Annotated in this window: 40 protein-coding genes (2 of these 40 running past the window's edge); 21 read left to right on the top strand and 19 right to left on the bottom strand. The window is 65.3% G+C overall.

Annotated features, from left to right (window positions below; translation table 11 throughout):
- Positions 1–719, top strand: the 3' portion of a protein-coding gene (locus tag AC1KVG_RS10135; RefSeq protein ID WP_481094314.1) for a sialidase family protein. It extends 367 nt beyond the left edge of the window; only the last 719 of its 1,086 coding nucleotides appear in the window; its start codon lies beyond the left edge, outside the window; it ends in the stop codon at positions 717–719.
- Between the two features lie 425 nt (positions 720–1,144).
- Here AC1KVG_RS10135 and AC1KVG_RS10140 read toward each other — a convergent pair whose 3' ends face one another.
- On the bottom strand, positions 1,145–1,876 hold the full coding sequence (locus AC1KVG_RS10140) for a copper homeostasis protein CutC (protein WP_481094315.1): 732 nt from the start codon (positions 1,874–1,876) through the stop codon (positions 1,145–1,147).
- Positions 1,873–2,937 carry a glycosylasparaginase gene (locus AC1KVG_RS10145; protein WP_115040724.1) on the bottom strand — a complete coding sequence of 355 codons (1,065 nt, stop codon included), beginning with the start codon at positions 2,935–2,937 and terminating at the stop codon, positions 1,873–1,875. Before AC1KVG_RS10145 ends, AC1KVG_RS10140 begins: the two co-directional genes overlap by 4 nt.
- Positions 2,938–3,445: 508 nt before the next feature.
- Between AC1KVG_RS10145 and AC1KVG_RS10150 the strand changes: the two genes are divergently transcribed.
- The 3 genes from AC1KVG_RS10150 to AC1KVG_RS10160 all read left to right on the top strand — a co-directional run bounded on the left by AC1KVG_RS10150 (position 3,446) and on the right by AC1KVG_RS10160 (position 7,646).
- Positions 3,446–5,251, top strand: coding sequence for a vWA domain-containing protein (locus AC1KVG_RS10150; RefSeq protein ID WP_481094316.1), 1,806 nt, complete (start codon positions 3,446–3,448; stop codon positions 5,249–5,251).
- A gap of 29 nt (positions 5,252–5,280) precedes the next feature.
- The gene (locus AC1KVG_RS10155; protein ID WP_176338955.1) at positions 5,281–5,853 is read left to right on the top strand and encodes a sigma-70 family RNA polymerase sigma factor; all 573 of its coding nucleotides are present in this window, start codon (positions 5,281–5,283) and stop codon (positions 5,851–5,853) included.
- A gap of 1,532 nt (positions 5,854–7,385) precedes the next feature.
- Complete coding sequence (locus tag AC1KVG_RS10160) at positions 7,386–7,646, top strand: hypothetical protein (RefSeq protein WP_481094317.1); 261 nt, start codon at positions 7,386–7,388, stop codon at positions 7,644–7,646.
- A gap of 657 nt (positions 7,647–8,303) precedes the next feature.
- On the opposite strand, the gene AC1KVG_RS10165 is transcribed toward AC1KVG_RS10160, so the two are convergent.
- The 8 genes from AC1KVG_RS10165 to pilG all read right to left on the bottom strand — a co-directional run bounded on the left by AC1KVG_RS10165 (position 8,304) and on the right by pilG (position 21,456).
- Positions 8,304–8,876, bottom strand: a complete 573-nt coding sequence (locus AC1KVG_RS10165; protein ID WP_481094318.1) for a GNAT family N-acetyltransferase — start codon at positions 8,874–8,876, stop codon at positions 8,304–8,306.
- Between the two features lie 51 nt (positions 8,877–8,927).
- Positions 8,928–9,404 carry a chemotaxis protein CheW gene (locus AC1KVG_RS10170; protein ID WP_006450740.1) on the bottom strand — a complete coding sequence of 159 codons (477 nt, stop codon included), beginning with the start codon at positions 9,402–9,404 and terminating at the stop codon, positions 8,928–8,930.
- 34 nt (positions 9,405–9,438) lie between these two features.
- On the bottom strand, positions 9,439–10,626 hold the full coding sequence (locus tag AC1KVG_RS10175; protein ID WP_481094389.1) for a chemotaxis protein CheB: 1,188 nt from the start codon (positions 10,624–10,626) through the stop codon (positions 9,439–9,441).
- 7 nt (positions 10,627–10,633) lie between these two features.
- On the bottom strand, positions 10,634–17,953 hold the full coding sequence (locus tag AC1KVG_RS10180; RefSeq protein WP_481094319.1) for a hybrid sensor histidine kinase/response regulator: 7,320 nt from the start codon (positions 17,951–17,953) through the stop codon (positions 10,634–10,636).
- Positions 17,954–18,068: 115 nt separating this feature from the next.
- Positions 18,069–20,105, bottom strand: coding sequence for a methyl-accepting chemotaxis protein (locus AC1KVG_RS10185; protein WP_481094320.1), 2,037 nt, complete (start codon positions 20,103–20,105; stop codon positions 18,069–18,071).
- A gap of 39 nt (positions 20,106–20,144) precedes the next feature.
- Positions 20,145–20,675, bottom strand: coding sequence for a chemotaxis protein CheW (locus tag AC1KVG_RS10190; RefSeq protein ID WP_006450736.1), 531 nt, complete (start codon positions 20,673–20,675; stop codon positions 20,145–20,147).
- Positions 20,675–21,037, bottom strand: a complete 363-nt coding sequence (locus AC1KVG_RS10195; protein WP_006450735.1) for a response regulator — start codon at positions 21,035–21,037, stop codon at positions 20,675–20,677. The genes AC1KVG_RS10190 and AC1KVG_RS10195 overlap by 1 nt, the downstream gene beginning before the upstream one ends.
- A 17-nt stretch (positions 21,038–21,054) precedes the next feature.
- On the bottom strand, positions 21,055–21,456 hold the full coding sequence (gene pilG, locus AC1KVG_RS10200; protein WP_023904776.1) for a twitching motility response regulator PilG: 402 nt from the start codon (positions 21,454–21,456) through the stop codon (positions 21,055–21,057).
- Between the two features lie 236 nt (positions 21,457–21,692).
- Between pilG and gshB the strand changes: the two genes are divergently transcribed.
- Positions 21,693–22,643 carry a glutathione synthase gene (gene gshB / locus AC1KVG_RS10205; protein WP_481094321.1) on the top strand — a complete coding sequence of 317 codons (951 nt, stop codon included), beginning with the start codon at positions 21,693–21,695 and terminating at the stop codon, positions 22,641–22,643.
- A complete protein-coding gene (gene tolA, locus AC1KVG_RS10210; protein WP_481094322.1) occupies positions 22,640–23,515 on the top strand; it encodes a cell envelope integrity protein TolA in 876 nt (291 codons plus the stop codon). Before gshB ends, tolA begins: the two co-directional genes overlap by 4 nt.
- Positions 23,516–23,595: 80 nt before the next feature.
- Here tolA and AC1KVG_RS10215 read toward each other — a convergent pair whose 3' ends face one another.
- The 5 genes from AC1KVG_RS10215 to mrcB all read right to left on the bottom strand — a co-directional run bounded on the left by AC1KVG_RS10215 (position 23,596) and on the right by mrcB (position 30,533).
- Complete coding sequence (locus tag AC1KVG_RS10215) at positions 23,596–24,504, bottom strand: ADP-ribosylglycohydrolase family protein (RefSeq protein WP_481094323.1); 909 nt, start codon at positions 24,502–24,504, stop codon at positions 23,596–23,598.
- 5 nt (positions 24,505–24,509) lie between these two features.
- Positions 24,510–25,229, bottom strand: coding sequence for a tRNA (adenosine(37)-N6)-threonylcarbamoyltransferase complex dimerization subunit type 1 TsaB (tsaB, locus tag AC1KVG_RS10220; RefSeq protein WP_481094324.1), 720 nt, complete (start codon positions 25,227–25,229; stop codon positions 24,510–24,512).
- A gap of 28 nt (positions 25,230–25,257) precedes the next feature.
- Entirely contained in the window at positions 25,258–27,264 is a 2,007-nt protein-coding gene (yoaA, locus tag AC1KVG_RS10225) for a DNA repair helicase YoaA (RefSeq protein WP_481094325.1), read from the bottom strand.
- Between the two features lie 279 nt (positions 27,265–27,543).
- Positions 27,544–28,071 (bottom strand): hypothetical protein, encoded by a 528-nt coding sequence (locus AC1KVG_RS10230; RefSeq protein ID WP_023904782.1) that lies wholly within the window; start codon positions 28,069–28,071, stop codon positions 27,544–27,546.
- Between the two features lie 14 nt (positions 28,072–28,085).
- Positions 28,086–30,533 (bottom strand): penicillin-binding protein 1B, encoded by a 2,448-nt coding sequence (gene mrcB, locus AC1KVG_RS10235; RefSeq protein ID WP_481094326.1) that lies wholly within the window; start codon positions 30,531–30,533, stop codon positions 28,086–28,088.
- Positions 30,534–30,628: 95 nt separating this feature from the next.
- Between mrcB and AC1KVG_RS10240 the strand changes: the two genes are divergently transcribed.
- Positions 30,629–32,731 (top strand): glycosyltransferase, encoded by a 2,103-nt coding sequence (locus AC1KVG_RS10240; RefSeq protein ID WP_481094327.1) that lies wholly within the window; start codon positions 30,629–30,631, stop codon positions 32,729–32,731.
- 149 nt (positions 32,732–32,880) lie between these two features.
- On the opposite strand, the gene AC1KVG_RS10245 is transcribed toward AC1KVG_RS10240, so the two are convergent.
- Both AC1KVG_RS10245 and AC1KVG_RS10250 read right to left on the bottom strand, forming a co-directional pair.
- A complete protein-coding gene (locus AC1KVG_RS10245; RefSeq protein WP_481094328.1) occupies positions 32,881–34,395 on the bottom strand; it encodes a hypothetical protein in 1,515 nt (504 codons plus the stop codon).
- Positions 34,396–34,622: 227 nt separating this feature from the next.
- Complete coding sequence (locus AC1KVG_RS10250) at positions 34,623–36,809, bottom strand: RelA/SpoT family protein (protein ID WP_481094329.1); 2,187 nt, start codon at positions 36,807–36,809, stop codon at positions 34,623–34,625.
- 290 nt (positions 36,810–37,099) lie between these two features.
- On the opposite strand from AC1KVG_RS10250, the gene pqqA reads away from it, so the two are divergent.
- The 8 genes from pqqA to AC1KVG_RS10290 all read left to right on the top strand — a co-directional run bounded on the left by pqqA (position 37,100) and on the right by AC1KVG_RS10290 (position 45,155).
- Complete coding sequence (gene pqqA, locus AC1KVG_RS10255) at positions 37,100–37,180, top strand: pyrroloquinoline quinone precursor peptide PqqA (protein ID WP_002812057.1); 81 nt, start codon at positions 37,100–37,102, stop codon at positions 37,178–37,180.
- Between the two features lie 66 nt (positions 37,181–37,246).
- On the top strand, positions 37,247–38,146 hold the full coding sequence (pqqB, locus tag AC1KVG_RS10260) for a pyrroloquinoline quinone biosynthesis protein PqqB (RefSeq protein ID WP_481094330.1): 900 nt from the start codon (positions 37,247–37,249) through the stop codon (positions 38,144–38,146).
- Entirely contained in the window at positions 38,143–38,895 is a 753-nt protein-coding gene (pqqC, locus tag AC1KVG_RS10265) for a pyrroloquinoline-quinone synthase PqqC (RefSeq protein ID WP_481094331.1), read from the top strand. The genes pqqB and pqqC overlap by 4 nt, the downstream gene beginning before the upstream one ends.
- The gene (gene pqqD, locus AC1KVG_RS10270) at positions 38,892–39,170 is read left to right on the top strand and encodes a pyrroloquinoline quinone biosynthesis peptide chaperone PqqD (protein ID WP_481094332.1); all 279 of its coding nucleotides are present in this window, start codon (positions 38,892–38,894) and stop codon (positions 39,168–39,170) included. The genes pqqC and pqqD overlap by 4 nt, the downstream gene beginning before the upstream one ends.
- The gene (gene pqqE, locus AC1KVG_RS10275; RefSeq protein ID WP_481094333.1) at positions 39,167–40,291 is read left to right on the top strand and encodes a pyrroloquinoline quinone biosynthesis protein PqqE; all 1,125 of its coding nucleotides are present in this window, start codon (positions 39,167–39,169) and stop codon (positions 40,289–40,291) included. The genes pqqD and pqqE overlap by 4 nt, the downstream gene beginning before the upstream one ends.
- Positions 40,292–40,459: 168 nt before the next feature.
- Positions 40,460–40,972, top strand: coding sequence for a hypothetical protein (locus AC1KVG_RS10280; RefSeq protein WP_176338939.1), 513 nt, complete (start codon positions 40,460–40,462; stop codon positions 40,970–40,972).
- A gap of 404 nt (positions 40,973–41,376) precedes the next feature.
- Positions 41,377–42,411 carry a glucokinase family protein gene (locus tag AC1KVG_RS10285; RefSeq protein ID WP_481094334.1) on the top strand — a complete coding sequence of 345 codons (1,035 nt, stop codon included), beginning with the start codon at positions 41,377–41,379 and terminating at the stop codon, positions 42,409–42,411.
- Positions 42,412–42,518: 107 nt separating this feature from the next.
- Positions 42,519–45,155 carry a TonB-dependent receptor gene (locus AC1KVG_RS10290; RefSeq protein ID WP_481094335.1) on the top strand — a complete coding sequence of 879 codons (2,637 nt, stop codon included), beginning with the start codon at positions 42,519–42,521 and terminating at the stop codon, positions 45,153–45,155.
- Between the two features lie 247 nt (positions 45,156–45,402).
- Here the strand turns inward: AC1KVG_RS10290 and hrpA are convergent, their stop codons facing one another.
- On the bottom strand, positions 45,403–49,524 hold the full coding sequence (gene hrpA / locus AC1KVG_RS10295; protein ID WP_481094336.1) for an ATP-dependent RNA helicase HrpA: 4,122 nt from the start codon (positions 49,522–49,524) through the stop codon (positions 45,403–45,405).
- 90 nt (positions 49,525–49,614) lie between these two features.
- Here hrpA and AC1KVG_RS10300 point away from each other — a divergent pair, with 90 nt between their 5' ends.
- From AC1KVG_RS10300 to AC1KVG_RS10315, 4 genes are all read left to right on the top strand, one after another.
- Positions 49,615–50,172 carry a Dps family protein gene (locus tag AC1KVG_RS10300; RefSeq protein ID WP_006452768.1) on the top strand — a complete coding sequence of 186 codons (558 nt, stop codon included), beginning with the start codon at positions 49,615–49,617 and terminating at the stop codon, positions 50,170–50,172.
- Between the two features lie 278 nt (positions 50,173–50,450).
- Entirely contained in the window at positions 50,451–52,253 is a 1,803-nt protein-coding gene (recQ, locus tag AC1KVG_RS10305) for a DNA helicase RecQ (protein ID WP_115040745.1), read from the top strand.
- Positions 52,254–52,390: 137 nt separating this feature from the next.
- The gene (locus AC1KVG_RS10310) at positions 52,391–52,873 is read left to right on the top strand and encodes a hypothetical protein (protein WP_023904796.1); all 483 of its coding nucleotides are present in this window, start codon (positions 52,391–52,393) and stop codon (positions 52,871–52,873) included.
- A gap of 78 nt (positions 52,874–52,951) precedes the next feature.
- Positions 52,952–53,356, top strand: coding sequence for a response regulator (locus AC1KVG_RS10315; protein WP_043910889.1), 405 nt, complete (start codon positions 52,952–52,954; stop codon positions 53,354–53,356).
- Positions 53,357–53,884: 528 nt separating this feature from the next.
- Here AC1KVG_RS10315 and AC1KVG_RS10320 read toward each other — a convergent pair.
- Positions 53,885–54,595 carry an rRNA pseudouridine synthase gene (locus AC1KVG_RS10320; RefSeq protein WP_481094337.1) on the bottom strand — a complete coding sequence of 237 codons (711 nt, stop codon included), beginning with the start codon at positions 54,593–54,595 and terminating at the stop codon, positions 53,885–53,887.
- Positions 54,596–54,843: 248 nt separating this feature from the next.
- Here AC1KVG_RS10320 and AC1KVG_RS10325 point away from each other — a divergent pair, with 248 nt between their 5' ends.
- Positions 54,844–55,050 (top strand): hypothetical protein, encoded by a 207-nt coding sequence (locus AC1KVG_RS10325; protein ID WP_006448620.1) that lies wholly within the window; start codon positions 54,844–54,846, stop codon positions 55,048–55,050.
- Between the two features lie 527 nt (positions 55,051–55,577).
- Positions 55,578–57,671, top strand: the 5' portion of a protein-coding gene (locus AC1KVG_RS10330) for a methyl-accepting chemotaxis protein (protein WP_481094338.1). Its footprint extends 75 nt past the window's final position; only the first 2,094 of its 2,169 coding nucleotides appear in the window; it begins with the start codon at positions 55,578–55,580; the stop codon falls past the right edge of the window.

Here is a 57,671-nt window from a genome sequence, read left to right on the forward strand (position 1 = left end):
ACTACAAGCTCGGCCCGAATCCGCGCGACTGGTGGGGCCTGCGCATTACATCGACCGATGACGGTGCGCATTGGTCGCCACCGCAGCGCCTGCCAAACGGCATTCTCGGGCCGATCAAGAACAAGCCAGTGCAATTGCCGAACGGCCGCATCCTCGCACCCAGCAGCAGCGAAGACCGTGGCTGGCGCGCGCATCTGGAATGGAGCGACGACGACGGCGCACATTGGCAACGCGGCATGCCGCTCAATGATCCGACAGTGATCGGCGCGATCCAGCCCAGCGTGTTGCTGCATGCAGATGGCCGCGTGCAGATATTGGGCCGGAGCCAGCAGAACAAGCTTTTCAGTACGTTCTCCAATGATGGCGGCCTGCACTGGCAACCGATGCAATTGCTGGACGTAGAAAACCCCAACTCCGGCACCGACGCCGTGATGCTGCGCGACGGCCGCGCCCTGCTGGTCTACAACCCCGGCATCGCCGGCAAGGACTGGTGGGACGGCCGCGGCACGCTTGCGGTCGCGCTATCGACTGATTGCGTGCACTGGCAGCGCGTACTGACACTGGAAAACAGCGAAAAAGACGAGTTTTCCTATCCTGCCGTGATCCAGACCCGCGATGGTTTGGTGCACATCAGCTACACCTGGAAGCGGCAGCGCATCAAGCATGTGGTGATCGATCCGGCGCGACTTGGCGGCAACGCGGATAGCACGACGCCATAGCCACTGCTGCATAGTCAGGAATAGGTCGGGGCGCGGTGCCCTCACCGCTCGCGGGACACGCCGCAAGTACGTCCATGTAGGCTCGGTGGCGGCATCCATGCCGCCACACGGTCCCGCAATCGGCGAGGGCACCGCACCAGGAAGTTGGTCGGTGGTCGCGTGAAAAGCTGCTTTCGTGCCAGGCGCATCGGCATTTGGATTGGCACACCATTATCCAAAATGCACGTCACGCACTGCTCTTGACCGTGCACCCCGACCACCTCGACTGGTCCTTGCCTGCTCACCGTCGCGGGACCTTACGCGGCATGGATGCCGCGTAAGAGCCTACACGGACGTACTTGCGGCGTGTCCCGCGATGGTGGGCGGGCAAGGGCCCTGCAGCCAAGCCACAGATCAGCCGCTCTACAACTGAGCAGCTTCCAACCTCATGCCCCCTGCAACAACCCCACTATCCGCCGCACACGTGCCACATCGGTACGCTGGTAATCGCCGCCCAGATCGGTGATATACGCATGCCGCGCATGCACCTGCGCCGCAACCGGCCCACGTGAGGAGGCATGAAACTCGCGCGCACCGGTCTTGGCACGCAGCGTAAGTACATTGGTTTCGGACACACCAGCGCCCGGCATCACGCTGATCCGATCGCCGGCCTGACGCACCAGTGCCGCAATGGTGTCCACACCTTCAAGCGCGCTCGCACGCCCACCCGACGTCAGCACTCGCTCGCAACCCAGCGTGATCGCATCTTCAAGCGCGCGCCCCGGATCCGCACTGACATCGATCGCACGATGGAAGGTCACACCCAGCGATCCCGCCGCCTCGATCAACACCCGCATTGTGGGCATGTCGACCTGCCCATGCGGATCCAGCGCGCCCAACACCACGCCATCGCAGCCCAGCCGCACGCATTGCTCCACATCGCGCCGCATCACTTCGACCTCTGCCGCATCGAAGACGAAATCCCCCACACGCGGACGGATCAACACATACAGTGGAATCTGTAATCGCTCACGCACCACCGCCAGCGTGCCGAATGATGGCGTCAGCCCGCCGCCATCCAGACCACCGCAGAGCTCCACCCGCATCGCACCGCCTTCCTGCGCGGCCAATGCCGAACCCACCGAATCGGCAGCCACTTCCAGCCCCAATGCACTCATGCCGCAGGCTCGGTGGTGTAGTGGCTTTCACCGGGCACCAGCAGATCCTGTCGTTGCGCATCGCAGACCGCGTAACTGAAACCCTTCTGGATCGCGAATGCACCCACCTCGCCCTGCTTGTTCATTGCCAGAAACCCAACCTGCAGTGTGCGGGTGAGTTCGGGCTTGCGCCGTATCAGCCGCATGACGACCTCGCGGCAGGCATCGGCCGGCGACTTGCCCTGACGCATCATTTCCACCACCGCGAAACTACCGACATTGCGGATCACTTCTTCGCCAACGCCGGTCGAGGTCGCACCGCCCACCTCGTTGTCCACATACAGGCCCGCACCGATGATCGGGCTGTCGCCCACCCGGCCGTGCATCTTCCACGCCATGCCGCTGGTGGTGCACGCACCAGACAGATTGCCGTGCGCATCCCGCGCCAGCATGCCGATGGTGTCGTGATTGTCCTTGCCGCCCGGCAATTTGGCATCGCGCCAGGCGCGGTTTTCGATGTTGGCCTCGGGCGAATACTTCGAGGTCTTCAACCACTCTTTCCACGCCGCTTCCGAGCTGGGCGTGAGCAGCTTGGTCTTCGCAAAGCCCTGCTCCAGCGCAAACTGCCGCGCACCATCGCCGACCAGCATCACGTGCGGGGTTTTCTCCATCACCGCGCGCGCCACAGAGATCGCATGCACCACATCTTCCAGTGCTGCCACCGAGCCACAATTGCCCAGGTGATCCATGATGCAGGCGTCCAGCGTCACCCGCCCATCGCGATCCGGGTAACCGCCCAGCCCCACGGTGGGATTGCTCGGGTCCGCTTCGGGCACGCGCACGCCGGCTTCCACCGCATCCAGTGCGATGCCGCCGGTACTGAGAATTTTCCAGGCCTCCTGGTTGGCGGCGATACCGAAATCCCAGGTGGAAATCACCCGCGCCGCGCCGCGCGGCAACACCGCAATGCGGCCAGGCGTGCTGGCACCGACCGCCGCCTGCGCACGCGCGCCCCACCCGGCCAGGCCGGAAGCGATCGCACCAAGCGTGGCGCTCTTGAGGAAGTGACGACGTTGGATCATCCGGGAACTCCATGAAGGAAACAGGCAGCCGCACCGCGCGGCGGCAGCCTTCCATCATGCGGCAGCGCTGCGTACGGATAAACCGTATTGCGGCGCCCAGCAATGCGGATCCGCGCATAACGCACGGTAATGGCTGCAAAGCCCCTCTCCAGCGGGGCGATAAGGCACGGCTTGCGCGCCACTGGCGCGCGTGCCTTGGAGCGCCCGCGCTGCTGGCGCGGGCCGGGGCGCGGAGCGGGGGTTGGGGTGAGAGTACGGGGCGACCGACAGCGCCCTGCCCAGCCGTACCCTCATCCGGCGCTACGCGCCACCTTCTCCCGATGGGAGAAGGGAAGAATCCCCCCGCTGGCACTGCACACGGCAGCACGCACCAGCGACCGAAAAAATCTTCAATCCACTTAACCCCATTTGCCGCACTGGCCCGTTTACTCAACAGAGGCGCAGTGCACGGCGACCTCGGGCTGTCCGGTTGTTCACCCATCCCACCTTCGCCACGCAAAGGATTCCCATGCCACGTCATAGCCTTCTTGCGCTCGCCCTGCTGCTGAGCGCCTGCTCGCACGAACCCACCGAGCCGAACAGCGACCGGTCGCGCACTACCGCCTTGCCTGCCACCGCGCAGCCTTCGCAACCCACCGCATCGACGACGCCGCACGCCGAAGGCCAGCTCGCAGTGCCTGCCCCTGCACACGCAATGGAGCAGCCTTCCACGCCGAGCCCACCACCTCCGCCATCATCGCCATCAGTGATGCCATCGCCGATGCCGGCAGCGCTCGAGTCCTTCGTGGCACAACGCGCACCGGCCGCCAAACTGGTCGCGCGTCGCCCAATGCTCGACAACCTCATGCCGATGCCGCCGATCCTGCCGGCACCCGCCGACAACCGCGAAACCTATCAAACGCTGAGCGACAACCCGATCGTGCAGACCGCAGCGAATCCGGTGTCCACCTTCAGCATCGACGTGGACACCGGCAGCTACAGCAATGTGCGTCGATTCCTGAGCGCAGGCACGCTGCCGCCGGTCGACGCAGTGCGCGTGGAAGAACTGATCAACTACTTCCGCTACGACGATCCCGCACCGGCCGACGGCAAACCCTTCGCGGTGCGCACCGAACTGGCGCCCACACCCTGGAACAACGACAGCCTGCTGCTGCGCGTCGGCATCGCCGGTCGCGCTATCGCCACTGCCGATTTGCCGCCGGCCAACCTGGTGTTTCTGGTCGATGTCTCCGGCTCGATGGAATCGCCCGACAAACTGCCGCTGCTGCAGTCCTCGCTCAAGCTGCTGGTACGCCAGTTGCGTGCGAAAGATCGCATCACCCTGGTGACCTACGCCGGCAACACCGCGGTCGTACTGCCGCCCACGCCCGGCGACCAGCAAGGCCGCATCATCGAAGCGATCGACGCCCTGCAATCGGGCGGTTCCACTGCCGGTGCCAGCGGCATCGAGCTGGCGTACAAGGCGGCACAGCAAAGCTATCTGCGCGGCGGCATCAACCGCATCCTGCTCGCCACCGACGGCGACTTCAATGTCGGCGTCACCGACTTCGATCAGCTCAAGGGCATGGTCGCCGAGAAGCGGCGCTCCGGTGTGGCGTTGTCCACGCTCGGCTTCGGCACCGGCAACTACAACGACACATTGATGGAACAGCTGGCCGATGCGGGCGACGGTGCCTACGCCTACATCGACTCGCCGCTGGAAGCACGCAAAGTACTCACCCACGAACTGGGCGCGACGCTGGCCACGATCGCCCGCGACGTCAAGATCCAGGTCGAATTCAATCCCGACACGGTCAAGGAATATCGCCTGATCGGCTACGAAAACCGTGCCTTGCAACGCGAGGATTTCAACAACGACCAGGTCGATGCAGGCGAGATCGGCGCAGGCCACACCGTCACCGCGTTGTATGAAATCACTCCGACCGACGGCCACGCATCGGTGGACCCGCTACGCTATGCCACCACCACCGCGCCTCGACAGCAGCGTGCGGTGGACAACGAACTGGCGCACGTCAAATTGCGCTACAAACTGCCCGACGCACAGCGTAGCCAGCTGCTCGACACGGTGGTCCGCAGCGAGCAACGCCGCGCCTTGAACGCCACCAGCGATGCTTTCCGCTTTTCCGCCGCAGTGGCCGGGTTCGGCCAGCGCCTGCGTGGCGGCAGTCAGTTGCGTGGCTGGGATTATCCGCAGGTACGCGCCTTGGCTGCCGGCAGCCTGGGCAGCGACCACTTCGGCTACCGCGCCGATTTTCTGCGCATGGTGCAGCAGGCCGACACCCTGAGCACCCGGCCACTCGCCAACACCGACTGATGCACGCGGCGCTTGCCTATACTGCGCGCATGCAACCTGCCGATCTTGCGCACCTTCCCGACGAGGAGCTCATGCTCCTCGTCGCCAATGGGTTTGTCGAACAACCGGCCACCGAGTTGTTCACGCGCCACAACCGCGCCCTGTTCAATTTTTTGGCCTGGTTGTGCGAAGGCAACCTGAGCGAAGCGGAAGATCTCGCGCAGAAGACCTGGGTCAAGCTGATGACACGCTGCAGCGACTATCGACCCGGGCAGGCGACGTTCATCAGTTTCCTGTTTCAGATCGCGCGCAACGGCTGGATCGACATCCGCCGCAGCGCATATCACACCACCTCGGTTGCGCTGGACGATGCGCATCTGCAGCTGCCAGACGACGACTTGAGCACCGAGCAGTTGGCCGTGCTCGGCCAGCAGCAACATCGCGTGCGCGCCGCAGTGATGGCATTGCCCGACGCACAGCGCGAAGTGGTGGTGCTGCGCTTCTTTGCCGAACTCAGCATGGAAGAAATCGCCCAGGTGATCGGCGAAGGCTTCGAGACCGTCAAGAGCCGGCTGCGCTATGCGTTCGCAAAACTGCGCCTGAGCCTGGATGCGACGCAATGAGTAGCGCATTCGACCGCTTTCTCGCGGGCAGCGATGGCCTTGCCGCACTGCTGCGTGCCCTGCCGTCGCATGCACCGCCTGCGTCCATGGATGCATGGTTTGCGCAGGCCGCGCGCACTGCCGATGCCGAACGCAATGCAGCGACTCCAGCACAGGACGGATTGCAATTCGAAGCACCCTCCACGATGGCAGCCGTGTTTGCCGCCGCCGCAGCGCAAGCCGAACACGCGCAGGCAGCACAGCGCGCTGCCATGCAGGCGCGTCTTGCGCAGGGCGAGCGTGCCGATCAGGCATTGGGGACGGTGTTGAGCGCATCTGCGCGTGCGTGGATCGAGCAGCAAGCGCGCACTGACAAGGCAGCTATGCGGCCGAGTGTGGATGTGCCCTCCGCTGCAGATGTGTCGGTGGCTGCAGAGGTATTGATAGCTAAAGATACTTCGATGGCTGCGAATTTATCTCTAGCTAAAGATGCGTCGATAGCTGCGGATCTGTCGGCTTCTTCGAATGAAGCGGTGGATACATCTGGAGCTGCATCGCGCGCCCCATCTGCGCCTGAAATTGCGTCTGCGTATGCGTCTGCTGCTCAGGCTCAGGCATCAACACTGCCAGTACTCCAATCAAGCGCAACCTCTACTCAAACCAGCCACGCAGCCGCCTCCCGGCGCAGCAGCCGGCGCCCGCGCTGGATGCCGACGCTCGCCTTTGCTGCATCGATCACCCTGGCCGTTGGCATTGGCCTGCAGTGGCAGGCCAGTCAACCCACGCTGGAGCTGCCGACGGCTACGACGCCTGATACGGCATGGGCAGAACCGCAAAAGACTCAACAGGCAACGCGCGACGCCCACCAGGTGGATCGCACAGCAGACAGCACATCCGACATGCCTGCACTGCCGGCACCGACGTATGCCGAGGCACCCAATGCGGCGGCGCCTTCCACAACGCCACGACCATCGCAGTCGTCACTGCCGCCCGCGCTGCCATCGCCAGCCCGGGTCGTCGCTTCGGAATCAGTCAGTGCGCCATCGCCCACTCCTGCTGCCGCACCCGCACCTGCACCTCCTGCTGCGGCACCTGCTGCTGCGCCTGCACTTGCACTTGCACTTGCAGCCATGAGCGTCGCCGAACCCGCGCCAGATGTTGATGCGCAATCCATCGACGCGCAGGCACCAGCAGCGCCCCCGCCGCCCGCTCCCATCGCCGCAAGCCCGGCCGATGCGTTCGTCAGCGGCTCGCTTGCCGCAACCGCAGATCGCAGCACACCCGCACCCGCATCAATTGCAGCAAACGCGGCATCGGCACCTGCATCGCCGCCAGCGCAAACCTCTCTGGTCGAGCGGGCACAGACAAACGCGTATGCAGCAGACACACCACTGATCTCCCGCGCTGCGCCTGTCGCAGGCCAGGCTGCTCCGCTGCGCGTGCGCAATGCACCCAGACTGCACCTCGATGCCTATCGCGATGCATCTCCATCATCCAAACCAGCCGCAAGCGCAGCCGCGCCGGACGCAACGGTCTACCAGGCAAAAGGTAGCATGCCCCCCAAGGCCGGTCCGCTACCGATTTCCACTTCACCACGCGACTGGCTTGCGCGTTACGCACTGTCGGTCGATCGAACGCCTGCCCAGATCCGCCTCCGGGCCGCCACAGCGGATGCGCCTGAGGTGCAGAGCTGGGCCACTCAACTGCGCGATCAACTCAAGCAACGCGGCTGGTCGACGCAGGTGGATATCGTGCAAGACACGCATCTGGCCGCTGACCAGCTACGCCTTGAACCATTCGACACTGCGCAATAAGGGCGCCCCCTTTCAGCACAATGCTGCGATCAACGCAGACATCAACGCAAGGTAGCGCCACTGGGCAACGCGCGCAGTTGTGTAAGCCCTGACCTTTTGTGGATCAGTCGTCTCTCAAACGTCAGGCGCTGCACAGCACATCGCGAATAAACGCTAAGCAAATCGACCGCGCGCATCAGCAACTCAACGCGTACACCACAGGCACTAACAGCGGCTAACAAAACCTAGCGAGCGAGCGCCTGTCAGTGAGTGCAGCGATTTTGTCGGCCGCATCTTGGTGGATGCAGTCAAAAAAGCGCAGATCAAACGCTGAGTGGGTCGAATGCGCGGTGCCCTCACCGCTCGCGGGACACGCCGTGAACCCGTCCCTGGGGGCTCGGTGGCGGCATCCATGCCGCCACACGGTCCCGCAATCGGCGAGGGCACCGCACAGAGAGTTGATCGGTTGCTGTGTTTAAAACCATGCATAACGACCATCTCGACTGGTCCTTGCCCGCCCACCGTCGCGGGACCTTACGCGGCATGGATGCCGCGTAAGAGCTTACAAGGACGTACTTGCAGCGTGTCCTGCGATGGTGGGCGGGCAAGGGCCCTGCAGGCAGGCAGTAGATCAGCCGGCCTGCAGTGGACTGGCGTGAAGTAGTTTTGTTAGCCGCTCTAAGCGCCAACAGCCTGGTCGTCATCGCGCAATTTGCTGGTCAACACATGGTCGCGCCAGACGCCGTTCAATTGCAGATAACGCTGCGCATAACCTTCGATCTGAAAACCCAGGCGTTGCAGCACACGCGCACTGCGCAGATTGTCGGGGACGTATTGCGCCATCACTCGATGCAGGCCAAGCGGGCCGAATGCGAAGGCGATGCCCTGTGTGGCCGCCCACTGGATCAACCCGCGTCCCTGCTGCTGCGCATCCAGGCCGTAGCCCAGATGGCAGCCCTGGAAGGCGCCACGCTGGATCTGGGTGAAGCCGACCGTGCCGATCACCTGTGCATCGCGCAACAACACCAGTTGCAACTCGCGCTCGCCGGGCACCGCGGTGCGATAAGCGATACTCAGCCGCCGCCAGCCGTCGGTGGTGTAGAACGCAGGCGGCCGCATTGGCATGGCACCGGCGAGATGTTCGCGGTTACGGGTGTGGTACTCGGCCATCGCCGCCGGATCGACCACCGCCAGATCGCACAGCACCACACCGTCTGCATGATCAACTGGCGCGAAGACGGGAAGGCTCATGACAGTGCGAGTAGTACAGATGCCGCCGCGTAGTCGTCTAGCCAGCCGCGCTTAAGCAGCAACCGCCGCAAGCGCCTGCGCAACCTGCGCTTCGATCGCATCCAGGTTCGGCAGCAGTGCGCTCTGCTCGCCCAGCAGCACACGCATGTGCACGCCGTCGGGTAGCGCGTCTTCGGAGGCGTCGGCCAGCAGGCCGTCGCGCGGCACCGAGATCAGCTGCGGGAACGAGGCGGTGAGCAGCGCGAAATACGGCAGCGCCGGATCGCCACCGAGCGCCTTCAGCACGATCACCTTGTTGTTGACTGCGGCGGGCTCTTCGCCCATGCCGCTGAGGCGCGCGAACGACAGCAACGGCACTTTCCAGCCGTACCAGTCGATGCGCCCAACCACCCAGCGCGGCATGTCGGCCATCGGCTCGACCGCTACCCGCGACATCACCTCTGCCACAGTGGCATTCGGCAGCAGCACGCGCTCCTGTCCGGCCTGGATCAGGACGCCGCGGATTTCGTCATTGTTGGCATAGCTCATCGCACATGTTCCGATCTGAGAGGAAGCGCCCGGCTTACGCCGGCCAGCGCTGTGCCAACGCCTGCGCCAATTGCGCAGGGTCGCCGGTCAAAATGCCTTGGCGTGCCAGACGCGCTGCCGCAGCCGGGTCGTAGCAACCGTCGGCGGACTGACCCGCCAACCAACCGCCCTGTTCCGCCAGCGCCAGCGATGCATCTACCAGCGCCTCGTTGGCACCGCTGAGCATCAGCACCGCACTGTCGGCCGGCGGCAACGCGGCCACCAGCGCGGCAGGATCGGTGTGCGCGATAAAGGCCAGGGCGCCCGCATGCTGCTGCACACCGACTTCTTCGGGCAGCACATACACCTTGCCCGCCACGATCGCCTGGCCGACTTCAGCCAGCTCGACCGGCAGTGCAGACACGCGCCCCATCTGCCGCACCAGGTTGCCGTATTGGCCACCATCCAGCGTCATGCGCACCAGCACGGCGCGCGGAAACTGCGGCGGCAAAGCGCCCAGCAGCCGACGGATCGCATCCGGGCCACCAATACCGGCCATCACCAGCACCGCGCCAGTGGTCTCGCCCGTGTGATCCAGCTCCACCAGCGACAAACCGCCGGTCGACAGCGCCGCCACGTCCAGCTCGGCACGCGGGCGCACCACCACGGCGACCTCATCGACCAGGCCCCAGGTGCTGGAATCGCCCAGCGACAGGCCAGGTTTGTCGTCAACAACCGCAGCGGCATCAGGGCTGCCGGAACGCGTGAAAAATCCATCGCCGGGAATGCGTTCGAAGATCTGCGCCGCTGCTTCCAGATGTTGATCGAGCTGCAGATCCGAATGCTGGCGCGGTGCCAGTTCCAGGCCCGGCTCGGGCTGCAGCGAGGGCTCGCTTTCGGTACCCGGCGGCAACACGTCGGCATGGCCGTGCAGCTTGGCGGCCAGATGGCGCACCCAGCGCTGCGCTTCCCAGCCCTCGCGGCGCACTGTCAGCTCGGCCTCGTCGAAGATCACCGTAACGCCCGGCATGTTGAAAGCCGGCTCCAACGCTTCGAGTGCGTCTTCGATCGACGGCTCCAGCGAGACCAGCACCGCCACCGGCTCGGCGTCGCGCAACATCTGCACGTCCACCGCAGAGGGATCGTCTTCCAGCACCACCTGCGCGCCGGCCAGACCGAGCGCTTCACGCAGGCGCTCGCGCGCCGGACCGGGCCGTCCCAGCAGGGCGACCGGCGTTCCCATTGCGCCATTATTCTCGGACACGGGCGATCCCCAGCAGGTCATACACGTTTCGCATCAGATCCAACTCTTGGTAGGGCTTGCCCAGATAACGTTGTACGCCGATCTCGAAGGCGCGCTGGCGATGCTTCTCGCCACTGCGCGAGGTGATCATCACGATCGGCACCGCCTTGAAGCGCGGGTCGGCACGCATCGCGGTCGCCAATTCGTAGCCGTCCATGCGCGGCATTTCGATATCCAGCAGCATCAGGTCGGGCACGCGCTCTTCGAGCAGCTCCAGCGCCTCGACGCCGTCGCGGGCGGTGGTGACATCCAGGTTGTGGCGCTCCAGCACGCGGCTGGTGACCTTGCGCATGGTCAGCGAATCGTCCACCACCATCACCAACGGCACCTGGCGCTGCGCTTCGGCCGGCGTTTCCAGCGCCGGACGCGCCGGCTGGCTGAGGTAACGACGTACCAGCGGCGCCACGTCCAGGATCACCACCACGCGGCCATCGCCGGTGATGGTGGCGCCGTAGATACCCGGCACCGAGGCGATCTGCAGACCCACCGGCTTGACCACGATTTCGCGGTTGCCCAGCACCTGATCGATCGCCACTGCCGCGCGCAGGTCGCCCGCACGCACCAGCAACAACGGCACCTGCGCCTGGCCATCGGCACGCGCAACCGGCTGGCCGACCAGCGAGCCGAGATCGTGCAGCACGTACTCCTCGCCAGCGTAGTGGTAGCCGCCTTCGCCCGATTCGTAACGGCTGCGCGAGATGCGGCCGATACCGCTGACCGAACCCACCGGCACCGCGAAGGTGGTTTCGCCGATCCGCACGAATACCGCCTGGGTGACCGCCAGCGTCTGCGGCAGGCGCAGGGTGAAGGTGACGCCCTGGCCGCGCACCGAGTGGATATCCACCGAGCCGCCGAGCTGACGTACTTCGTTGCGCACTACGTCCATGCCCACGCCACGGCCGGCCAGCTGACTGACCTGCTCGGAGGTACTGAACCCGGAGGCGAAGATCAGCCCATCCAGTTCGACCTCGCTGAGCTCCTGGCCCGGCTCGATCAGGCCGCGCTGCTCGCCGCGGCGACGGATCGCCTCGCGGTCCAGCCCGGCGCCATCGTCGGCCACTTCCAGCACGATTTCCGAGCCTTCGCGGCGCAGACGGATCGCGATGCTGCCCTCTTCCGGCTTGCCCGCCTCGCGCCGTTGTTCCGGCGTTTCCAGGCCATGCGCCACCGAGTTGCGCAGCATGTGTTCCAACGGCGCGACCATGCGATCGAGCACGTTGCGATCCAGTTCGCCCTGGGTGCCTTCCAGCACCAGATGCACCTGCTTGTCGGTATCGGTGGCCGCCTGGCGCACCACACGGCGCAAACGCGGCACCAGCCCGTCGAACGGCACCATGCGCGCACGCATCAGGCCATCCTGCAGCTCGGAGCTGACGCGCGACTGCTGTTGCAGCAGGCCGTCGTACTGACGCGAGAGATCTTCCAGCACGCCCTGCAAACCGCCCAAGTCGGCCGCCGATTCGTTCAGCGCGCGGCTGAGCTGCTGCAAGGTGGAGAAGCGGTCCAGTTCCAGCGGATCGAAGGTGCGGTCGCCCTGGTCCTGCTCGCGCTGATAACGCGCCACGATCTGCGCTTCGGTTTCCAGATCCAGACGCCGCAACTGGTCGCGCAGACGGGCGTTGGTGCGATCCAGTTCGCCCATGGCGCCACGGAAGGCGCCCATCTGCTGTTCCAGCCGCGAGCGGTAGATCGCCACTTCGCCGGCGTGATTGACCAGGCGGTCCAGCAGGTCGGCACGCACGCGCACCTGTTCCTGCTGCGCGCGCGGCATCAGTTCTTCCTCGACCTGGCCTTCCACCGGGATCGGCGCCGACAGCGGTGCCGGTTCCACCGACGCCTTGGCGATCGCGCGGACATCGGCGTCGCTGGGCGGGGCGGCATTGCGGCCGCGGGTGCGGGTTTCGAAGGCTTCCACCAGGTCGGTCGGCATCGCCACGGCGCGGTGCATGCCGGTGCGGGTCAACAACTGGTGCAACCGGTCGAAGCCGCGTTCGAACAGGCGCACGTCGTCGCGATCGATGTCGGTGCGGTTGGCCGCCACCGCTTCGAGCAGCGATTCGATCGCATGACCGAGATCGCCGATGGCGTTGATGCCGGCCATGCGCGCGCCGCCCTTGAGCGTGTGCAGATCGCGCTGCAGTCCGTTGAGGACATCGCGGTCTTCCGGCACTTCGCGCATGCGGGCGATCAGACCATCGCAATGGTCCAGCAGGTCGCGGCCTTCCTCGACGAAGATGTCGACCAACTCGCCATCGAGCTGATCGAAGTTGAGCTGACCGATATCGAAGGCAGCACCGGCATCGTTGGCAGGGGTGTCGGCCGGTGCGGCTTCTTCCACCGGCGCGCTGAAGGTTGCGGCTGTGGGGTCTTCCTGCTCGCTGGCGTCTGGTTCGCTGGCCGACTCTTCGCTGGCCGGTTCGATGTGCTCGATGTGCTCGGCTTGTTGAGTGTGATCCACGTACTCAGTGGGTTCGACATGATCCGTTGCCACGGTCGTGTCGCGCTTTACGTGTTCGTCGCTGTGTCGAGCGTCGGCATCGGTGTTGCCGTCCTTGTCGGCATCCGCATCGACATCTGCAGTCGCATTGGCATACAGCTCCGGTGCGATCTCGGACTGCGGATCGCCGGTCTCTTCGACTTGATCGGCCACCTGCGCCATCTCGAAAGCCTGCACTGACTCGATGGTGTGCTCGGGTAAGACTTCGGCAGTTTGCTCGACTTCTCCAGCATGTTCTTCGGCAGCATGCTCGTGCGCCTGTGCGTCCGACAGCACTTGTTCGTTCGAGTGGGCGTGTTCTTCCGAACGCGCCTGATCGTCCGTCTGCGCGTCGGAGTGAACATGCGTTTCAGCTTCCGCATGCTCATACGAAGGCGCGAGCTCTTCCGAGTGCACCTGTTCGCCAGACTGGGCGTGTTGTTCCGAATAGGTCTGCTCGCCCAGCTGTGCTCTGTCTTCCGAACTAAGCTGTTCGCCATCTTGCGCGGCAGCATCGTGCGGCAACGCTGCATCGCTCTGCTGCACTCGCTCGTCAGCAGGCTGCTCCGCGCTGTCTTCCGTAGCCACGGCAGCGTGGTCGTGCGCTGCGGAAACCTGTTCGTCCTGATCGGTCGATACGCTGTCCAGCGCTGCGGTTTCCGGCGTCCAGTCTTCGGCCGTCGATGCAGGCGTCTCATCGGCCACCGGGGCCTCATCGTGTACCGCCTGCAACGCTTCGATGGTCTCGACAGGCGTTTCGTCAGCAGACGGCGTGCCGTCGACCAAGTGCGCGCCGGCATCCTGCGCCGGTGCGTCGCCATCGATCTGGGCGTGCTGATCGTGCTGGTCATGCACGGCCGCGTGCTCAGTCAGCGCCTGCTGCTCGCCGCCTGCATGCTCGGCCTCTGCGCGCTCGGCATCTGCCAGCTCAGCGTCCGGCGCAACAAGCGTTTGCGCATCACCCAACGCAGCTTCTGCGTCGGCCAACTCGTCCACCGCAACGTGCTCGGTCGCTTCCGGCACGTCGCGTGTTTCGTCGTCATGCGACGCCGTGTCGTCAATCGGGGCGTGCTGCAGTTCGGTCGCATCCCAGGCGTCGGCTTCGACCACCGGCTCATCGGCCGGGGTGTCGTGCGCGTCGGCAGTGTGCGATGCGCTTTCGTCTGTGCGCTCGTGCTGCGCAACATCGCCTTGCAACGCGTCAACGACCTGCTCCGACTCGGCGGCAGATGCGAACGCATCACCGCTCGCTGCATGCGCGGTCTCGGCCACATCGCCACTCTGCTCTGCCGATGCAACACCCTGCTCTGCCGACACAACATCGGCGGTCTCGTGTGCTTCGCTTGGCGCAGGCGCTTCCAACGCGAGCGCCGAGGTGTCTTTGGCTTCCGCTTCGGCCAGCTCGTCGACCGCGATCGGTGCATCGGCATCGACAGCGGCCTGCGCATCGGCATCCTGCGTCGCCTCATCGGCAACAGGGGTCGGCGCAGCGGTATCAGCCGGATGCGACGACAATGCGCTCGCATCCAGATACTGCGACAGATCCTGCATGCCGGTCAGCTCGACCGCCGTGTCGTTGCTGATTGCCTCGTCGCTCGTCGCGTCGAGATCGTCCAACTCCTCCAGGAACACCTGCGGTGGCCACTGCGCTTCCGGCAGCGTATCCGCCAGCGCGCGCAGGCGCTCGGTCAATGGCGCAAACGATGGAATCAGCGGCGCATCGGCGCGCAACGCAGTGACGGTGGTGGCGATCGCGGCGGCAGTCGCCTTGATGGCATCGATGCCGTCGGCCGATGGCGTCACCGAGGCGGCGAGCAGACGCTTGACGTAACTTTCGGCCGGCGTGGTCACCAAGGTGATTTCCGGCACGTCGGTCATCGCGAACGCGCCACTCATCGTGTGCACAGCGCGCAGCACTTCTTCGCTGACAAGCTGCGGCTCGACCTGCGTGGCCTGCAGCCAGGCGTTGACGGTTTCCAGGTGGGTGGCGACTTCTGCTTCCAGAATCTCGCGCAGCACGCTGTCTACCGACGCGGGTGTGCCGCCGGTTGCGGGCAGCACGCCTGCAAGGGCCGGAATGTCTGGAATGACTGCGACATCTGCAACACCAGCCGTCGCTGGCGTCGCCGGCGCAGGCACGTAATAGAGTTCTTCGCCGGCGGCAACGCGCTCGGCAACGGCTTGGATTTCAGGCAGATCTGCACTGATGCGCCCCTGGTCGCGCAGCGCCGCATTGAATTGCGGCAACACGTCATACGCAAGTTGCACCATCGCCACGACCGCCGGGCTGGCCGGCCGCGAGTTGTCGAGCACGCGGTTGAGCATGCTCTCGATCTTCCAGCTGAACTCGCCCAGCACATGCGCGCCGACCAGCCGACCACTGCCCTTCAAGGTGTGGAAGACGCGGCGGATCGGACGCATGGTTTCGGGGCTGTTCGGGGCGGCACGCCACACCGGCAACAGTTGGCCCAGATTGACCAGTTCTTCGTCAAATTCTTCCAGGAACACGTCGCGGATATCGTCATCGATATCGCTGTCGCCGAAGCCGCCAAAGATGCCGGCGTCCGCAGTGCCCTGCACGGGTTCGCTCGGTGCCTGCACCGGCGCTGTTTGCGCAGTGTCTGGCTCTGCGTGGGTGTCGGCGGCAGAGTAGGAAGTGGTCTTGGTCGTCAACGGCGCCTGCGGACGATTCACGTCGAACTGCGCAGCGGCAGCGTCGAGCTGGGCCAGGAACGCGGCCGATGCGTCGTCCAGTTCGAACTCGCTGACCACCGCCTGCTGCACGCGCGGCGGGCTCGACTCTGCGGTGTCTTCCACCGGCGGAGCCTGCGGCTCTGGCTCGGCGTCGACGAACGGGTTGTCCGGTTCCTGCGGCGGCAGTGGCGGCAACGGCGGCGGCGAGAACGCGTCGTCGATGCTGGTCTGCGCGCGGCGGGTGTTGGCCTCGGCCTCGGCGATGAAGTCCAAGGGTACTTCGGTCTGATCCGCATCGCCCGGCAGATCGATCTGTTCGATCTGCAGCGGCCCCTGCTCGGCAACCACCGGCGTTGCGATGTCGTCCTGCTCCAGCGCGCTCAGATCCACCGTGTAACTGACCTGCGCAAGCTCGGCGGGCGCCGTGCCGTCCTGCTCGGCCGATACCGGGTCGAACGCGGAGGTGGCGATTGGGGCGGTTTGCTCGGTGGTTTCCAGCTGCCAGTCGCCGGGCGCCTGCGCGCCATCGTCGGACAGGTCCAGCGGCGCGACCGTAAACGGCACGTGCGCCTGACCGGACACGGTTTCTTCGGCAGCGACCGGGTCGAACGAGAACACCGTATCGGTGGCGGCAGCGCCGGTGTCGTGCACCACGCTGGCCGCGAACGGCGCCTCGGTCACGGTTTCGTTGGCCCATTCCAGCGAAGGCGTAGGCGCAATATCGTTGGCGGCCACAACGCCCGGCGCAGCGGCAAGCGGTGCGAACGCGGCGGCAACCGGCTGCGGCTCGACCACGTCGCCCGGCTGGTCGGCACCCACCGGCAATTCGGACGGCTGGCCCGACGGCAGCGGCCAATAGCGCAGCGTTTCCAGGCTGTTGCGGGTGATGTCCAGAATCTCTTCGCGGCCGGGACGGCGCTCGCGCAGGGCTTCCAGGTAGTACTCCAGGCTGGCCATCGCATCGGCCAAGGTATCGAGCTGGCGCCCGCTGGGCACGCGCTGCTTGCCGATCAATTCCAGATCGACGTAACGACGCACACCTTCCAGATAATCGGCCGCCTGCGGCAATTCGAGGATGCGCAGGGCACCGCCGACTTCGCCCAGCAGATGCGGCACATCGCTCAGACGCGCGTGGTCCCAATTGGTTTCGATGAAGGCGACGAAATGCTCGCGCGCCGCACCGAAATTGGCAATTGCTTCCTGTGCCAGCACGTCCACCGTGCGCCGCACTTCCGCGGAGGTGGCGCCGCTGCTGCCGTCTTCGTTTTCGCTGAAGTCGGCGCCCAGACTGGCAACCTGGTCGTCCAGCGAGGCATCCACATAGAGCAGCGCGCCGGCGATATCCAGCAGCACGCCTTCGTCCATCTGCACATGGCCATCGACCACGCGTGCCAGCGCATCGCGCTGCTGCACCACCACGTTGCGCGCCACGCCCAGGCCCATCATGCCCAGGGTGTCGGCAACGCTGCCGAGATCCTTGACCTGGGTCTGCAGCTCGGCAATGTCGCCGCCGGTCCGCAGGTGCAGATCCAACGCGTCTTTGACGCGCAGCAATTCTTCTTTGACCGCATTGCCGACAGTGTCGAGCAACTCGCGATTGCGCCCGCTCAGGCTGCCGCGTGCGTGATCCAGTTCGGCTTCGGTGGCGACACCGGCCTGCGGATCGAACGCGAACAGCACACTCTCGTTGAGGCCCGGTTGACCACGCGTGGCACGGATTTCATTGAGCAGCGGCAGCAGCACGATCGGAATATCGCGATGGCCGTTCTGCAGGCGCTCCAGATAATCGGGCAGCAGCACGGTGCCGCGCATCAGCATGGCGCAGGCTTCGTCGCGGTCGGCCACCTCGCCCACCTGCACGGCCTGGGCCAGCAGCTCGAGCTCCTCGGCCACCATGGCCGGGGCGTACAACTCCACCATGCGCAGCGTGCCCTGCACCTGGTGCAGATAGCCGGCGCAGAAGCGCATCCGACTGGTGTCGGACGGTTCTTCGGCAAAATACTCGATCTCGTTGCGCGCCTGGCGCAACGTCTCGTCCAACTCCGGCTTGACCCAGCCCAGCGCGGCGTGACTCATCGCATCGCGAAGCGCACTCATTGCAGCCCCCTGCCTACGACCGACGCACCGCTCACGCGGCGACCGGTCTGTTCCTGCATCGACGTAACGCGACTACGCGCCATCTGCTGTGATCCTTTCCCGTTGCGCGTCGTGGTCACGCCGGCAGCTTGAAGTCGGCGACCGAACGGCGCAGATCGGCAGCGAGCTCGGCCAGGTTGCCGATCGATTTGGCTGTCTTCTCCGCACCCTGCGATGTCTGGCTGGTGATCTGACGGATCACGCCCATGGTCTGTGTGATATCCGTCGCTGCGGCCGACTGCTGGTGCGCGGCGATGGAGATGTTCTTGATCAAATTATTCAGTGCGTTGGACACGCGCTCGATTTCGGTCAGCGCGGTACCGGCGTCTTCGGCCAGGCGTGCACCGGATACCACTTCGGAGGTGGTCTGCTCCATCGAGCTGACCGCTTCGTTGGTATCGGCCTGAATGGTCTGCACCAGGCCTTCGATCCGCCGGGTCGCGCCGGAGGTGCGTTCTGCCAGGCGCTGCACTTCGTCGGCCACCACCGCGAAACCGCGACCGGCCTCGCCCGCCGAGGCCGCCTGCACCGCGGCGTTGAGTGCCAGGATGTTGGTCTGCTCGGAAATGTCGTTGATCAGCTCCACGATCGAGCCGATCTCCTGCGAGGATTCGCCCAACCGTTTGATGCGCTTGGAGGTTTCCTGGATCTGGTCGCGGATCTGGTCCATGCCCTGGATCGTCTCGCGCACCACGCCGGCACCTTCGGCGGCGATCACCACCGAGCGCTGCGCCACTTCGGCCGACTCGGTGGAGTTGCGCGAGACCTGTTCGATGCTGGCGGCGATTTCGCTGATGCGCTCGGAGGCGGTGGTGATCTGGTTGGCCTGCTGGCCGGCCGCGTCGGCCAGCTGCATCGCCGTGGCCTGGGTTTCCTGGGTCGACACGGCCACTTTCGCCGAGGTGTCGTTGATCGTGGTCACCAGGTGGCGCAGCTCGTCCACGGCGTAGTTGATGGCGTCTGCGATCGCGCCGGTCATGTCCTCGGTCACCGAGGCCTTGACGGTCAGGTCGCCCTCACCGAGCGAGCTGATTTCGTCCAGCAACCGCATGATCGCCTGCTGGTTGCGGCTGTTGAATTCCACCTGCGCCTGGTAGCGCACGTCCTGCTCGCGCGAGCGCACCCGCACCGAGCTCCAGACGAAACCGATGATCGCCAGCAACGCCACCAGGCCGGACACCACGCCCAGCCAGAAATTCGGGAACAGGCGCGTGTCGCGTACCGAACCGAACGCCGAGAACGCGTCGAACAGCTTCTTGCTGTCGTCGAGCATCTTGTTCGAACCGACGGTTAGGGCGGCAGCGGAGGACTGCGCGGCGAACAGATTGCGCGAGGTGGCCAGGATGGCGTCGATGTCCTTCTTCATCGTCGTCCACTGCGCCTGCGACTGTTCCAGCGCCGACAGCGCGGCCGGGTTGCGCACTGCGGCGATGCCCAGTTCGTCGTTGCCGGTGCGCAGGCCTTCCAGCATCTGCGTGAACACCACCGAGTCGCGGGCCAGCGCATCGCCGGAGGCCGCCGCATTGGCGCCACCGGCGCGCATTTCGGTGACCCGCCGCGCCATGGTGCCGGCGACCACCACCTGCTGCAGCGTGTTGTAGATCTGCGAGGCCGGCGCGCCGCTGACCGTCATCGCGCGCACCACTTCGTTCAACTGCGCCTGCAACTGCGGCACGCTGCCAGAGAAGCGCTCGGCGTTGCCGGCCAGACCGAGCACCGCCGGTTCGCTGGCGATGATCTGATCGGCGTTCTTGCTCAGCGGCACCCAGGTCGCCTTGAGTTGCGCCATGGAGCTGGCCACCGAGCCTTCCTGGCCGTAACGGCCGTCCAGTTCGCTGACCGTGCTGTCGATGCGGCTCTTGGTCTCCTTGAACGTGGCAAACGCCTTCGCATCACCGGAGACCGCTTCGCGGCCCTGGTTGGCCAGCTGCTGCGACAGCACCTGCAGATCGGCCGCGCCAGTGCCGGCGCCGGCAAGGCGACTGCCCTGCCAGGTGGCCACGCCGGTGTTGGCGCCAAACACGATCATCGACAACACCAGCAAGCCAAGCCAGAAGCTGGTGCTGACGCTGCCGAGCTTGTTGGTCTTGCGGGCGTCCGGGGCGGTACTCATGGTTCGACCTCGATCTGTATGACGTGGCGGGGTCGCGGCTTAGGCCGCGGCCTGCCGGAATTCAGGAGTGCGCGACAGCAACGCCAGGGAGAACACACCCCAGTCCTGCGTCTCGTTGCGAAAGGCACGTTCAATGAAATGGGCGTAGCGGCCTTGCGCCAACTCGCCGGGTTCGACCGCCTGGACCTGCTCGAAGCTGCGCTGGCCATACAACTCATCGATGGTCAGTGCGACGTCGCCACCGCTCTGGCGCATGATCAGCACACGCTGGCCTTCCTGCAGCACCGTGCGCCGGCCCTCCAGGAACTGCTTCAGATCGATCACCGGAAACAGATTGCCGCGCAGGTTGCCCACGCCCAGCAGCCAGGGCTGTGCGCCCGGCACCGGGGTGACCGGCGGCATCGGCACGATTTCCGCCACTTCGCGGAAATCCGAGACCAGCCGCCGGGTACCGACGCGATAACCGACGCCACGCCAGATATCGGCCGAGAACTGGCGTTCCGGCAGCGCCGTGGCGTGCGCGAGACTACGACGCTCGTAGTCTTCAAGAATGTCGAATGGAGAACGCATCAACGCACCAGTTGTTTGATGCGGGCGATCAGATCGTCTTCGCGCGGCGGCTTGACGATGTAGTCGCTGGCACCTTGTCGCAAACCCCAGGCCTTGTCGGTTTCCATGCCCTTGGTGCTGACCAGCAGCACGGGGATGTCCTTGGTGGCCTGGTCGCGTGCAAGTGCACGCGTTGCCTGGAAGCCGCTCATGCCGGGCAGCACCACATCCATCAACACCAGATCGGGCGCCTGGCTGCGAATCAGCTCAAGTCCCGCTTCGGCGTTGTCGGTGGCGACGACGGTATGGCCTGCTTTTTCCAGCCATTGACTGAAGACTGCCCGGTCGGTGGGCGAGTCCTCGATCAATATAATTCGAGCCATGTTGCCTTTCCCCCTGGTCAGGCGTGGACGTACGTGCGAATCGCGCTCAGTAGTTCTTCACGAGTGAATGGCTTGGTCAGATATTGCTCGGAGCCGACGATGCGGCCGCGTGCCTTGTCGAACAGGCCATCCTTGGACGACAACATGATCACCGGCGTCGACTTGAAGAGCTGATTGCCCTTGATCAACGCGCACGTCTGGTACCCATCCAGGCGCGGCATCATGATGTCGACAAAAATGATCTGAGGTTGCTGGTCCGCAATTTTGGCCAGTGCCTCGAAACCATCCGTTGCTGTCACTACTTCACACCCTTCTCGCTTGAGCAGCGTTTCGGCGGTGCGGCGAATAGTCTTCGAATCGTCGATGACCATCACCTTCAGTCCTGCGAGTTCCCCACCCGCAGCAATGTGTTCACTCATGCAAATATCCCCGGACGTGCAACGCTTCTTCCTTTCCGTCGTCGCTACGAAACTGCATGTATATCCCAAGACCCGCATTGACTGTCAAGGGCGCATTGCCGGGGCCCCGCCAGGCGGACGTTCCGACCGCGTCTGGGTGCGTCAAGACCGGCTAGTCGCGCACTACGACCCGCCAGGCGCGCCATCGCCCACCGCTTGAAGTTACCATCGGCAGTCTGTTCGAAAGGTTTAGTCCCATGTCGCTCGACGTCGTTGTGGTGATGGATCCCATCGCCTCCATCAAAATCGCCAAAGACACTACCTTCGCCATGTTGCTGGAAGCGCAGCGCCGTGGCCACCGTTTGCAGTATGTGCGCCCCGGCGGACTCAGCCTGCGCGACGGACGCGCGGTGGCGCAGGTCGCACCCCTGAGCGTGCGCGAAGACAAGGCCAGCTGGTTCACGCTGGGCGAATTCGCCGAGCTGGCGTTCGGTCCCGGCCAGGTGGTGCTGATGCGCAAGGACCCGCCGGTGGATGCAGAGTTCATCTACGACACCCAGGTGCTGAGCGTCGCCCAGCGCGCCGGCGCGCAGGTGGTCAACGACCCGCAGGGTCTGCGCGATTACAACGAGAAGCTGGCTGCGCTGCTGTTTCCGCAATGCTGCCCGCCAACGCTGGTCAGCCGCGATGCGGCGGCGCTGAAGGCCTTCGTGCTGGAACATGGGCAAGCCGTGCTCAAGCCGCTGGACGGCATGGGTGGGCGCTCGATCTTCCGCAGCGGCACCGGCGACCCCAACCTCAACGTGATCCTGGAGACGTTGACCGACGGCAACCGCAACCTGACCCTGGCGCAGCGCTTCATCCCCGACATCACCGCCGGCGACAAGCGCATCCTGCTGGTGGATGGCGTGCCGGTGGACTACTGCCTGGCGCGGATTCCGCAAGGCGACGAATTCCGCGGCAATCTGGCCGCTGGCGGACGTGGCGAAGGCCGGCCGCTGTCCGAGCGCGACCGCTGGATCGCCGCGCAGGTTGGCCCGGAAATGCGCAGCCGCGGCATGCGCTTCGTCGGCCTGGATGTGATCGGCGATTACCTGACCGAGGTCAACGTCACCAGCCCCACCTGCGTGCGCGAGCTGGATGCGCAGTTCGGTTTGAACATCGCCGGGCTACTGTTCGACGCGATCGAGGCCGGCGCTGCGCAATGAGCGCGGCTGCGGCACTGCCGGCCCCCATGGACGAGCGCCGGCGGCTGACCACGACGCTGGTGATCTCGTTGCTGCTGCACGGCGTGCTGATCCTGGGCGTGGGCTTTGCGGTCAGCGAAGACGCGCCGCTGGTGCCGACGCTGGATGTGATCTTCAGCCAGACCAGCACCCCGCTCACGCCCAAGCAGGCGGACTTCCTGGCCCAGGCCAATCAGCAGGGCGGCGGCAATCACGCCACCGCGCAGCGCCCGCGCGATAGCCAGCCCGGCGTGGTGCCGCAGGACCGCAGCGGGCTGGCTGCGCAGGCGCAGCGTGCCACCACGGTGCAGGCACCCGAACCGACGCAGACCCGCGTGGTCGCCAGTCGCCGCGGCGAGCAGATAGTGCCGACCCCGCAACCGAATCCGCAGACCGACCCGCTCACCCCGGCCGATGCGCAACGCGTGCAGCGCGACGCGGAAATGGCCCGGCTCGCGGCGGAGGTGCATCTGCGCTCGGAGCAATACGCCAAGCGCCCCAATCGCAAGTTCGTCTCGGCCAGCACGCGCGAATATGCGTACGCCAGCTATCTGCGTGCATGGGTGGACCGCGCCGAGCGCGTCGGCAATCTCAATTACCCGGATGAAGCGCGCCGGCGCCGACTCGGCGGCAAGGTGGTCATCAGCGTGGGCGTACGCCGCGACGGCAGCGTGGAAAGCAGCCGCGTGCTGATCTCCAGCGGCACCCCGGCGCTGGATGCGGCGGCGCTGCGCGTGGTGCAGCTGGCGCAGCCGTTTCCGCCGCTACCCAGCACCAAGGACGATGTGGATATCCTGCAGGTCACGCGCACGTGGTTGTTTTTGCCCGGCGGCGAGCTGCACGACGATCGCTGAGGTGTTTCGCGTTTAATCGGGACGCGTTTTCTAAGGCTTGCTTCAGCGGACTGCGTTAGACAGCTACGCTGCCCATACAGTTACCCGACCACCGCAGCTGCATACAGCTGATCGGCCAACGCCACGATCTCGCCCGCATCCTGCACACGCTCGCGCCAGGCCACGGGAATCCCGTCGATGCCATAGAATGCACCGGCCAGCTGTCCACAGATGGCCGCCGTGGTGTCGGCATCGTCGCCAAGATTGGCCGCACGCAGCACCGCATCGGCAAAGGTGTCGGTGGTGGCAAAGCACCACAACGCCGCCGACAACGAATCCACCACATAACCCGTGCCACGGATCTGCGCTGCCGAAACGGCCGCATGATCGCGCGTTGCCAGCGCGCGCACTGCCGGTGTCGACAATGACGCGCACGGCGTCTGCAGCACCGCCTGCCGCGTGCCGCCGAGCAGCGCTGCACGCAATTGGAACGCGAACAACCTGCAGGCATCCACTGCCTCGGCAGCGGCATGCGTGGTGCGCGAGCTGTCGGCGGCGCGCTCGCCCAATTCGCCGGGGTGGTGCGCGTAATACATGGCCACCGGCGCCAGCCGCATCAACGAGCCATTGCCGGCCGAGCGCGGATCGGCACTGCCACTGAAGGCCGGGCCGCCATCCAGATAGCGCTCCAACGCCTGCCGCACGGTGCCACCGATATCGAAGCAGGCGCCGGTGCTACTGAGGTAACCGTGCTGATACCAATTACAATAGCGATTCATCTGGTCAGCGGCGTCGAAGCCTTGCCGATACAGCAGGCTGTGCGCCAGACACAAGGCCATCGAGGTGTCGTCGGTCCATTGCCCGGCGCGCAGTGCGAACGGGCCGCCGCCGCGCATGTCGTCGATCGGCGTGAAACTGCCCGGCGCGCAGAATTCGAGCGTGGTGCCGAGCGCATCGCCCACCGCCAGGCCCAATAGGCAGCCGCGGAAACGTGCGCGCTGGGGATCCATTGTCGTCACAGCTCCGCGCCGGCGGCCTTTGCAGCGCGTGCGGCCTGCTGCTCGACCAGGGTCAGCGCAACGTTGTCGCGCAGATAGGCTGGTTCGACCCGCTCCGGTGCCACGCCTTCGCCGCGCAACAGCGCCGGCACGGCGAGTGTGAGCAGATCGGCGGCGTGCGGGAGCGCGGCTGCATCGACGCTGGTCAGCTGCGCTGCGAATCGCTGTTGCAGCAGTGCCTCGGCAGCGGCGAATCCGGTGCCCACACCGGCAAAACGTTGAAGCGTATTCGGCAGAACCAAGGCGTCCGGTGCACAGACCACTTCCGGCGCCAGTTCCAGCAGCGTGTCGCCGCGGCGCTCGAACACGCCGGCATACACCTCGCCCATGCGCGCATCGATGCAGGCCAGTACCTGCGTCGCATCGGCGGGTGCGCGCAAGGCCAATACTTGCAGTGTAGAGACGGCCAGCACCGGTACATCAAGGCCCAGGGCGATGCCTTGCGCGACGCCGATCGCCAGCCGCACACCGGTGAAGGCGCCGGGGCCACGGCCGACCGCAATGGCATCCAGCTGGCGGCGCCTAATGCCTGCGTCGGCCAGCAGTTGCTCGGCCCACGGCAGCGCCAGCTCGGCGTGGCGACGCGGCGCCAGTTCGAAGCGCTCCAGCACGCGGCCATCCACATGCAGCGCGACGGAACAGGCTTCGGTGGAGGTCTCGAACGCGAGGACTTTCATGACAGGACCGCAGGCAGGAAGGGAAAGATCACGCGTCGCCGAACGGCAACGCGAGCACGCCATTGTCGCCCACCGGCTCGGCGACGCCAAAAAACGCACGCACATCGCCGATCTCGCGGGTGCGCGCAAACGGCGGCAGCGAATTCATGAAGGTGCGGCCGTAGCCCTTGTTCAACAGCCGCGGGTCGCACAGCACCAGCACGCCGCGATCGGTCTCGCTGCGGATCAGCCGGCCCACGCCCTGCTTCAGCGCAATCACCGCTTGCGGCAATTGTTCGTCGCGGAACGGGTTGCCGCCCTCGCGGCGGATAGCATCCAGGCGCGCTTCGAAGACCGGGTCGTCGGGCGCGGCAAACGGCAGCTTGTCGATCACCACAACGCTCAAGGCATCGCCGACCACGTCCACGCCCTCGCGGAAGCTGGCCGACCCCAGCAGCACGCCATTGCCGGAAGTGCGGAAACGCTGCAGCAACGTGGCACGTGGGGCTTCGCCTTGCACGAACAACGGCCACGGCGCGCCACGCAGTGCCTCGGCCGCTTCGCGCAGCGCGCGGTGCGAAGCGAACAACAGGAATGCGCGGCCGTTGGAGGCTTCCAGTACCGGCGTCAATGCGGCGATCAGCGCCGTACCGAAGCCGCGCGCCGCCGGATCGGGCAGATGCGGCGGCAGATAGCACAGCGCCTGGCGCGCCCAATCGAAGGGGCTGGGTTGCAACAAGGTCACCGGATCGCTCAAGCCCAGGCGCTGCGCGATGTGGTCGAACTCGCCGCCCACCGCCAACGTGGCCGAGGTGAACACCCACGCCGCGTGCGATTTTTCGCGGTGTTCGCGCAGCGGGCCGGAGACATCCAGCGGCGTGCGTTGGCAGCGGAAACCGCGCGGGCTCAGCTCGTACCACAGCACATCGTTGTCGACGGTGTCTGGTAAATCCTGCGCAAAATCCAGCACCGGCGCGTCTTCGCCCAGCCAGCGCGACAGCCGCGCGAGCGCTTCCTGCGCGCGTGCAGAGCAGCCGTCGAACCCGGGCGATGCCTCGCGCAACGGCAGCAAGGACTCGCCCAACCGCGCCAGCGACGACAGCACCGCATCGAAGCCCTCGCGCACCTGCGGCTTGGCCAGCGCGCGCCATTGCGTGCCGCGTGGCGGCAGGCCTTCCATGCCTGAGCGCAGGCCGCGCAACGCTTCGTCCAAGGCGAGAATCGGTTCCTGCAGGCTGGCCTGCGCGCCGGCCACCAGTCGCGCTTCGACCATGCAATCGCGGGCCAGCTCCTGCCAGGGCCGCATGCCGAAACTTTCACCAAAGAAGTTCGCCGCCAGTTCCGGCAGCTGATGCGCTTCGTCGATGACGAAGGCCTGCGCGCCGGGCAGAATCTCGCCGAAGCCTTCCTGTTTGAGCGCCAGATCGGCCAGCAGCAGATGATGATTGACCACCACCAGATCGGCGGCCTGCGCGCGCTGACGCGCCTGCACCACAAAACACTCGCTGTAGAACGGGCATTCGGTGCCCAGGCAGTTGTCGACCGTGGAAGTCACCAGCGGCAGCAGCGGCGAGTCGTCCGGCAGGGCTTCCATCTCGGCCATGTCGCCGAACTGGGTACGCCCGCTCCAGGCAACGATGCGATGGAACTGCGAGACCTGTTCGGGCGTAGAAAAGCGCGGTTCGCCCCGCGCCTGCTGGGTGCGGTACTTGCACAGATAATTGGCGCGCCCTTTCAGCAGCGCGCTGCGCAGGCCGATGCCCAACGCGGCACGTACGCGCGGCAGATCGCGATGGAACAACTGGTCCTGCAGCGCGCGGGTGCCGGTCGAGATGATGGTCTTGAGCCCGGACAGCAGCACCGGCACCAGATAGGCGTAGGTCTTGCCGGTCCCGGTGCCGGCCTCGGCCAACAGCACATCGCGCTGCTCGAACGCCTCGGCGATGGCGCCGGTCAGGCGCAACTGCGCGGCACGCGGCGCAAACGCATCGAGCTGACGCGCAAGCGCCCCGCCCTCGCTGAGCGCCTCGATGCTGGCAGTGGCAAGTTGGGACATGAGACCGAACAGAGACGGGATACAGAAGCGCGACAGCCTAGCGCGTGTGCAGTGATGCTGCCTGGATTGCGCTTTATGGAGTGCGGACTAGCGCCATTGCGCCAGCAACAGCCACCTACCGTACCTGCATCACCTCAAACGGCCTGCATAACGCAGCGAGCAGCATTCACATCGGCAGGGGGCAGCTTTCCAACCACCGATGCGCGGCAGTGACACCAGCTGCACCAAGCGCCGACCACGCCCGCCTGGCGGTGAGCGCAGTCGGCTTGATTACTGCAATCAGTACCGCTTCACACCAGGCACCGTGCACCCGGCAATCTGCACCTTGGCCGAGGCGGCATTTTCTTTTTCGCCACGGGCAATCCGCGACTGCTCGATGGTGGCCCAGTGACGACGGCACAGCGGGCCGGTCTTGGAACCCAGTTCGATGGCCTGTTTGGCGAAGCGCTCGGCGGCCGGCCAATCGGCTTGCAGCACGGAAACTTCCGCACGCTCCTGCAGCACCGCCGGGTCGCCGGCGACCAGACCCAACGCCTGATCCAGCGCTGCAGCGGCGCCGGCCAGATCGCCAGCCTGGCGCTTGGCCTTGGCGGTCTCGCGCAGATCGTCCACCTGCGGGTCGCGCAGCGGCTGCACCGACAGTTCGGTGTCGTCGACGCCTGCCTCGCGTTCGATCAGCAACAGCCGCTGTGTCGGGGTAGTCGGGTCCACAGGTGCCGGCGGCGGCGGCGCGGGCGGCGCACTGACGCAGGCAGACAGCGCGGCAAGCACGCCAAAAAGGGCAAGGAGGCGGTGCAGTCGGTTCATGAGGTCACTCCAATTCAATGCGCGGGCGGGGGCGAGGCAGGCGCTTGCGCGGGTTCTTCCGGCTTTTTGTCCAGACCGAAGAAGCGGCGCCAGCCACCCCCTCCGGATTGTTCGGCAGGCGCTGCAGGATCGCCGGGCACGCCTTCGATCGACGGTGCATTGCCGGCACACGGGGCGTAGGCCGGCGTGAACCCGACCACGAACGGGAACTGGCGCGCGCCCGGGCAACCGGGGTCGGTCACGCCGGTGCCGGCCGCATCCACCCACTGCCAGTCCAGGCCCTTGCCGCTGACCTTCAACGGCGCACTCGGCAGCCGCGCGAAGATGCTCGACCACACCCGCATCGCGCCGGTGGCGCCATACAGGCCGGTCTCTCCGTTCTGGTCGTTCCCCATCCAGATCACCGCCAGATGGTCGCCGGTATAGCCGGCATACCAGCTGTCGCGGCCGTCGTTGGAAGTACCGGTCTTGCCGGCAGGCGACAACCGGCCCAGGCCATCGCCCAGCAGTTGCCGCGCGGTACCGCCGCTCACCACTTGCTGCAAGGCGATGCTGATCAGGTTGGCGGCCACCGAATCGCCCTCCTGCGCAGGAGCCGGGGTCTTGTCGTAGCGCTTGAGCAGCTTGCCCTGCGGGTCGAGCACGCCACGCACCGCATGCAGCGGCTGGATCTCGCCACCGGCGGCCAGAAACTGATACAGCTGTGCCATGCCGTACGGGCTCTGATCGGTCGCCCCCAGGATCAGCGAGGGATTGGTGTCGGCCTTGATGCCGGCCAGCACCTGGATCAGCTGCGCGATGCGCTCCGGGCCGACCTGCATGCCCACGCGTACCGTGGCCTGGTTGTAGGAATGCGCCAGCGCATCGATCAGCCGCACCGTGCCGTGACTGCGGTTGTCGGAATTGCCCGGCGACCAGGTCTTGCCACGGCTGAGCTGCACCGTCACCGGCGCATCGTCGACCCAGCTGGACAGCGCCCAGCGATCCGGCGAGGCCAATGCCAGCAAATACACGAACGGCTTGAGCAACGAGCCAACCTGCCGCTGTGCTTCGACGGCGCGATTGAAGCCGGGCTTGGCCACATCGCGGCTACCGACCACCGCCAGCACATCGCCGTTATGCACATCGGTGAGCACCAAGCCGGCCTGTAGCGGCGGGCGCTTCTTGTTGTCCAGCCGCTTGATGGTGCCGGTCACCGCGCCTTCGGCGTACGCCTGCGCGGACGGCGACATGCCGGTGAGCACGCTCATGCCGGCGCCTTGCAGCACGCCTTCCGGGTAGTCGTGCGCCAGCTGGCGCCGCACCAGATCCACGTAGGCCGGGAAGCGGTTGGCGGCGACCAGACCGGGTTCCTTGGGCACACCCAACGGCTCGGCCAGTGCGCGCTTGTATTCGGCCGCGTCGATCAGGTTGTTTTCGTGCAGTTTGCCCAGCACGAAATTGCGTCGATCCAGCGCCCGTTCCGGGTTACGCCGCGGGTCGTAATACGACGGCCCCTTGACCAACCCGATCAGCAGCGCGATCTGCTCGGTGGTCATCGAGTTGAGTTCGCGACCGAACCACAGCTCCGCACCGGAGGACACGCCATGAATCGCCTGCCCGCCGCGCTGCCCCAGATACACCTGATTGAGATAGGCCTCCAGGATGGTGCGCTTGTCGTAGCGCGCCTCCATGATCACGGCATACAGAATTTCGTTGAACTTGCGGGTAACCGTCTGTTCCTTGCCGATACCGAGCAGGCCGCTGCGTGCCAGCTGCTGGGTCAAGGTGCTGGCGCCCTGCCGCACCTGGCCGCCGGAGCGCGCCATGATCCAGGCCGCGCGCACCATGCCGCTGAGATCGATGCCGTGGTGGCTATTGAAGTCGCGGTCCTCGACCGCCTGCAGGCCGGTGACCAGCAGCTCGGGCACTTCTTCCATGCGCACCAGGCGGCGCTCTTCCTGCTTCTGCCCGTACAGCGTGGCGATGCGCGCCGGATCCAGACGCGCGCTTTTCAGCGCCTTGCGGTCGCCGGCATCGCGCAGGCTGGCCACACGCCCACCGGAGAGGCTGACTTCCACGCGCTTCGCGGGCACGCGCCCGTCCACGTCGATGTAGCCGCGGCTGGCGATGGTGAAGCGACTGCCGTCCTGCTGGTAGGTGCCGGCCAGTTTGGCTTGACCATCGTCACGGTACGAGGCCGCATCCAGCTCGGTCTTCAAGGTGGCCGCATCCAGCGCATCGCCGGGCACCAGCACCAACGGCCGCCCGTACACGCGGGTCGGGATCTGCCAACGCAGCTCGCCGAAACGCTGGGTGACCTGCTTGTTCAGATACACCGTGTAGGGAATCAGAAAACCAAGCGCCAGCGCGAATGCCGCAAAGGCCCAGACAATCAGCCTGCGTTGCCAGCGGGAGCCTTGCTCGTTGGTGTCGTCCTCGAAATCGTCGGGAGCGTCGTGGTCGTCGTGGCGTCGGGGCACAGGGATGCGAGAATGTAGAGTCCGGCGAGTCTAGCGCAGCGCTGTGGTGGTTGTGGTCAGCCGGACCCTTTGACTTAAGCTGGAGTTTCAACGCGATGTCGATGTCCCTGGCCGATGCACGCTATCTGTTCAATCGCGTGCTTGGGCTGATCCACCGCAGCGTGGCGAGCATGCGCACACGCGGCTGGCACGCCACCTGGCAGCGCATTCGCGTGCACACGCAGGCGCCGCCGGTCGCGCTCGGCACGCCGCTGTGGTTGCCGGACCCCGCACCGTTTGCCGCGTTTGCGGTGCCGCATAGCGCCACGCCGCGCGTGACGCTGGTGATTCCGGTCTACAACCACATCGCACACACGCTTGCCTGTTTGCGCGCGCTGGCCGCGCATCCACCGCAGCTGGATGTGGAAATTGTGGTGGTGGACGACGGCAGCAGCGACGCCACCGAAGCGCAGCTAACGCAGGTGCAGGGCCTGCACTACCACCGCCGCGCCAGCAATGGCGGCTTCATTGCGGCGTGCAATGACGGCATCGCGCTGGCGCGCGGCGACTACGTGGTGCTGCTCAACAACGACACCATTCCGCAACCCGGCTGGCTGGATCGGCTGATCGACACGTTTGCGCAGAATCCCAGCGCCGGTCTGGTGGGCGCGCAACTGGTGTATCCGGACGGACGCCTGCAGGAGTCCGGCGGCGTGGTGTTCGCCGATGGCAGCGCCTGGAGCTACGGCCGCTTCGAATCGGCCGACGATCCGCGTTACGCGTATGTGCGTGCGATGGACTACTGCTCGGGCGCCGCAATTGCGCTGCCACGCGCGTTGCTGCAGACGCTAGGCGGGCTGGATCGCCGTTACATGCCTGCGTACTACGAAGACACCGATCTGGCGTTTGCGGTGCGTGCGGCCGGGTATCGGGTGCTGGTGCAGCCGGCCAGTGTGGTGGTGCATGACGAAGGCACCAGCAACGGCACCGACACCCGCACCGGCGTGAAGGCCTATCAGGTCCGCAATCAAGGCGTGTTCGCCGAAAAATGGCGGCAGGCCCTGGGGACACAGCTGCCGGTCGGCACCGTGCCCGCGCCTGCGCTGCTACATCGTGGCCAACGTCAGGTCTTGATTCTGGACGAGTCGGTACCGCAACCGGATCGCGACTCCGGCTCGTTGCGGCAGTTCAATCTGATCCGCCTGCTGTGCGAAGAAGGCGCGCATGTGGTGTTCGTGCCCACCCGCCGCGAACACGCAGGGCGACATACGCAGGCACTGCAGCAACTGGGGGTGGAAGTCTGGTATGCGCCGTTTCTGGAGGGCATCGGCAGCTGGCTGCGCACGCACGGCGCGCGCTTTGCGGTGGTGCTGCTGGTGCGTCACCACGTTGCGCATGCCTGCCTGCCGTTGCTCAAACAATACGCCCCGCAGGCACGCACCCTGTTCGACACCGTCGATCTGCATTACCTGCGCGAACGCCGCGGCGCGGAGCTGGCCGGCGATGCCAACCTATTGCGCGCGGCAGAACGCACCCGCCTGCGCGAACTGGAGATCATGGCCGCCACCGACGTCACGCTGCTGGTCTCGGCGGCCGAACAGGCGCAGCTGCAGGCGGACGCACCGCAGATCCGCACCGCCCTGCTCTCCAATCTGCATGAAGTGGCCGGTAGCGGTCATCCCTTCGCGCAACGTCGCGACCTGGTGTTCGTGGGTGGCTTCCGGCATCCGCCCAATGTGGATGCGGTGCAGTGGTTCATCAGCGCGATCTTCCCGCAGGTGCGTGCGCAGTTGCCGGAGGTGATCTTCCACTGTATCGGTGCGGATATGCCGGAGGCACTGAAGCTCTTGGCCGACGAGTGCCCGGGCGTGCAATTGCACGGACATGTGCCGGATCTGGTGCCGTATATGGACACTGCGCGCATCGCGGTGGCGCCGTTGCGCTTCGGCGCCGGCGTCAAGGGCAAGATCAATCTGAGCATGGCACACGGCCAACCAGTGGTCGGCACCACCTGTGCAGTGGAAGGCATGCATCTGCGCGATGGCGAAGATGTATGCGTAGCGGATAACGCCGACGCCTTCGCCGCTGCGATCGTGCGCCTGTATCAGGATGCAGCGCTGTGGCAGCGCCTGGCCGACAACGGTTTGCGCAACGTGGCGCAGCATTTTTCGCTGGATGCCGCGCGTAGCACGGTACGCGCGTTGTTTATCGAGGCTTGAGTTGCCTGCCACTGGCGTGCGTGCCTTGGTACACCCGCGCTGCCAGCGTGGGCTGGGCACGTAGCGGGAGTTGGGGGCCATAGCCGCCATTCCCCGCGCGCCGCTCAGGCATCGCGCTCAAGGAAGCGCCGTCAAAAGCGGCCTCCACCTCAACGCTGCTCAGCTACCGCCTTGACCCGGCGCGTGAACTCGACCAATTCCGGCAGCCCCGGATCCAGTTGACGTGCCTCGTCCTGCGCGCGCCGCGCGAACGCCGCATCCTCCTGCCCCAGGCGCTCGCTGCCCACCGCAATCCAGCGCTGAGCCAGACGTCGGCGCGCGCCGATCAGCGCCTCGCCGTTCGGCGTCAATGCCTGCCACGCATCCAGACAACCGCGCGCGGCACGCAGGCGGTTGTTGCGCAACTCGTCCTCGAAACAGCGCTGGCTCGCCGGCACCACCCGTGCAGCGGCCTGCAATACGCGCGGATCGCGCGGTGCCAGCGCCTGCGCTGCTCGCACTGCGTCGTAGGCACTGGCGCCGGGCGGGGTCATCCATTGCTGCTGCGCTTCGGCCTCTGTCACCCGTTGCAGGAGCGCGCGCAGACGGCGCTCACGTGCACCACGCGACAAGCCGGTTTCAGGGCTGCGTTGTGCATCGCGTGCGCGCGCAATCGCCTGTTCTGCCTGCGCGATCGATGCAGCGCCCGGCACCAAGGCGCGCGCCTCCTGCAGCGATTGCAGTGCAGCATCGAAGTGGAAATCCGCCGCCTGCCGGCTGGCCTGCGCGGCGTATTCACTCGCGACCTGATCGAGCCCGCGACACGCTGCGGCGTCGTCTGGCTCGGCCGCCAGCACGGCGTTGAAATCGCGTGCGGCCGGCGCCAGGCGACCACGCCGCAACAAGCCTTCCGCGCGTTGACGGCGCTGCTCCAGCACGCGGTGGTAGTGGCCTTCGGTCAGCGGTACATCGGCATGCCCGGCGTCGTAGCGCTTGGCAGCGGCCAGCAACATCCCAGCATCGCCGAGCGCGTCGCGCGACAGTGCATGGCGGGCCTGCGCCAGCAGATCGGTCAAGGCGTCTTCGCGGCCTTCCAAGGCATCGGTGCGGTCCGGCGCCAGGGTCAGGATGCGCTGGTACAACGGCAATGCACTGTCCGGTGTGCCATCCAGGCGTCCTTGTTGCTGCGCGGCCACGGCCTGCGCGAACAAGGCATCCAACCCGGCGCGACGTGCCTGCAGCGCGCGCAAGCGCAGCGTGACTGGCGCGATCTGCGCTTGCGGCACTTCCAGCGCAGTCGCCAGCGCCAGTGTGCGTTGCGCTCCGGCGGCGTCCCCGGCCGCGATTGCCGCACGCGCCTGCACCACTGCGGCGGCACCGGTGCGCGCCAGTCCGGCACGGGCTTCGCTGCGGTCGCTGTCCAAGGCGAGCGCGGCAGCAAACAGTTCGCGCGCGCCATTGCCATCGGCTGCACTGAGTTGGCCGCGTGACAAGGCCGCATTGCCCCGTTGCAGCAGCTGCTGGATACGCGTATCAGGCCACAGCCAATCGGCCAGCGGCTTGCGCACTACGATCGTGGTCAACAGCAGGCATGCGCAAAGCACCAATGCCACGCGCCATAGCGCACGGCTGCGCAACGGCGCCCAGAGGCGGGGCGATCTGGCCCAGCGCGGAAGCGGGAGCATGCGGTGGCGTCCATCCTTGGCGCGACCTGACGGGGACGCGTTCACCCCGCTATGGTAGCCGGCCGCTGCGAAGACGATGTGCGCTTCGGGATTCGGGATTCGGGATTCGGGATTCGGGATTCGGGATTCGGGATTCGGGATTCGGGATTCGTCAGGCAAGCACACCTTGCTTGCTGTGTGTGCCAGCTGTTTCAAATCGATTGGCGCTGGCGAGGTGTGCGGCGCGCCTAGCCGAGTCGCCGCACCTCGCTCACCCCGGGCAAGGCGTCCAGCTTGCCAAGCAAGCCGGACAGCTGGTCGTAATCGCTGACCTTCAAACGCAAACGCAGTTGCGCGCGGCCGGTGTCGCGCACGTTGTCGCTGTTGATCTCCAGCACATGCGCGTCTTCCTGCGCGATCAGGTTGGTGATGTCCTTGAGCAGCCAGCGTCGGTCGACCGCGCGCACCTGCACATCCACTTCGTAGCCGCTGCCGGCCTGGCCCCACTCCACCGGCAGCACGCGCTGCGGATGCGCGGCAGCCAGACGCGACAGCGCCGCGCAATCGGTACGATGCACGGTGATGCCGCGGCCACGGGTCAGATAGCCGGCGATCGGCTCGCCCGCCACCGGCTGGCAGCAACGCGCCAGCTGCACCAGCAGATTGCCCACGCCCTGCACGGTGAACTTGGATTTGCCCAGGCCTTCGCGCCGCGCGGTGGGCCGTGGCGGCGCCGGTACTGCAGGCTGCGAGGCGGCGCGCTCGGCTTCCAGCAAGGCACGGCTGACCTGGTTGGGCCCGGTATCGCCCAGCGCCACCTGGATATACAGATCGTCGATGTTTTCGGCGTGGAATTTACGCGTCGCCACACTCAGATCGGAGTGCTGCAGGCCCAGGCGCTTGAGCTCGCGATCCAGCAACTCCTTGCCCGCGTGCACGTTGCGCGCGCGGTCAAGCTTGTGGAACCACGCGCGCACCTTATCGCGCGAGCGCCCGCTGGCCAGGAATCCGTTGGACGCCAGCAACCAGTCGCGGCGCGGGTCGGCTTCCTTGGCGGTCATGATCTCCACGCGGTCGCCGCTGCGCAGCCGGTAGGTCAGCGGCACGATGCGGTCGTTGACGCGCGCGCCGCGGCAGCGATGCCCCACCATGGTGTGCACGTGATACGCAAAATCCAGCGGCGTGGCGCCTTGCGGCAGATCGATCACCTCGCCCTTGGGCGTCAGCGCATACACGCGGTCTTCGATCAGCTCGGCATCCAGCGCGCCGGCCAGTTCGCCGTGATCGCCCTCCTGCACCTGCTCCAGCAGTTGGCGCATCCACAGGATCTTGCGGTCGAACGCCTTCTCGGCGCCCTTGCCGCCCTCTTTGTACTTCCAATGCGCCGCAACCCCGAGTTCGGCCTGCGCGTGCATCTCGTGGGTACGGATCTGGATTTCGATCGTGCGCCCTTCCGGGCCCAGCACTGCCGTGTGCAGCGAGCGATAGTCGTTGGCCTTGGGCCGGGCGATATAGTCGTCGAACTCGCTCGGCACCGGTGCCCACAGCGAGTGCACCGCACCCAGCGCGGCGTAACAGGCGGCCACGTCGTCGACCATCACCCGCACCGCGCGGATGTCGTATAGCTGGTCGAACGACAGGCGCTTTTTCTGCATCTTCCGCCAGATGCTGTAGATGTGTTTGGGCCGCCCGCTCACTTCCGCACGCAGGCCCTGCTGGGCCAGCGTCGTCGACAAGGTGCGCTTGACCGTTTCGAGATAGCGCTCGCGCGCGACGCGGGTTTCGTCCACCTCGCGGGCGATGCGGCGGTAGGTCTCAGGCTCCAGATGCCGGAACGCCAGGTCTTCCAGCTCCCACTTCACCTGCCAGATGCCCAGCCGGTTGGCCAGCGGGGCGTGGATGTCGCGAGTGAGCTGGGCAAGCGCGCGGCGTTGTTCTTCGCTCAGGCGGTCGGCCACGCGCATGCGCGCCAGCTGCCGCGCCAACAGGATCGGCACCACCCGCAGGTCGTGGATGATGGACAGCAGCAGCCGCCGCAAGCCTTCGCTGTTGCGCCCGGCCTCGCGCCCGGCATGCAGGGCCCAGACCTGGTCGGCCGCGTCCAGCCCATCGAGCAAACCTTCGACCACCACACGCCGTTCGGCCGGTTGCCATGGCAGGCTCGCGACCACGCCGCGCAATGCGTGCAGATCGAACAGCAATGCAGCAATCAAGGTGGCCTCATCGGCCGCCAGCAGCGCCAGCGCATCCAGCGTGTCGGCAAGCAGCGCCCACGGCACGGCCTCGGCTTGCGCTGACGGCACGTTCTGCCAGGCCTGCGCCAATGCGTCGCGCAAGGCAGGCGCGATCGACGCGACAGCAGGACGCTGCAGCACGGCATGCAGGCGGTCGAATGAGGAACTGGTCACAGCGGTGGACACGGGCGTGGGCAACAACAATGGTCTGACAGCTACGGTAACGTGCGCGTCACCTTCTCCACAACGCGCAATCGCAGCGCAGTCACGGAAATCCGATGCCTTCGCGCTTATGCCCGGTTCACCCGCCAACGCCTTGATTCGCAACCGCTCTGTGCGGAATCCGATGCCGTTGCGTCCATGAAATCAGCTTCATCGGCGGCTTTTTACATGCCCTTTACAATTCAGCCAAACCGGCTGCCTATGCTCCCTTGGCGTCGTCGCTGCCCAGTGCTGCGGCGACGTCATTCCAACCAACTGCGAGGTAGCCGATGAAGACCTGGAAGAAGCCTGTCGTTCGTGAAGTCAATTGTGGCGCCGAGATCAACTGCTACGTCTCCGGCGAATTCTGAGCTCACCTGCCGCCCTTCCTCCCGATGCATGACCGGCAGTCGCCGGCAGATAGGTAACAGTTCTCCATGCGCATCATCGTTCTGGGATCGGCGGCCGGCGGTGGGCACCCGCAGTGGAATTGCCACACCCCCGCGAGTCAGCGGGCATGGCAACAAGCTGACGGTGCCCAACGTCGTACCCAGGCCAGCATCGCCGTCAGCGCCGATGGCGAGCGCTGGGTGCTGATCAACGCCTCACCCGATTTCCGTCAACAAGTTCTCGCAACGCCTGCGCTTTGGCCGCAGCACGGCCTGCGCCATTCGCCGATCGAAGCAGTGCTGCTGACCAGCGGCGAGATCGACCATATCGCCGGATTGCTGTCGATGCGCGAAAGCCAGGCGTTCTCGCTGCATGCCAGCAACCGCGTACTGGATCTGCTGTCGCAAAACCCCATCTTCGACGCGGTCAATCCTGCCTACGTGGAGCGCCAGCCGTTTGCGCTGGACACACCGGTGTCGCTGCTGGGCCTGCAACTCACACCATTCTCGGTGCCCGGCAAGGTGCCATTGTTCATGGAATCGCGCAGCGGCGGCGATCTGGCCGGCTCCAACGAAGAAACCCTCGGGCTCACCATCGACGATGGCCAGCACCGCGTGCATTACATCCCCGGCTGCGCGGCAATGACCGATGCGTTGCGTGCGCGCCTGCAAGGCGCCGAACTGGTGTTCTTCGACGGCACGCTGTGGCGCGACGACGAGATGGTGCAACTGGGCATCAGCCAGAAAACCGGCCAGCGCATGGGTCACATGAGCATCGACGGCCCCGACGGCACCATCGCCGCCTTCGCCCCGCTGGATGTGGCGCGCAAGATCTTCATCCATCTCAACACCACCAATCCCGTGCTCGACACCCACTCGCCGGAGTACGCCAGCGCGCGTGCCAGCGGCTGGGAGGTCGCGCACGACGGCCTGGAGATCACCCTGTGACCGCCCTGCTCACCCCGGACCAACTGGAAGCGGATCTGCGCGCCATCGGCGCCCGTCTGTACCACGACCAGCACCCGTTCCACGCGCTGCTGCACGACGGCAAGCTCGATCGCGGCCAGGTCCAGGCCTGGGCGCTGAATCGCTTCGAGTACCAGCGCTGCATTCCATTGAAAGACGCCGCGATTCTGGCGCGCATGGAAGACCCGGCGCTGCGTCGGATCTGGCGTCAACGCATTCTCGATCACGATGGCAACAGTCCCAGCGATGGAGGCATCGCGCGCTGGCTGCACCTGACCGATGCGCTGGGCCTGGATCGCGCACTGGTTGAGTCCGGCCGTGCGCTACTGCCCGGCACCCGTTTCGCCGTGCAGGCCTACCTGCAGTTCGTGCGCGAAAAAAGCCTGCTCGAAGCGATCGCCTCTTCGCTCACCGAGTTGTTTGCCCCCAACATCATCGGCCGGCGCGTGGCCGGCATGCTCAAGCATTACGACTTCGTCTCGCCCGAGGCGCTGGCCTACTTCGAGCATCGCCTGACCGAGGCGCCGCGCGATTCGGATTTCGCACTCGACTACGTCAAGCAGCACGCCGATACCGTCGAGAAGCAGGAACTGGTCAAGGCCGCGTTGCATTTCAAGTGCTCGGTATTGTGGGCGCAGCTGGATGCCTTGCACGTGGCTTACGTCACCCCGGGCATCGTGTGGCCGGATGCGTTCGTGCCCGACCGCGACGCCAGCCGGGCCGCTGCGTGAGCAGCATCACCCGCGACAGCCAGCCAGCCCTGCGCGCGGGCGTACGCCTGCAGCACGACCGCGCACGCGATCAGTGGGTGCTGCTGGCACCAGAACGCGTGGTCGAGCTGGACGAGATCGCGCTGGTGGTGGCGCAGCGCTACGACGGCGTGCGTTCGCTGGCGCAGATCGCGCAGGAACTGGCTGCCGAATTCGATGCCGACGCGGCAGACATCGAGGTCGATGTGATCGAACTCACCAACACCCTGCATCAGAAGCGTTTGCTGCGGCCATGAGCATCGCCCCGCCGCCACTGTCGGTGCTGCTGGAGCTGACCCATCGCTGCCCGTTGGCCTGCCCGTATTGCTCCAACCCGATCGCATTGGCGGCGCTGCGAGAGGAAATGGACACCGCCGGCTGGCGCTTGCTGCTGCAGCAGGCTGCCGACATGGGCGTGCTGCAGGCACACTTTTCCGGCGGTGAGCCGATGCTGCGCAAGGACCTGCCCGAGCTGGTGGCGCATGCGCGCGCGCTCGGGCTGTACAGCAATCTGATCACCTCCGGCGTGGCCGGCGGCGAGCCGATGCTGGACCAATTGAAGGCTGCCGGACTGGAACACGTGCAACTGAGCGTGCAGGACGTCGACCCGGCCGGTGCCGATCGCATCGCCGGCTATCGCAACAGTCTGTCGAAAAAGCGCGAGTTCGCTGCCGCCGTGCGTGCGCGTGGCCTGCCGCTGACGCTCAACGCGGTACTGCATCGCCATAACGCCGAGCGCGTGCCGGGCATGATTGCGCTGGCGCTGGAATGGCAAGCCGAGCGCATCGAAGTGGCGCACACCCAGTATTACGGTTGGGGCCTGCGCAATCGCGCCGCGCTGATGCCCAGCCGCGAGCAACTGATGGCCACGATTACGGCAGTGGAAACCGCACGCCGCGAGCTCGGCGACCGCCTGGCGATCGACTTCGTTACACCCGATTACTACGCGCGCCAGCCCAAACCCTGCATGGGCGGCTGGGGCCAGCGCTTCGTCAATATTTCCCCGCGTGGCGATGTACTGCCCTGCCATGCGGCCGAGACCATCGAAGGCATGCGCTTCGACAATCTGCGCGAGCGCTCGCTGGCCGACATCTGGAACAACGGCGAGGCGTTCGTGCGCTTCCGCGGCACGGCGTGGATGCCGGAGGTGTGCCAGGGCTGCCCCAAGCGCGAGATCGACTGGGGCGGCTGCCGCTGCCAGGCCCTGGCGCTGGCCGGCGATGCCGCCACGCTGGACCCCGTGTGCGAACGATCGCCGGCGCACGCCGACGTGCGCGCCACCGCCGAACGCGAGGCCGCTGCGCCCGCACCGGAGTTTGTCTACCGCCGTCCCGAACGTGCTGCGCCCGCGACCGTAGCAACGGTAGACGAGGAGTAATTCACAGCAGCTTAGGCCTTTCTGCGCATCTGCCTGCAATCTCTCGATGCGGTGCGAAAGGGCCTGTGGCTTGTGGAGGCGAACACCAGCAGCGCGCGCCGTAGGCCAAGCTGCACGATGCGCTCCAGCGTCTACACTAGCGGCCTCTTCGTCTTCCGGATCGCCTCCATGTCGCTCGCGCGCCGCATTCCCCTGCTGGTCGGCCTGACCTTCGCGTTGACCGCTCTCCCGGCCCTGGCGCAGCGCGCCGTGCAGGGCGATCTGCAGTCGCAGATGAGCGCCGAGCAGTTCAAGGCCGCCGGCCTGGACAAGCTCAATGCCAGCGAGCTGGCCGCGCTCAACGACTGGCTGCAGGGCAAGGTCGCCAAGGAAGCCGCCGTGGTGGTCGAACAGGCAAAGGAAGCCGGCCGCCAGGAAGTGATCGTCAAGAACCGCGGCTTCTTCGATTTCGGCAGCAAGGAGCCGATCGAAAGCACGATCGTTGGCGAGTTCAAGGGCTTCTCCAAGGGTCGCGTATACACCCTGGCCAATGGTCAGGACTGGGAGCAGACCGACGCCGCCAGCTTGGCCGGCGTTCGCAAGGATGCGCCCAAGGTCAAGATCAAGCCCGGCCTGGTCGGCGTGTGGTATCTGCAGATTGAGGGCTACAACACGCCTGCCAAGGTGCGTCGGGTCAAGTAAGCGGGGCTGACTGGCGACTACGCCGCAACCAAGCGCGCGTGGTCGGCGTATGGAACCGACGATAGCGCCTGCAGCACCTTGCCGGGCGTCACGACCACCGCTACTGCGGCCCAGACTGTCGAGCGATCGCACACGCTGGCAGCCGACAGCGCCGTCTTGTCCAAATAGGCTTCGGCTACAAATACAGTCCACCGACAAACAGGCGCTGCCCACGCTGGGAGCGCCTGTCCTGTTTGCGCATTGAAGTCCGCACAGACACGTCCAAGACCGCCTGTTTAGCGCTTGAGTGCGCCAACAAGATCGATCCAACCCGACTGATCCATTGACATCGTTGTCACCAACTCCTACACAGGCCCGTACTCGCCGACGGCATCGGACGCTCGGCGAACCTTTGAGGATTGAATGTGGCTGCGACCTCGCGTTCTGCTCACACTGCTGTCTTGCCCACTTGCCCCGCTGCCACCGGCTTCATCGCTGCCGATGTCGGTGGCACGCATGTGCGTGTCGGCCACGTGGCGTATGCGGGCAACGCAGAGATCGAGGTGTCGCACTACCGCACTTATCGCGGCAGCGAGCACGCCAGTCTGGAGGCGATCCTCGGCGACTTTCTGCAGCAGGTGCGCGGCGTCGATGCGGTGGTGATCGCCAGTGCCGGTATTGCGCTGGACGATGGCAGCTTCATCAGCAACAACCTGCCGTGGACAATTTCGCCCAGCCAGATACGTCACGCGCTTGCAGTGCGCAGCGTGCATCTGGTCAACGATTTCGAAGCGGTTGCCTACGCTGCGCCACAGATGCAACAACGCGCCGTGCTGCAGCTCAGCGGGCCGACGCCACGGCATGCGCGCGCCGCCGGTCCGATCCTGGTGGTCGGTCCCGGCACCGGGCTTGGTGCTGCAGTGTGGATCGATGCCAAGCCTCGTCCGATCGTGCTCGCCACCGAGGCCGGCCAGGTCGCGTTGGCCAGCACCGACGACAGGGAGCTGCAACTGCTGCGGATTCTGCTGCGCGGCCAGCCCTATCTGCCCCTTGAGCATGTGTTGTCCGGCCCCGGCCTGCTCAATCTCTACAACGCCGTGTGCGAACTGCACGCGGTGCCGCCACGCCATCGCCTGCCTGCTGCGATCACGCATGCAGCCCTGCACGAAGACGATGCGGTGGCGCGCGACTGCCTGCACAGCTTCTGCGCATTGCTGGGCAGCGCGGTCGGCGATATGGCGCTGGCCTACGGCGCTGCCGGCGGCATCTATCTGGCCGGCGGGATCCTGCCGACGATCGGGCAGTTTCTGGCCAACAGCACTTTTCGCGAACGTTTTTTAGCCAAGGGAAACATGCGTGCGCTGCTCGAGCGCATCCCGGTCAAGCTGGTCGAGCACGGGCAGCTGGGCGTGCTCGGCGCGGCCAACTGGTATCTGCAACAACACGTCCACGTGTCGTAAGCGATCCACCACGCGTTTGTGCTCCCCGCAAAACGCGCGACATCAAGACCCGCATCCGGCGAGCTGTCGCTCGCCGTCCATCCCTGTGCGTGATGAGGAGAGACATCATGAAATACAGCACCACCCTGCTGTCCAGCGCGATCGCATTGTCGCTGGCATTCGCGGCGCAAGCCCAGGACAACGGTGACCCGCAAGCCACCGACCTGGACGCCGTGCAAGTCGTCGGCATCCGCGCGAGCCTGGAAAAATCGCTCGACACCAAACGCAACAACACCGGTATTTCCGAAGCGATCACCGCCGAAGACATCGGCAAGTTTCCCAGCACCAATGTGGCCGAAGCGCTGTCGCAGATTCCCGGCGTGACCCTGGACCGCCGCTTTGGCCAGGGCGAACGGGTCAGCATCGACGGCACCGACCCCAGCCTCAATCTGTCGTTCCTGGACGGGCATCCGGTGGCGCAGGCGATCTGGTTGTATGGCGAGCAACCCAGCCGCGGTTTCGATTACACCTTGCTGGCACCGCAGATCCTGGGGCGTGTGGAAATTCTCAAATCCTCCGAAGCGCGTCTGACCGAAGGCAGCCTGGGCGGCACCGTGTTGATGCACACACGGCAACCGCTCGATCTGGAGGTCAACGAGGTCGCTGCCTCCATCGGCTACAGCTACAGCGCGCAAGCCAGCCAGGGCAAACCGAATGCGGCACTGCTCTACAGCTGGAAAAACGCCGCCGACACCTTCGGTATCGCGGTGTCGGCGCAGCATTACGAAGAACGCGTCGACCGCCGCGGCATGGAAGTGTTCGGCTACGCACCGGCCAGCAGCTTCGCCAATGCGGCAGGCAGTGTCCCCGCCGACGCGGACGTGCCCAATTCGATCAATGCGGCCTGGTTTCAGCAGGATCGCGAACGCGACAGCGCGGTGGTCAACCTGCAACTCAAGCCCAGCGATGCGCTGGAGTTCAACCTCAGCGGCCTGTACATCAACGAGAATTTCGACAACTACAACCAGTCGATGTACAGCTTTCTGACCTGGAATCCCGGCACGGTGGCGGCAGTGGACCAGCTCGGCGGGCTGCGCAATGGTGTGGTGACCAGCGGGCATTCCAGCGCCAATGCCGACCCGCTCGGCGGCACAGTGATCTACGACAACAACGTGCGCGAATCCGAAGTGACTACCAAGGGCCTAGACCTGCGCGGTGCGTTTCGCGGCGATGGCTGGGGCCTGAGCGGGCAGCTCGGCCAGAGCAAGTCGGAGAACAAGGACCTCTCGCAATACTTCATCGAGCCGTTCTACAACGGCGGCTTCAGTTGGGATACGCAGCGTGGTATTCGCTTCGACGATCCGGCGCGCGCGCGCGACTCGGCCAGTTGGGGCTCGGCAGGTGGCTGGTTCGGCAATAACGGCATCTTTTCGACCGAAAGCAAGGACACCTATGGTCAATTGGATCTCGCTGTGCAGTTCGACAGCGTGTTCAATCAGTTGCTGCTGGGCGTGCGCCACGGCAAGCACGAGGAGCGCTTCGAGCTCAATGTCTATGGCGGCGTCACGCCGGGCACGCTGGCCGATGTGGGCACGATCGGGCTAACCGATCTGCAGGACTTCTATCCCGATCATGGCCAGCATTTGCAGGCAGGTCGCAACAATGTGCTGAACTGGATCCGCAACAGCCCGGTCGACTACGGCGCGCCGGACCCGTCCAGTTATCTCAACAACACCTGGGCGCTGCAGCAGACCAATAACGCGGCGTACGCGCAGCTGAATTTCTCCGGCGGCGGTCTGCGCGGCAACCTCGGGCTGCGCTATGTGGACTCCAAGACCGAAGGCAGCGGCTTCGTCTACAGCGGTACGCCGTCACTGCTGAATGCCGACAGCCTGTGGCAGACCCGCACCCGCAAGGAAGACTTTCTGCTGCCTTCGCTCACGCTGGCCTACGAGGCTGCAGACAACTGGGTGTTTCGCTTCGCTGCGGCCAAGGTGATCGCCTGGGCACCGTACAACCAGATGGTCAACAACACCTTCCTCAACGACACCACGCTGACCGGCAGCGGCGGCAATGCGGAGCTGTCGCCGTACGAATCGTGGAACTTTAATCTATCGGCCGAGTACTACTTCGCACAGCAGTCGGCGGTGGCGTGGTCGGTGTTCTACAAGAAGATCGACAACTACATCGACACCAGCGCCAGCGTGGAGCGCCAATACAACGCGCTACGTGACACCGCACCGCAGAGCTGGGCGCAGTTGGTCGGCAGCAATGGCTGCAGCGCAGATGGCTATTGCGATTACAGCATCCAGCGGCCACGCAATGCCGGCGACGGCAAGGTCAAGGGATTCAATATTGCGTTTCAGCAACCGTTCGGCGACAGCGGCTTTGGCCTGACCGCCAATTACACCTATGCCAATGGCGAAAACAACACCGGCGATGCGCTGCCTTACCAGTCGCGCAACAGCGTTGCCTTCAGTCCGTACTACGAGAAAGGCCCGCTCAATGCACGGCTGACCTACAACTGGCGCGACAGCTACCTGGCCGGCGGCTACGTGGCCGGTGCGGCACCGGCGAGCGTGGATGACTACGCCGAACTCGGCGCGAGTGTCGGCTATACATTCAGCCCGAACTGGTCGCTGCAGATCGATGCACAGAACCTACTGGACGAGGAATACCTGCAGTATCTCGGCGACAAGCAACACCTGGCTGGCCGCTACAAGAGCGGGCGCCGCTATATGGCGAGCCTGCATGTGAAGTTCTGAGGGTATGACCAAAGCCCGCGCGCAGCGTCAGCGAGCTGCGCCCGGGCGGCATGGAGCCCACCCACGCGGCGGGCTCCAGGTATGCCGCCCGCACCTGTCTGACAAGCGCTCAGCAGGCTTTTAGAGGCGTCATGCGGCTGCATGCGCTGGCCGCTTCGATGCGATCTGTCTGAGCGGCCAGTGGATATCGATCCGCATGGATCAGCGCGTCTGGTGATCACCTCGACCCTGGCGCATCCGGCACCATTCAACCGCGCAACGCAGCCACCCGCTGCGACAACTTCTTCGCAGACACGCCCGACTTGGCACCCAGCTCCTGCGCGAACACCGAGACGCGCAGCTCTTCCAGATCCCAGCGCAGCGACTCCCACTCTGGACGCTGCTGCAAACCGCGTGCGGCGGCATCGCCCAACGCATCCACAAACGGTTTGAGTTCGAGCATGCGTGTCTGGTCGCGAGCCGGATCGCGCTTGGCCCGCTCGGTGCGCAGGATCATCGCCTTGAGATAACGCGGGTAGTTGGCCAGCGCCTCGGCCGGGGTCTCGCGCAGGAAGCCGGCATGCACCAACGCGCGCAACTGCTGCTCCATATCGTCCAGATTGCCCCGCGCCCAGCCCATCAACGGCGCTTCCAGCAAGGGCTTGAGTTCGGCCACGGCGCCGAGGATGCTTTCGGCCAGTGTCAGGCGTTCCATCGCCTCGCCGAACAACCGTTTGATCGCATCGTCACGGCGTTGCGCAAAGGCACCCGCGTCGCGAATCGCGCCCAAACCTTCCGCCAACACCGCATTGAGCGCGGCATCGACCAGATCGCCGCGCAGCCGCTCCTGCGATTCGATCGCCGCGTACAACAACCCGGTTTTGGGCGACACCGGCAATTGCTTGCGCGCCTGCTTGATCTTGTCGGCAAGCGCGATTTCCAGCAACCGACGCACGCCGCGCGGATGCGCCTGCGCCGCTTCGTTGCGGTCGGCAAAGATGCGTAGCGCTGCGTCTTCGCCCTGATCCACCAACGCCGGATACGCCGGCACACCGGCCTCGCCCGACACCTGTTCGGGGATCGGGGTGGCCGGGAAATCGCGCAAGCCCTCGGCAGCCAGGGCGCGGCCCGCACGTGCGGCAAACGCCTGCCCTGCACGCTCGCCGAAGCGTGCGCGCAGCCCGTCCAGATCGCGCGACTCGGCCAGCACCTTGCCGTCGTCATCGCGCAGGCGCAGGTTCATCAGCAGATGCGTGTCCAGCGCCTCCTCGTCGAAATCCAGCGCCGCCACCTGCGTGCCGGTGGCCTTGCTCAGAAAGCGCGCCAGCTCGCCACGGATATCGTCGGCCGACGCAATGCTGTAGGCCTCGTAGAACGCGCGCCCGAAATCCGGCGCCGGCACATAGTTACGGCGCTGCGCCTTGGGCAGGCTACGAATCAATGCCGATGCCTTGTCGGCAACAAAGCCAGGCGCCAGCCACGACAGCCGCGTTGGATCCAGCGCATTGAGCAGATGCAACGGCACATCCAGGGTGACGCCGTCATCGATGGCCCCCGGCTCGAAGCGGTAATGCAACGGCAGCCGCGCATCGCCAAGGGGGAAATACTTCGGGAAGCGATCGGCCTCGCTGCCTTCGCCCGGCAGCAGATCGTTCAACGACCAATGCAGGCTGCGGCGTTTGTCCGGCGGCAAGGTCTTCCACCATGCATCCAGGCCACTGGCCGAATGCAGTTCGGACGGAATGCGATCCAGATACCAACGTGCCTGCCACTCTTCGTCGGCCACGATGCCGGCGCGACGCAACTTGGCTTCTTCTTCGCGCGCCTGCTCCAGCACCTTGAGGTTGTCGGCCACGAACGCCGCGCGCGTATTGATTTCGCCCGTCACCAGGCCCTGACGCACGAACAGGTCGTGCGCGGCGGCCGGGTCGATCTTGCCGAAATGCACCGGCTTTTTCGGCGCCAGCACCAGCCCGAACAAGCTGATCTGCTCGGAGGCGACCACCTGCCCCTGCGCACGCGACCAATGCGGGTCGAAATGCTTGCGCGCCAGCAGATGCGGCAGCTCAGCGATCGCCCAATCCGGCTCGATCGCGGCATTGGTCATGCCCCACACTTTTTGCGTGTCCAGCAGCGTGGCGGCCAGAATCCACGGCGGCGGTTTGCGCGCCAACGCCGAGCCGGGGAACGGCACGAACCGGCGTTGCCGCGCGGCGAGAAAATCGCCTTTTTCGGTGCGATGGCCGATCTGCGTCGGCAGGCCGGCCAACAGCGCGCGGTGCAGTGCCTGATACGCCGCAGCGCGTTCGCGCTCGCTGGTCCGTGCCGATACTTCAGCGGCTTCGGCCTGCTTGTTCGTAGCTGCGGCGGTGGTGCGTGCAGGTGGCGCACTTGGCTCCGGCTTACCTTCGCGCGCCAGACGCGCGGCGCGATGCAGCTGCCCGCGCGTCGGACGGTTAGCGTTGTGTCCGTCCTCGCGCGGCGGTGCGCTGGCACCGGCCAGCAGCGGCGCCATCATCACCCCGGCCGGTTCTTCGCTCCAACCGAGTTCTTCGCACAGCAGGCGTAACTGCCGATGCAGTTCGCGCCACTCGCGCATGCGCAAGAAACCAAGAAAATGCCGGTTGCACCAATCGCGCAGCTTGGACTGGGTGAGCTCTTCATGCACCTGCCGGTACGCCTCCCACAAGCGCAGGATGCCGACGAACTCCGAGCGCGCATCGGCAAACAGCGCATGTGCGTTGTCGGCGGCCTCGCGCGCTTCGGGCGGGCGCTCGCGCGGATCCTGGATGCCCAGGAATGAAGCGATGACGATCATCTCGCGCAGGCAGCCGTGCTGCTGCGCGGCCACCAGCATGCGCGCCAGTTTGACGTCCACCGGCAGGCGCGCCATCTGGCGGCCGGTCGCGGTCAGGCGGCGCTCGCCATCGATCGCGCCGAGCTCCAGCAACTGCTGCCAACCATCGGCCACCGCACGCTCGTCCGGCGCCTCCAGAAACGGGAAATCCTCGATCCGCCCCAGGCCCAGCTGCAGCATGCGCAGGATCACGCCCGACAACGACGCGCGCCGGATTTCCGGGTCGGTAAACGCTGGCCGGGCGGCAAAGTCGGCTTCGGCATACAGGCGGTAGCAGATGCCCTCGGCGATGCGCCCGCACCGGCCCATGCGCTGGTTGGCGCTGGCCTGCGAAATCGGCTCGATATGCAAGCGGTCCAGCTTCTGACGCGGGCTATAGCGCTTGATGCGCGCAAAACCTGGGTCCACCACATAGCGGATGCGTGGCACCGTCAGCGAGGTCTCGGCCACGTTGGTGGCCAGCACCAGGCGCCGACGCGGGCCCGGATTGAACACCCGGTCCTGGTCCTGCGCAGACAGCCGCGCGTACAACGGCACCACTTCGGTTTCGCGGTATTTGCGCCGTTCCAGCGACTGATGCGCATCGCGGATTTCGCGCTCGCCGGGCAGGAACATCAGCACGTCGCCGCGCGGGTCGATACGGGTGATTTCGTCGATCGCCGCCACGATCGCATCGTTAACGGTGCGCTCGCCATCGCGGCCGTTGCCTTGCTCGCCGTCGCTGTCAGTACCGGCGTCGCCTTCGAGCGGGCGATAGCGCACCTCGACCGGGAACGTGCGTCCTTCCACACTGATCACCGGCGCATCGTTGAAATGCTGCGCGAAACGCTCGGTGTCGATGGTGGCCGAAGTCACGATCAACTTCAGATCGGGGCGCTTGACCAGCAACTGCTTGAGATAGCCAAGCAAAAAATCGATGTTGAGGCTGCGCTCGTGCGCCTCGTCCACGATGATGGTGTCGTAGGCCGACAACCAGCGGTCGCTGGCGATCTCGGCCAGCAGGATGCCGTCGGTCATGAACTTGATCCGCGAGTCTTCACCAACCCGGTCGGTGAAGCGCACCTGGAAGCCCACCGTGGTGCCCAACGGCGTCTTCAACTCCTCGGCCACGCGTGCGGCCACCGCACGTGCGGCGATCCGGCGCGGCTGGGTGCAGCCGATCATGCCGGCCGCCCCGCGCCCCGCCGCCAGACACAGCTTGGGCAGCTGGGTGGTCTTGCCCGAGCCGGTTTCGCCGGCAATGACCACCACTTGATGATCGCGGATCAACGCGATGATGCGCTCGGCTTCGCGCGCGATCGGCAGTTGCGTGTCCAGCGTGATGGCGGGCTGCTGCTCGGCGCGCGCCTTGCGCTGCGCCTGCGACGCCGCCAGCGCCTGCTCGAAGGCCTGGCGCAGCTGCACGTTGCCGGGTTTGCCTTGCCAGCGCGACCATAGGCCGAGCAAGCGGCCCCGGTCGCGGCTCATGCCGCCATCGACGGCGCTACGGCCCTCGCGCAAGGTGGTGGCCAGGTCGGTATCGATAGCGCTCATTGATGAAAAAATGTGAAAGATTGAATGACGAGTGATCCTTTAGAGTGACTATTGTGACCCGATATCTGTTCCCTCAGGAGGACCATTCCCATGTCCAAGAAAAAGAACGCCAACAAGCCCGTCGTCATCATTGACGGACCAGACGCCTTACCGGTTGCCGCCGCATCGGCCCCGCACATCGATATCGGGATCAAGGACGGCGATCGCAAGAAGATCTCCGACGGTCTGGCCCGCTACATGGCTGACGCCTTCACCTTGTATCTGAAGACCCACAACTTCCATTGGAACGTCACCGGGTCGATGTTCAACTCGCTGCACACCATGTTCGAAACCCAGTACACCGAGCAGTGGGCCGCACTGGACGAAGTGGCCGAGCGCATCCGCGCCCTGGGCTACAACGCGCCGGGCTCCTACAGCGAGTTCGTCGCTTTGACTTCGATCCCGGAAGAACAGGGCCTGAGCGATAGCGCCGACTGGCGCGAGATGGTGCGCCAGCTGGTCAGCGGCAACGAAGCGGTCTGCCGCACCGCACGCAAGGTGCTAGGCACCGCCGACGACGCCGGCGACGACCCGACCGTGGACCTGCTGACCCAGCGCCTGCAGACCCACGAAAAGTACGCATGGATGCTGCGGTCACTACTGCAGTAAGCACCTCTCTCCACGCGCCGGCATTGTCAGGCGCGGGACACAAAGCCCCTCTCCCCTCGGGAGAGGGGTTGGGGTGAGGGTACGGAGCGAAGCTCAAGTGCCCCACCGAACGCGCGGCCACCGCCTATTTCCTGCGCCGTGCGCCCGCCCCAGCACATGCTTAATGTGCGCATTTTCCCGGCGCGCCCCATCGCTTCGCGGCAATCCCCGACCCGTCATCGCGCAACACCGCCGGCATGACACCGGCCAAGACGTGACCCGCGCGGTATCCTAGACGGATGTCTTCCCCCGCCCACGAACTGCTCAGCCGCGTCTTCGGTTACGACGACTTCCGGGGTCCTCAACAGGCCATTGTCGAACACGTTGCCGCGGGTAACGATGCCCTGGTGCTGATGCCCACCGGTGGCGGCAAGTCGTTGTGCTACCAGGTGCCTGCGCTGCTGCGCGATGGCATCGGCATCGTGGTCTCGCCGCTGATCGCATTGATGCAGGATCAGGTCGACGCCTTGCGCCAGCTCGGCGTGCGCGCCGAATTCCTCAACTCCACGCTGGATGCGGAAAACACCCAGCGGGTCGAGCGCGCCTTGCTCTCGGGCGATCTGGATCTGCTCTACGTCGCGCCAGAGCGCCTGCTGACGCCACGCTTCCTGTCGTTGCTGGAGCGCAGCCGCATCGCGCTGTTCGCCATCGACGAGGCGCATTGCGTCTCGCAATGGGGCCACGACTTCCGCCCCGAATACCGCCAGCTCACCGTGCTGCACGAGCGCTGGCCGCACATCCCGCGCATGGCCTTGACCGCCACCGCCGATCCGCCGACCCAGCGCGAGATCGCCGAGCGTCTGGATCTGGTCGACGCGCGCCACTTCGTCAGCTCCTTCGACCGCCCCAACATCCGCTACACCGTGGTGCAGAAGGACAACGCGCGCAAGCAGCTGCAGGAGTTTCTGGGCCGCCATCGCGGCTCGGCCGGCATCGTCTACGCCATGTCGCGGCGCAAGGTCGAAGAAACCGCGCAGCAGCTGTGTGCGCAAGGCTTCAACGCCCTGCCCTACCACGCCGGTTTGCCGGCCGAGGTGCGGGCGGAAAACCAGCGCCGCTTCCTGCGCGAAGACGGCATCATCATGACCGCCACCATCGCCTTCGGCATGGGCATCGACAAGCCCGACGTGCGCTTCGTGGCGCATGTGGATCTGCCCAAATCGCTGGAAGGCTACTACCAGGAAACCGGCCGCGCCGGCCGCGATGGCGACCCGGCCGAGGCCTGGCTCTGCTACGGCCTGGGCGACATGGTGCTGCTCAAGCAGATGATCGAACAGGGCGAAGCGGCCGAAGAACGCAAGCGCCTGGAGCGCGCCAAGCTCGATCACCTGCTGGGCTATTGCGAATCGATGCAATGCCGCCGCCAGGTGCTGCTGGCCGGCTTCGGCGAGACCTATCCCAAGCCCTGCGGCAATTGCGACAACTGCCTCACCCCGGCGGCCGCCTGGGATGCCACGGTGGCTTCGCAAAAAGCGCTCAGTTGCGTGTACCGCAGCGGGCAGCGTTTCGGTGTGGGCCACCTGCTCGACATCCTGCGCGGCAGCGAGAACGAGCGCATCAAGCAGCTCGGCCACGACCAGTTGAGCACCTATGGCATCGGCCGCGATCTGGACGAGCGCACCTGGCGCGGCGTGTTCCGCCAGTTGGTGGCCGCCAGCCTGCTGGAGGTCGACAGCGAAGGCCATGGCGGTCTGCGGCTTACAGATGCCAGCCGCCAGGTACTCAAGGGCGAGCGCCAGGTGATGATGCGCCGCGAGAACCCGGCTGCCGGACGCGAGCGTGAGCGCGGCACGCAACGCACCGGCCTGCCGGTGCAGCCGCAGGATCTGACCTTGTTCAACGCCTTGCGCGGCTTGCGCGCAGAGCTGGCCAAGGAACAGAACGTGCCGGCGTTTGTGATCTTCCACGACAGCACGCTGCGCAACATCGCCGAACAACGGCCCACCAGCATCGATGCGCTATCGCATATCGGCGGCATCGGTGGCGGCAAACTGGCCCGCTACGGGGCGCAGCTGATCGAGATCGTGCGCGAACAAGGCTGATGCAACGGCGTGTGTCATCGGCATACCAACGCTGGCACAAAAATCCGCAAGATCGACAGCGCGCATTCAATCAGCCGTTGCTAGTTTCACAAGGCGATCTGGCACGCGCTGTCAGTCCCTCATGTAGAGTCCAATCGATGAAACGCAGCCTGCTTCTCCTGGCCACTCTGTTTGCCGCTGGCGGCGCGCTCGCCCAGGCCGGCGACGGCAGTGCCGAGCCGGTCACGGCGCGCTCGCTCGATCTGAGCATTCCGCAGGCACCGGTGCAGTACCGCTCCGATCCCGAGGTCCCCACCGATCCGCCAGGCACCTTTTACGGCGACAAAAGCGGTCCCCAGCCTGCGTTGAGCCGGCCCAGTGCCGCTGCCATCGCTGCCGAACGCGCCGAGCAATGCCAGGGCAAGCTGCATGGCGCAGTCGAAACCGGCATGGGCTATGCCAGCCGCGGCGGCAACAGCAACTGGCAGGCGGTCAATCTGAATTCCTGCAAGACCTATTACGACGACGACGGCAAGGCGCACCAGATTGGCGTCAGCATCAGTGTCGGGCGTGGCGAAGGCCCGATTTTCGGCCCGCGTTATGGGCCTGGCGGCTACGGTCCCGGCCCGTTCGGCTGGTAACCATACGGCCCCGTCTGCGTTGACGGAGGGTTCACCCCTGCATCGCTGAGAATGCGGCTTGCCTTACGAGACGCGCTCATGTCACAGAACAAGGAACGGCCGGTTGTCTTCGTCGTCGAAGACGGCGATGGCACCCGACAACTCAGCTGCCTTGTGCTGGAGAGCTATGGGTTCACCTGCCGCAGTGCAGGCTCGGTCGAAGAAGCGCTGACCCTGATCGAAAGTGACCCGCGCATCGACGTGCTGTTTTCCGATATCCACTTCCCGGGCGGCCTGACCGGTGTGGATCTGGCGGTCAAGACCGCGCAGGCGCCATACAAGCTTCCGGTATTGCTCACCTCCGGCCTGGCGGTGGAGTACGTGGAAGAGATCCTGCCCGACGGCGTGGCCTTCCTGGAAAAGCCTTACACCCCCGAGCAATTGCTGACCGCCATCCGCAGCGTAATGGCCAAACACCGGGTGCTTCCCACCCCGGTGGCCTGACGGCGGCCCACAATCCCGGTATGAAATGCCAGCCTTCGCGCCATGCGCCGGCCACGGGGATTGATCAACACACGTTTGTGCCAAGGATGCGGCGCCATCGCCCGCCTGCAAAAGCCGCTCAGTCAGCCAAACGCTGCAGGGTCTGCTTGCACGATCTGCGCCAGACATTGCGCTTCGACACCAATACACCGAACGTCCATCGCATGACGCATGACGAATGCAACGTGCAAAGAACATTTGAACCACGCATACGTCGTATTTCACGCGATCAAGCACGCCGCTCGCTAGGCTGGTTCGAATGCAGCGCTTTGCTGCCAAAGAACTCAGGAGATCCCCATGGGCGACAACTCGTTTCTGTCACCGGCTTTCATCATCTTGGTCGTTGCGATCATCGGCGTGGTTTTCTGGCTGGTGACGCGTGCCAAGAAAAAGCGCAACAAGAAGTAAGCGACCCCGGCATCGGTTAGAAGGCAGCGAGTCGTCGCATTGCCTGCAGGTTGCCGCCAGCGTTGAACGCCAGCGGCACACTCAAAAACGCTCGCCCGCCGGCAGGTAGCGCCATTCGCCGATCGCCAGTTTGCCCAGCGAGATGCGGCCCACGCGCAAGCGCCGGATGCTCACCACGTCCAGCCCGACTTCCTTGCACATGAAGCGCAGTTGCCCGGGCTGCACATGTTTGATCGCAAAGCGCAGCCGCTCTTCGTTCTGCCAACTCACCTTGCACGGCGACAGGCTGCGCTGCTGATAGACCAGGCCGTGCGCGAGCCGTGCCATGCCGTAGGGGCGCAGCTCGCCGCTGACTTCCACCAGGAATTCCTGCTCGATGGAGGTTGCATCGGCGCTGAGCCTGCGTAGCACGCGGCCATCCTGGCTCAGGACCAGCAAACCGCTGGCCTCATCCTCCAGCGGCAATGGCGCGCTCAGACGCAGGAAATGCCGTTTCAGCACGCGTACGTTGGCCTGATCCAGACTGCTGCGCGCGGCCGGCACGGCCAACCCCAACGCGGCCTCGGCCGTCATTCCGGCAGGCTTGTGCAGCAGCAACGTGGCTGGCTCGGCAGACGCAAGCACCGCATCGGCTGCCAGCGTCACCTGCGGCGCAGTGGCCAATGTCTGTGGCTCCTCGACTACCACACCGTCCACGCTGACCCAGCCGCCTTCGATGTACTGCTGAGCCTCGCCACGCGAGCAGCCGAACAGCGCGGCAACGCATTTGTCGAGACGGATCGGTTCGGACATCGGACGAGCTCAGCATCAGGGCACGGCAGTGTACGTGCTGGGTCCGTGGATGCGCGAGGTTGGCCTCATTGGCGCGGCGCTGAGGCTCTGTCAACATCTGGGGAGTACGTCGGCATCCATGGTGAACGCCAACGAATCAGCGCCGTCGCTGGGGTACCCATGCAGGCTTCGCCCGGCACGTTGCTGCCATCGCGCTTCTGCCGCACCCGACAAAATGGGAAACTGGGCGCTCATACAGGAGCTTGCAGATGTTCATCAAATTCGGCACAACCCGGATCCGCCTTGCCCATATCTCCGTCGTCAACGACCCGTTCAACGCCGGCGAGAGCTTCGGTTCGTATTGCCACTCGGTACGGGTCGGCCTGATCTCCGGCGACGAGGTCTTCGCACGCTTCAACAACGAGGCCGATGCCGAACAGCTTTACGCCAACGTCCTTGCCGCGCTGGAGAGTTGAGCGCAAGACAACACCCATCGCGCCATGCTTGCTGCGCGCGACGGCGCGATGGATCAATGACTCGCTAAAAAGTAGCCGGCACAGGCCGGCTCGCGATGTCCACGGGCAGGCTGCTCCGCTGCCCAGCAGCAACCGAATCGCTCGCGGCATTGAGGCATTCGCAGCAATCTTGTGGTTCTCATCCGCCCATACCGCACACGTCAGCGAACTCGACCATTCGTCAGTTCCAATCGTTGGCTGTGCGCGCTGCGTTATCCAGCTCAGCGCGTCGGTAAAACGTCGGAAAATCGTCCTGCCATTGGCACGCTTCGATCCACCAATGACGCATTAAACAAGGCGTTTTTGGCGGGATGTCAGGTAGCGGCGGACAGCTGTCGGGAAATTTCTTCCACGTCATGAATCCGCCATAAGTATTTCCGAATACAAGCCTTTAGCTCCTCACTCTCCGGCCGCTAGCTGGGCAAGACGCTTGAGTGGATGCACCCCGCATTCACTGAGCCCTTCAGCTGCACAACCTGGATGCGGTGATGAACCAATATCTGCAACACCTCAATGTCGGCCGCCGCTTGGGCGTGGCCTTCGGCATCTTGATCTTATTGTCCGGCCTGCTTGTGGCAACCGGCCTGGTCACCATGTCCACCGCCCGTCTCGAGTTGGACACCATCGTCAACAACAACATGGAGCGGATCAGACTCTCCACCGACATGCTGGACGCCAACACCAACGTGGCGATCGGCCTGCGCGACATCGTCATGGTGTCTGGCGATGCTGCCAACCGCAGCGCAATGGAGATGATCGAGAGCAACCGCGCCCGTTATAAAGCCGCGCACGATGCGCTGGCAGCCATGCCGAGCACCGACGGCGAAAAGAACGCGCTCAAGCTGGTGCAGGAAAAGCGCGACATCTCGGTCAAGTACAACAACCAGATTCTCGAATACGGCATTCATGATCAGAACCAGGAGGCGCAGGCGCTGTTGCAAGGCGCCGCAGCGGTGGCGATGAATGAACAGCAAGCCGCCATTCGCGCCAACGCAGCACTGGAAAGCCGCCTCAGCAAACAGGCCTATGCCGCAGCGGTGGCATCGATGCATCGCGGCAAGGTCACGCTCGCCAGTGGCGGCATTGCCGCGTTGGCCATCAGCGCCCTGCTTGCGTGGATGATCACGCGCAGCCTGACCATGCCGCTCAGCCAGGCCACCCGCACTGCCGAGGCCATTGCCGCCGGCAATCTGCAGAACGACGTGCACACCACCGCCACCGATGAAACTGGCCGCCTGTTGCAGGCAATGGACAAGATGCAGTTGCAGCTGCGCAACCTGATCGCAGCGCAGACCGACATGGCCAAGCATCACGACAATGGCCAGATCAGTTTCCGCATCGATGCCTCGGCATTCCCCGGCGATTACGGGCGCATGGCCAACGACACCAATTTGCTGGTCGCCTCGCATGTGGCGGTGCAAAACGATCTGGCCCGCATCATGGGGCGTTACGCCATCGGCGAACTCTCCGAAGACATGCAGCCACTGCCGGGCGAAAAAGCCGCTTTCAGCGACACCATGTCGCAGGTCAAGCTCAATCTGTCGGCGATGAATCATGAGATCAAACATCTTGCCCAGTCGGCCGCCAATGGCGACTTCACAGCGCGTGGCGATGTCGAGCGTTTCCAGTTCGATTTCCGCATCATGGTGGAAAGCCTCAATCATCTGATGTCCACCGCCGATGGCAATCTGCAGTCGCTATCGTCGTTGCTGCAGTCGATCGCCGCCGGCGATCTCACCGCACGCATGAGTGGCGAGTTCCGCGGCGTGTTTGCACAGATGCGCGACGATGCCAACGCCACCGCCAGCCAGTTGGCGCAGATCGTCGGCAACATCCAGCAATCGGCGGTCTCAATCAACTCGGCCGCCAGTGAAATCGCTGCCGGCAATCAGGACCTGTCGCAGCGCACCGAGCAGCAAGCGGCCAACCTGGAAGAGACTGCTGCCTCGATGGAAGAGCTGACGTCCACCGTCAAACAGAATGCAGAGAGCGCACGCGAGGCCAATCAGCTCGCGATCGGCGCCGCACGCGTGGCCTCGCAAGGCGGCGAGGTGGTGAGCAAGGTCGTCCAGACCATGACCGGTATCGAAGCCTCGTCCAAAAAGATTGCCGACATCATCAGTGTCATCGACGGCATCGCGTTCCAGACCAACATCCTTGCCTTGAACGCCGCGGTGGAAGCCGCGCGTGCCGGCGAACAGGGACGCGGCTTTGCGGTAGTGGCATCGGAGGTGCGCACGCTCGCACAGCGTTCGTCTGGCGCGGCCAAGGAAATCAAGGGGCTTATCGACGATTCGGTGCAGCGAGTGGCCGAAGGCTCGGCCTTGGTGCACAGCGCTGGCAAGACCATGGGCGATGTGGTGGCTAGCGTGCAACGCGTGACCGACATCATGAGCGAGATCTCTGCGGCCTCGCAGGAGCAGTCCGCCGGCATCGAGCAGGTCAACCAGACCATCACGCATATGGACGAGGCCACCCAGCAAAATGCCGCGCTGGTGGAAGAAGCCACGGCCGCCGCACGCTCGATGGAAGAACAGGCTGTGCAGCTCACCGACGCGGTGGCGATCTTCAAGATCGATGCA

The organism is Xanthomonas sp. NCPPB 3959, from assembly GCF_056675575.1.

What these genes read in the sequence shown, in the direction of transcription:
- AC1KVG_RS10140 (WP_481094315.1), bottom strand. Translation starts at nt 1,876, where the DNA reads ATGAGTGCATTGGGGCTGGAAGTGGCTGCCGATTCGGTGGGTTCGGCA.
- AC1KVG_RS10145 (WP_115040724.1), bottom strand. Translation starts at nt 2,937, where the DNA reads ATGATCCAACGTCGTCACTTCCTCAAGAGCGCCACGCTTGGTGCGATC.
- AC1KVG_RS10150 (WP_481094316.1), top strand. Translation starts at nt 3,446, where the DNA reads ATGCCACGTCATAGCCTTCTTGCGCTCGCCCTGCTGCTGAGCGCCTGC.
- AC1KVG_RS10155 (WP_176338955.1), top strand. Translation starts at nt 5,281, where the DNA reads ATGCAACCTGCCGATCTTGCGCACCTTCCCGACGAGGAGCTCATGCTC.
- AC1KVG_RS10160 (WP_481094317.1), top strand. Translation starts at nt 7,386, where the DNA reads ATGCCCCCCAAGGCCGGTCCGCTACCGATTTCCACTTCACCACGCGAC.
- AC1KVG_RS10165 (WP_481094318.1), bottom strand. Translation starts at nt 8,876, where the DNA reads ATGAGCCTTCCCGTCTTCGCGCCAGTTGATCATGCAGACGGTGTGGTG.
- AC1KVG_RS10170 (WP_006450740.1), bottom strand. Translation starts at nt 9,404, where the DNA reads ATGAGCTATGCCAACAATGACGAAATCCGCGGCGTCCTGATCCAGGCC.
- AC1KVG_RS10175 (WP_481094389.1), bottom strand. Translation starts at nt 10,626, where the DNA reads ATGGGAACGCCGGTCGCCCTGCTGGGACGGCCCGGTCCGGCGCGCGAG.
- AC1KVG_RS10180 (WP_481094319.1), bottom strand. Translation starts at nt 17,953, where the DNA reads ATGAGTGCGCTTCGCGATGCGATGAGTCACGCCGCGCTGGGCTGGGTC.
- AC1KVG_RS10185 (WP_481094320.1), bottom strand. Translation starts at nt 20,105, where the DNA reads ATGAGTACCGCCCCGGACGCCCGCAAGACCAACAAGCTCGGCAGCGTC.
- AC1KVG_RS10190 (WP_006450736.1), bottom strand. Translation starts at nt 20,675, where the DNA reads ATGCGTTCTCCATTCGACATTCTTGAAGACTACGAGCGTCGTAGTCTC.
- AC1KVG_RS10195 (WP_006450735.1), bottom strand. Translation starts at nt 21,037, where the DNA reads ATGGCTCGAATTATATTGATCGAGGACTCGCCCACCGACCGGGCAGTC.
- pilG (WP_023904776.1), bottom strand. Translation starts at nt 21,456, where the DNA reads ATGAGTGAACACATTGCTGCGGGTGGGGAACTCGCAGGACTGAAGGTG.
- gshB (WP_481094321.1), top strand. Translation starts at nt 21,693, where the DNA reads ATGTCGCTCGACGTCGTTGTGGTGATGGATCCCATCGCCTCCATCAAA.
- tolA (WP_481094322.1), top strand. Translation starts at nt 22,640, where the DNA reads ATGAGCGCGGCTGCGGCACTGCCGGCCCCCATGGACGAGCGCCGGCGG.
- AC1KVG_RS10215 (WP_481094323.1), bottom strand. Translation starts at nt 24,504, where the DNA reads ATGGATCCCCAGCGCGCACGTTTCCGCGGCTGCCTATTGGGCCTGGCG.
- tsaB (WP_481094324.1), bottom strand. Translation starts at nt 25,229, where the DNA reads ATGAAAGTCCTCGCGTTCGAGACCTCCACCGAAGCCTGTTCCGTCGCG.
- yoaA (WP_481094325.1), bottom strand. Translation starts at nt 27,264, where the DNA reads ATGTCCCAACTTGCCACTGCCAGCATCGAGGCGCTCAGCGAGGGCGGG.
- AC1KVG_RS10230 (WP_023904782.1), bottom strand. Translation starts at nt 28,071, where the DNA reads ATGAACCGACTGCACCGCCTCCTTGCCCTTTTTGGCGTGCTTGCCGCG.
- AC1KVG_RS10240 (WP_481094327.1), top strand. Translation starts at nt 30,629, where the DNA reads ATGTCGATGTCCCTGGCCGATGCACGCTATCTGTTCAATCGCGTGCTT.
- AC1KVG_RS10245 (WP_481094328.1), bottom strand. Translation starts at nt 34,395, where the DNA reads ATGCTCCCGCTTCCGCGCTGGGCCAGATCGCCCCGCCTCTGGGCGCCG.
- pqqA (WP_002812057.1), top strand. Translation starts at nt 37,100, where the DNA reads ATGAAGACCTGGAAGAAGCCTGTCGTTCGTGAAGTCAATTGTGGCGCC.
- pqqB (WP_481094330.1), top strand. Translation starts at nt 37,247, where the DNA reads ATGCGCATCATCGTTCTGGGATCGGCGGCCGGCGGTGGGCACCCGCAG.
- pqqE (WP_481094333.1), top strand. Translation starts at nt 39,167, where the DNA reads ATGAGCATCGCCCCGCCGCCACTGTCGGTGCTGCTGGAGCTGACCCAT.
- AC1KVG_RS10280 (WP_176338939.1), top strand. Translation starts at nt 40,460, where the DNA reads ATGTCGCTCGCGCGCCGCATTCCCCTGCTGGTCGGCCTGACCTTCGCG.
- AC1KVG_RS10290 (WP_481094335.1), top strand. Translation starts at nt 42,519, where the DNA reads ATGAAATACAGCACCACCCTGCTGTCCAGCGCGATCGCATTGTCGCTG.
- hrpA (WP_481094336.1), bottom strand. Translation starts at nt 49,524, where the DNA reads ATGAGCGCTATCGATACCGACCTGGCCACCACCTTGCGCGAGGGCCGT.
- AC1KVG_RS10300 (WP_006452768.1), top strand. Translation starts at nt 49,615, where the DNA reads ATGTCCAAGAAAAAGAACGCCAACAAGCCCGTCGTCATCATTGACGGA.
- recQ (WP_115040745.1), top strand. Translation starts at nt 50,451, where the DNA reads ATGTCTTCCCCCGCCCACGAACTGCTCAGCCGCGTCTTCGGTTACGAC.
- AC1KVG_RS10310 (WP_023904796.1), top strand. Translation starts at nt 52,391, where the DNA reads ATGAAACGCAGCCTGCTTCTCCTGGCCACTCTGTTTGCCGCTGGCGGC.
- AC1KVG_RS10315 (WP_043910889.1), top strand. Translation starts at nt 52,952, where the DNA reads ATGTCACAGAACAAGGAACGGCCGGTTGTCTTCGTCGTCGAAGACGGC.
- AC1KVG_RS10320 (WP_481094337.1), bottom strand. Translation starts at nt 54,595, where the DNA reads ATGTCCGAACCGATCCGTCTCGACAAATGCGTTGCCGCGCTGTTCGGC.
- AC1KVG_RS10325 (WP_006448620.1), top strand. Translation starts at nt 54,844, where the DNA reads ATGTTCATCAAATTCGGCACAACCCGGATCCGCCTTGCCCATATCTCC.